Consider the following 54,451-nt stretch of genomic DNA (forward strand, 5'->3'; position numbering starts at 1 on the left):
AGCCGCGCCTTCCGCAGGTTCAGATAGTCGATCTTCCCCCCGCGGACCACGACCCGCTCCAGCACCGCCCCGTGCATCTGCACCCCGCCCAGCCGGGCGTCCACCAGCTCCACGTCCCGCAACGAGGCCCCGGACAGGTCCGTCCCCACCCCCCGGACCCCCTCCAGCACCGAGTCCAGGAACCGCGCCTTCGCCAGCCCCGCCTCGTCCAGCGCGCAGCGCCGCACCGCGCAGTCCATGAACCGGGCCCCGATCCCCTCCTGCCCCGCCAGATCCAGGTCCGTGAACTCCACCCCGTCGTAGTCCCCGTCCGGCTCCAGCCCGCCCCCGGCCCACGCCACCAGCTCCGGCAGCCGCAACTCCGGCCGTCGCGCCGCCTTCACCGTCTGCTCCTGCCCTTTGCGCACCATCCCCCCATCGTGACCGACCCCACTGACAACCCCTTGACCTCAACCACGCTTCAGGTACGAGCGTGGGGCCCATGACCACCGAGCCGGCCGCGCCCGCCACGCCCACCACGCCCACCATGAACGCGATCCGCCTCCACGCCTTCGGCCCCGCCGAGAACCTCACGTACGAGGCCGTCCCGGTGCCCGTCCCCGCCCGCGGCCAGGTCCGCGTCGCCGTCGCCGCCGCCGGCGTCCACCTCCTCGACACCGCCCTGCGCGAGGGCGTACGCGGCCCCGCGCCCGCCCTGCCCGAACTCCCCACCGTCCCCGGCCGCGAGGTCGCCGGCACCGTCGACGCCCTCGGCCCCGGCACGGACCCCGCCTGGCTCGGCCGTACCGTCGTCGTCCACCTCGGCTTCGTCCCCGGCGGCTACGCCGAGTACGCCGTCGCCGATGCCGAGCGCCTGCACCCCGTACCGCCCGGCCTCGACCCCGCCGAGGCCGTCGCCATGATCGGCACCGGCCGCACCGCCCTCGGGATCCTCCAGTTCGCCGACCTCGGCCCCGGCTCCGTCGCGATGGTCCCCGCCGCCGCGGGCGGCATCGGCACCCTGCTCGTCCAGTACGCCGTGAACGCCGGCGCCACCGTGATCGCCCTCGCCGGCGGCCCCGCCAAGACCGCCCGCGCCGCCGCGGGCGGCGCCCACCTCGCCCTCGATTACACCGACCCCGCCTGGCCCGACGCCGTCCGCGCCCGGTACCCGGCCGGTGCCACCGTCCTCTTCGACTCCGTCGGCGGCGAAACCGCCCGCACGGCCCTGACCCTGCTCGCCCCCGGCGCCCGCCACCTCGTCTTCGGCTGGTCCGGCGGCCCTCTCGACCTCACCGACGCCGAACGCGCCGACCTCACCGCCCGCGGTATCACCACCCGCGGCGTCCTCGGCCCGGCCATGCTCCAGCAGGTCGGCGCCCCCGACCCGCTGCGCGTGCTGGAAACCCGCGCCCTCGCCGAAGCCGCCGCCGGCCGCCTGCGCCCGGCCCTGACCCGCTACCCCCTGGCCGAGGCCGCCGCCGCCCACCACGCCCTGGAAACCCGCGCCACCACCGGCAAAGTGGTCCTGGAACCCTGACCGGCCCGGGCCGCCCTACGCCGAGCCCAGCTCCGCCAGGGGGCCGTCCGTGAGGCGGTACACCGACCACTCCTCCTGCGGCCGCGCGCCCAGGGCCTCGTAGAAGGCGATCGTCGGGGCGTTCCACTTCAGGACCGACCACTCCAGCCGCTCGTAGCCGCGCTCCACGCACGTCCGCGCCAGCTCCGCCAGCAGTGCCCTGCCGTGGCCGCCGCCGCGTGCGCCCGGGCGGACGTACAGGTCCTCCAGGTAGATCCCGTGCACCCCGCGCCAGGTGGAGAAGGACAGGAACCACACCGCGAAGCCGACGGCCTCGCCGTCGTCGGTCTCCGCGATGTGCGCGAACACCGCCGGGCGGTCCCCGAACAGCGCCTCCCGCAGCTGCTCTTCGGTCGCCCGCGCCTCGTGCGGCACCTTCTCGTACTCCGCGAGTTCGCGGATCATCGCGTGGATGACGGGCACATCGGTGACTTCGGCGTGACGGATCATGCAGGCAGCCTAGGCGCCCGTCCGGTCGGCAGGTGTCCGCGCGTCACCGCCCCCGCAGCGCCTCGGCGACCGTCAACTGTTCCTCGTCCAGGCGTACTTCCCCGTCCTCCAGATCCCACAGGCAGTTCTGCAGCACCCGCCCCAGGGTCCACGCCCGGGCCCGCTCCCGGTCAAGCCCGACCGCCTCGGTCAGCAGGTCGAACCGCCACCGCACCTCCTGCGCACGGAAGTTGCCGACGATCGCCGGCAGCAGGTCGAAGCCCGGGTCCCCCGCCAGCGGCTTCGGGTCGATCGCCAGCCACGGCTCCCGGCCGCCCGCCAGGACGTTGTCGTAGTGCAGGTCCCAGTGCAGCAGCCGGTCCCCCGGCTCCCCGGCGACCTCCGCCACCGCCGCCGCGCAGTCCCGCAGCACCCGCCGCTCCCGCTCCTGCGCGAGCAGCCCGACCGCCCGCGGTACGTCCTCCAGCATCCGCGCCGTGATCTCGCCCAGCCCGCGCAGCCCGGCCGGCGCGGGCACCGCCGTCAGCCGCGCCAGCAGTTCCCCGACGACCCCCACCGCCCGCCGTGCGTCCCGCCGGGCGAGCGCCGACAGGTGCCGCCGCTCGTCCAGCCGCTCCAGCAGCAGCGTGCCCGTCTCCGCGTCGTGTTCCAGGAGCCTTGCGCAGCCCCGCCCGGCCCACGCGCGCAGCGCGATCGGCTCCCCCGCGCTCTCCTCGTCCAGCGCCACCAGTTTCAGTACGGCCGCGCTCCCGTCGGCCCGTTCCACCGGCAGCACCAACGCCGTCACCCCGTGCATGGCCGGCCCGGTGCACCGCAGCTCCCACCGCTCCAGGAACCGTGCCGCCCGCCCCGGCAGCGCCGCGATGAACCCCCGCCCCGCGTCGCCGTTGAACCTGAGCTGCGCCTCCACCAGGCCGTCCGGAATCTCCCCGAAGTCCACCATGCTCCGAAGGTAGCCCGGCCCGGCACGCCTGAACGGGAGCGCCGGACAGACGCCCCCCAGCGCACCGGCCGACAGCACCGCCGCCGCGCCCCCCGTGCCGATCCGGCCCGCGCGCCCCCAGCGCATGCCGCCAGCCATGAGCCGGACTCTCGCCCCAAAACATGCCAAAACCCTCGCCACCCTACGACTCCCGCCGCCGCTCCCACATCGGCCATCCGGTCTGGAAACCCGCCCCAACGCACGACAACCAGCCCCTGGACGCCCCACCGGAACCGGGTGTACCAACTCCCCCATGACGATCAACGGCGGTATTTCCTTCTGGTACGCGACCGACCCCGGCGGCGCGGCCACCCCACCCCGCGCCCCCCTCACCGCCGACACCACCGCCGACGTCGTCATCGTCGGCGGCGGCTACACCGGTCTGTGGACCGCCTACTACCTCAAGCAGGCGGCCCCCGACCTCCACATCACCGTCCTGGAGCAGAAGTTCTGCGGCTACGGCGCCTCCGGCCGCAACGGCGGCTGGCTCTACAACGGCATCGCCGGCCGCGACCGCTACGCCGCACTCCACGGCCACGAGGCGGCCCGCCGCCTCCAGAACGCCATGAACGACACGGTCACCGAGGTCGTCGACGTCACCGCCAAGGAGGGCATCGACGCCGACATCCACCGCGGCGGCGTCCTCGAAGTCGCCCGCACCCCCGCCCAGCTCGGCCGGCTCAAGGCCTTCCACGCCGCCGAACTCTCCTTCGGCGAGAGCGACCGCGAACTGTACGACGCCACCGAGACCCGCCGCCGCATCGACATCGCCGACGCCGTCGGCTCCAGCTGGAGCCCGCACGGCGCCCGCATCCACCCCCTCAAGCTGGTCAGGGGCCTCGCCGCCGCCTGCGAACGCCTCGGCGTCGTCATCCACGAGTCGACCCCCGTCACCGAGATCGCCCCCCGCCGCGCCGTCACCCCGTACGGCACCGTCCGCGCCCCGTACGTCCTGCGCTGCACCGAGGGCTTCACCGCCGCGCTCAAGGGCCAGAAGCGCTCGTGGCTCCCGATGAACTCCTCGATGATCGTCACCGCCCCGCTCCCCGCCACGACCTGGGACCAGCTGGGCTGGTCGGACTTCCCGGTCCTCGGCGACATGGCCCACGCGTACATGTACGCCCAGCGCACCGCCGACGACCGCATCGCGATCGGCGGCCGCGGGGTCCCGTACCGCTTCGGCTCGCGCACGGACAACGACGGCCGCACCCAGCCCGCCACGATCGAGGCCCTGAGCGCCCTCCTCTTCTCCTTCTTCCCGCAGCTCACGGGTACGGAGATCACGCACGCCTGGTCGGGCGTCCTCGGCGTCCCCCGCGACTGGTGCGCCACCGTCACCCTGGACCGCACCGACCTCACCGCCCTCCCCTGGGTGGGCCACAAGGTCCGCCGCTGGGAGCCGGAGCCCTTCCGCTGGCTCGGCGTCCAGGCCCTCTACGCCGCCTACCGCGAGGCCGACCGCCGGGAGACCGCCACCCACCGGCCCACGACAACCCCGCTGGCCCGCCTGGCGGACCGCATCTCCGGCCGCCACTGACGCGCGCGCCCCGGGCATGCCGAAGGCCCCGGACCAAGCAGGTCCGGGGCCTTCGGTGCACGGAGCCCCCTGTCGGGTTCGAACCGACGACCCCCGCTTTACAAGAGCGGTGCTCTGGCCAGCTGAGCTAAGGAGGCAAGCCGCCATCACTCTACACAGACGGCTCTTGCCCGGGCCATCAGATTGAAAGCTGCGGACGTCACCCGACCGGTTACTTCGGGTCGCGGTTGAACGTGGCGGCCGACCAGAAGTAGCCGAGCACCGCGAGCCCCAGGCACCAGAGCACCGCGAGCCATCCGTTGTGCCCGATCCCGCTGCCGAGGAGCAGGCCGCGCAGGGTCTCGATGACGGGAGTGAACGGCTGGTACTCGGCGATCGGCCGGAACCAGCCCGGCATCGCGTCCACCGGGACGAAGGCGCTGGAGAGGAGCGGCAGCAGGATCATCGGCATCGCGTTGTTGCTGGCGGCCTCGGCGTTCGGGCTGACCAGTCCCATGCCGACGGCGATCCAGGTGAGCGCCGTGGCGAAGAGCACGAGCAGTCCGAGCGCCGCCAGCCACTCCAGGGCGCTCGCGTCGGTGGAGCGGAAACCGATGGCCACGGCGACGGCGCCGACGAGGACCACGCTCATCACGCACTGGAGCACGCTGCCGACGACGTGCCCGATGAGCACCGACCCGCGGTGGATCGCCATCGTCCGGAAACGGTCGATGATGCCCTCGGTCATGTCGTTGGAGACGGACACCGCGGTCCCGACGACGGTGCCGCCGACGGTCATCAGCAGGATGCCGGGGACGACGTACGCGATGTACGCGGACCGGTCCGCGCCGCCGCCGATGCCGGCGCTCATCACGTCGCCGAAGATGTAGACGAAGAGGAGCAGCAGCATGATCGGCGTCAGCAGCAGGTTGAGCGTGAGCGACGGATAGCGCCGGGCGTGGAGCAGGTTGCGGCGCAGCATCGTCGTGGAGTCGCGGACGGCGAGGGAGAAGGAGCTCATCGGACAGCCTCCTTGGGCTGGTTGGGGAGGGTGCGGGCGCCGCCGGTGAGGGCGAAGAAGACGTCGTCGAGGTCGGGGGTGTGGACGGTCAGCTCGTCGGCTTCGATGCCGGCGGCGTCCAGGCGGTCGAGTACGGAGCGCAGTTCGCGCTGGCTGCCGTCGCTGGGGATCTGGAGGGACAGGGCCTCGTCGTCGCGGGTCACCTCGCCGAGGGCGGTCACGGCGGAGCGGTAGGCGACCGGGGCGGCGAAGCGGAGCCGTACGTGTCCGCCGGGGACGAGCCGCTTCAGTTCCTCGGCGGTGCCCTGGGCGACGATCCGGCCATCGTTGAGGACGGCGATGCGGTCGGCGAGTTCGTCTGCCTCCTCCAGGTACTGGGTGGTGAGGAAGACGGTGACGCCGCCGGTGACCAGCTCGCGGATGATCTGCCACATGGTGTGGCGGGAGCGCGGGTCGAGGCCGGTGGTCGGCTCGTCGAGGAAGATGATCCGCGGGTTGCCGACCAGCGTCATCGCGATGTCCAGACGGCGCTTCATGCCGCCGGAGTAGGTGGAGGCGGGCTTCCGCGCCGCCTCGACGAGGTCGAAGCGTTCCAGCAGCTCGGCGGTGACCCGCCGCCCCTCGCGCCTGGACAGGTGGTGCAGGTCCGCCATCAGGAGCATGTTCTCCTCACCGGTGATCAGCCCGTCCACGGCGGAGAACTGCCCGGTGACACCGATCGCGGCACGCACCGCCTGCGGGGCGGCGGCCAGGTCGTGGCCGGCGACGTGCAGCTCGCCGGCGTCGGCGCCGACGAGGGTGGAGAGGATCTTGACGGCGGTGGTCTTGCCCGCGCCGTTCGGACCGAGCAGGGAGAAGACCGTTCCCTCGGGGACGGCCAGGTCGACGCCGTCGAGCACGATCTTGTCGCCGTACGACTTGCGCAGCCCGTTCGCCGCGATGGCCAGGTTGGTCATGATGGGTGCTCCTCAGGGGCTGCGGGTCAGATGCTGCGGGCGGTGATGTCGCCGTGGGCGGTGGTGGCGTGGATGGTGAGGCCGGCGGCGGCGCCGTCGGTGTTGTTGAGCGCGTTGTGGACGCGGCCGTAGGAGGTGCCGGCGTCGAGGGTGGCGCTGACTCCGCGGGCGGCGCCGACGGTGACGTCGCCGGCCTGGGTGCTCAGCTCGACGGCGCCGTGGACGGCTTCGGCGACGCGGATGTCGCCCTTCTGGGTGCTGATCCGGGCGGGGCCGCCGAGGCGGCCGACGCTCACGTCGCCGGCCATCAGGGTCAGCTGGGCGGCGGCGGTCTCGTCGAGCTTGACGGTGCCCTCGGCGCCCTCGAAGGCGACGTCGCCGAGGCGTCCGACGCCGCGGAGTTCGGCGCTGGCCGCCTTCGCCTGGACGCGGGATCCGGCCGGCAGCTGGACGGTGACCTCGACGGATCCGGACGCGCCGAGGATCTGGTGCCTGGCGTCGGGGGTCTCGATCCGCAGGACCCCGTCGGCGTACTCGACGGCGGTCTGCTGCGCGGCCTTCACGTCACGGCTCTTGGCGGCGTTCGCGGGAAGGACCTCGACGGTGGTGTCGGCGCGGTCGGCGGCGATGAGGCGGATGCGGCCGGCGGGGATGTCCAGGACGGCGGAGACGGGGGTGGCGGTGGCGAACTTCTGCATCGTTCTTCTCTTTCTCCAGTGGCGGGCACTCGGCCGGCCCGCCGTTTCTGATGAACGAAAAGCTACGTTGCATTCACAGATCTGGCAACGCACCCGTTGCACGTCCATCACATAACGCCAGCTCAGGGCAGGTATTTCATTGCAATGGCTTTGATTTCAATGCAACACGCACCTCTCATGGCGTTGCAATGAATGAAGACTGAACGCTATGCTGGAGCGACGCCGCACCACGAAGGAGACCGCGATGCCGGGAGGCAGACTCACCCAGCAGGAACGCCAGCAGATCGCGCTGGGACTGGCCGACGACCTCGCCTACGCGGAGATCGCCAGGCGCCTCGACCGCCCCACCTCGACGATCACCCGCGAGGTGATGCGCAACGGCGGCCCCGCCGCCTACCGCGCGGAGCTGGCCCACCGCGCCACCGAACGGCGCGCGCACCGGCGCAGGCAGCCCGCGCCCCGGGGGTCGCAGGCGCCCGAGCAGGCCCACGGACGCGACGCCGAGGCCGTGCGCGAGTACGAGGAGACCTTCACGACCCTCTTCACCGCGCAGGGCCTGCCCGCGATGACGGCCCGGGTGCTGGCGTCCCTCTACACGACCGACGCGGGCAGCCTCACCGCGTCCGAGCTGGTCCAGCGCCTCCAGGTCAGCCCGGCCTCCATCTCCAAGGCGGTCGCGTTCCTCGACGGCCAGGGCCTCATCCGCCGCGAACGCGACGAACGCCGCCGCGAGCGCTACGTCGTCGACGACGACGTCATGTACCAGTCGACGATCGCCGGCGCCCGCTCCAACGCCCTGCTCGCCGAGACCGCGCGCCAGGGCGTCAGCGTCCTCGGCCCCGGCACCCCGGCCGCCGCCCGCCTGGAGAACATCGCCCGCTTCGTCGACTTCGTCGCCGAGAGCATCGCCCGCGCGGCGGACCAGGCCCGCGAAATCCTCCACACCAAACCGGGGCCGCCCTCGGACACCCCCACCTGAGCGGGAGCCCGGGCCCGTCCGCCGATCGCCCGCCCCCGGGTGCTGACAGACGGGGCTCCGGGAGGTAGCGTCGGGCGGAGTCCGGTGCTACTGGACTAGACCCATTCTTCCTTCCACTCGGATCGTCCGGCACGTTCCTGCCGGTAGAAGGGATTCATCACCATGGCTTCTGTCACCTTCGACAAGGCGACCCGGCTGTACCCCGGCGGCGACAAGCCCGCCGTCGACCAGCTGGAGCTGGAGATCGAGGACGGCGAGTTCCTCGTCCTCGTCGGTCCTTCCGGCTGCGGCAAGTCCACCTCGCTGCGCATGCTCGCCGGCCTGGAGGACGTCAACGGCGGTGCCATCCGCATCGGTGACCGCGACGTCACGCACCTGCCGCCCAAGGACCGGGACATCGCGATGGTGTTCCAGAACTACGCGCTCTACCCGCACATGTCCGTCGCCGACAACATGGGCTTCGCGCTCAAGATCGCCGGCGTGGACAAGGGCACCATCCGCAAGAAGGTGGAGGAGGCGGCCGACATCCTCGACCTGCGCCCCTACCTCGACCGCAAGCCCAAGGCGCTCTCCGGCGGTCAGCGCCAGCGCGTCGCCATGGGCCGCGCGATCGTGCGCCAGCCGCAGGTGTTCCTCATGGACGAGCCGCTGTCGAACCTGGACGCCAAGCTCCGCGTGTCCACCCGTACGCAGATCGCGAGCCTCCAGCGCCGCCTCGGCATCACCACCGTCTACGTCACCCACGACCAGGTCGAGGCGATGACGATGGGCGACCGCGTGGCCGTCCTGAAGGACGGGCTGCTCCAGCAGGTCGACACCCCGCGCAACATGTACGACCGTCCCGCGAACCTCTTCGTGGCCGGCTTCATCGGCTCCCCGGCCATGAACCTGGTCGAGGTCCCGATCACCGACGGCGGCGTGAAGTTCGGCGACAGCGTCGTCCCGGTGTCGCGCGAGGCGCTCGCCGCCGCGGCCGACGCGGGCGACCGCACCGTCACGGTCGGCGTGCGCCCCGAGCACTTCGACCTCGCCGAGACCGGCGGCCTGACCATCGACGTGAACGTCGTCGAGGAACTCGGCGCCGACGGCTACGTGTACGGCTCCACCCCGGTGGAGAAGGGCGCGCAGGAGAAGGGCGGCCAGGACCTCGTGGTCCGCGTCAACGGCCGCCAGGTGCCCGAGAAGGGCTCCAGCCTGCACGTGGTGCCGCGGGCCGGCGAGATCCACGTGTTCTCGACCTCCTCCGGCGAGCGCCTCTCCGACTGACCGCACCACACGGCCTGACCGAGGGGCGTTCCGCCAAGGGGCGCCCCTCCGCCGTGCGTTGCCGAACTCCGGCAGACCGGGCCATTCGCCCCTCTCCGTCAACCCGCAATTCGAAAAGCCACGTCGAACCATCCCTCGACAGGGTGACTAAATGTCGCCAAATCTTCACCGAGCGCTACTCTCGCCCTCGTGACCCACACTGCCCGCCGTATCGGCCGATCCCTCGCCCTGGTCCTGCCCGTCGTCCTCGTCCTGTCCGGGACCCTCGCGGTCACCATGGTCCCCTGGGCGGACACGTCCTCCTCCCAGATCCTGACCGCCTCCGCCGAGGGCGTCTCCGCCCCGGCGAAGCCGCGCGCCGCACACGAGGTGCTGCGCGACCAGCTCGTCGGCGATCTGCAGCAGGGCCAGGCGCCGGACGACGTCCTCACGCACCTCCAGCAGGAGGTGAACCGGCGGCCCTCGCTCGCCGAGCACTGCGTGGAGATCGCCCGGGCACTGGGACGGGCCGCCGTCGACGCGTACGGCCCCACGAAGGCGCAGTCGTACGCCCGCCCGGTGTGCGACACCTCGTACGCCACGGGCGTCGCCTCCATGGGCTGACGCACCTCGCGTCCCTACGCTGGCCGCCATGACCGACGACCACCGATCCGCTCCATCCGCTTCATCCGCTTCATCCGCAGCCGCGTTCCCCGCCGCCCCCACCCAGGCAGTCGTCCTGGCGGGCGGCCAGGGTGCGCGGCTGCGTCCGTACACGGACGACCGCCCCAAGCCGATGGTCGAGATCCCGGGGACGGGGGTGCCGATCATCGGGCACCAGCTGGCCTGGCTGGCCGCCGAGGGCGTCACGGACGCGGTGGTCTCCTGCGGGCACCTCGCCGGGGTGCTCCAGGAGTGGCTGGCCGGGGCGCGGTTGCCGCTGCGGGTGACCACCGTGGTCGAGGAGGAGCCGCTGGGCCGGGGCGGTGGCCTCAAGTACGCCGCCCGGCACCTCCCCCGGCCGGACGCGGCCTGGTACGCGACGAACGGCGACATCTGGACCCGGTTCTCGCTGCGCGAGATGGCGGCCTTCCACGCCGAACGCGGCGCCGTGGCGACGCTGGCGCTGGCCCGGCCGCGGATCCCGTGGGGGGTGGTGGAGACCAACGAGTTCGGGCACGTGCTGGACTTCATCGAGGCTCCGCCGTCCCCGTACCCCGTCAACGCCGGCGTGTACGTCTTCGGACCCGAATTCGCCGAGCTGCTCCCGGACTTGGGGGACCACGAGCGGACCACGTTCCCGCGCCTGGCGCGCGAGCGGCGGCTGGCCGGCTTCCCGCTGCCCCAGGGGGCCTACTGGCGGGCCATCGACACCGCGAAGGACCTGACCGAGGCCGCAAGGGAGTTGGCGGCGCAGGCGGGCTCCTGAGCCCCCTCCCGGCCCTCGGCGCACGCCAAGGCCCCGGCACGCCGGCACGCCAAGGCCCCGGCACGCCGGCACGCGAAGGGCCCGGCACGCTCGCGCGTGCCGGGCCCCTGTCGTCGTACCGATCCCCGTCGGCGGGGCTCAGCCGATGAGACCGCCGATCAGGCCGGGCTGCTTCGTCGGAGTACCGCCCCCGCCGTTCGAGCTGCCCGAGGAGGACGGCTGCCGGGGCGAGGTGGACTGGCGGGGGGTGCTGCGCGGGGTCTGCTGCTTGCCGGTGGTGCCCCGCGTCGCCGTGGGCGACTGGGATCCCGTCCCCGCCGTCTCCCGGCTGGGGGCGCCCGAGGCGCTCTTGCCGGACTTCGCGGCGGGCTCGGTGGGAGTGGCGGAGGCCGAGGGGGTGGCCGCCCTGGTCGTCGGCTGCGCGGCGGGCTGCTGCCTGGCCGGGGTCTGCGGCAGCGGCCGGCCCGGCAGGTAGTTGGTCGGGGCCTGGCCGGGCCCGGGGACGGTGACGACGGTGGTGGAGCGGACGGCGCCGCCGAGGAGCGAGCCGACGAGCAGGGTCAGCCCGCACACGACGGTGGCCATGACGGCCCCGCGGCGCAGCACGCGCCGCCGCAGCCGCCAGATCTCGGAGCGCGGCCCGAGGGTGCGCCAGGCCTCGCCGGCGAGACGCCCGTCGAGGGAGTAGACCGGGGCGCCCGCGATGATCAGCGGGCTCCAGGCGGCGAGGTAGATGATGTCGGGCGCGTCGTAGGCGGGGACGGTCTTCCAGCTCACCGTCATCAGCAGCGCGGCGGACAGCAGCGCCCCGAAGCAGGCGGCGAACCGCTGCCACAGGCCGAACACCGTCAGCACGCCCACGATGACCTGGAGGAAGGCCACGCTCAGGCCGGCGCCCACGGGGTGCGCGAGAGCGAAGTCGCGCAGCGGCTCGGCGAGCGCCCACGGGGTGAGCGTGTGCAGCCAGGTGACCATGGAGCCGCGTTCGCCGCCGTCGAAGTAGACGGGGTCGCACAGCTTGCCCATGCCGGCGTAGATGGAGATGAAGCCGAGGAAGACGCGCAGCGGGAGCAGCACGACACCGAGGTTCATGCGGCGGCCGGGGTAGTACGAGGCCTGTCCCCGGTTGTCGGCGGCGGGCCGCCGGGAGTCCGGCCCGGGCCCGGAGCCGAGCGGCTCCTGGGGCTGGGGCAGGTCCCGTACGGCGGCCAGCGGGCGGGTCTCGGCGGGGTCCCCGTAGCTGCGCTGGCCGATGACGGTCGGCGTGGCGAGGGTGTCCTCGGCGAGGTCGTGGGCGAGGTCGATGCGCGGGATGACCTGGGTGGCTCCGCCGTCGTACTCGCCGCCGTCGTACCCGTCGTGGCCGCGCCCGGCCTCGCGTACGGCCTGGAGCAGTCCGCCCATGGCCGCGGCGTCGCCGGCGTCGGACTTGCCGCTCCACACCACGGGGGCGCGGCGGCGGGTGGCCCCGGCGGCCGCCACCACGGCGCCGCCAAGGACGGGCGCGCGGCCGGGGGCCTTGGCGGGCTTGGAACGCGCGCTCGGGCTCGGTGCGAGCCGCACGCGGAAGCTGGCGTGGTTGACGATGACCTGTGCGGGATCGCACGGCACCTTGACCATGCTCAGCGCGGGCTGGTCGTCGAACCCTGACGTTCTGGTGTCCACACTCATCTAACCGAGTGATCAGTGTTTAGGACACTGCCTTGACGACAGGGATGTGTCCGAGACCCGTCAAGATCAAGCCACCCCGCCCGAAACGGGCGGGGTGACACGCTCACGGGTCACTTTCCGTGAGCCAAGTGGATCAAGGGATCCGGAGACCGCGGGGATCAGACGCGGCCGCGGTCCGCGCGGCGGCGGGCCGCCTCGTAGAGCACGACGCCCGCGGCGACACCGGCGTTGAGGGACTCGGCGCCGCCCGGCATCGGGATGCGCACGAGGTAGTCGCAGTTCTCGCCGACGAGGCGGCCGAGGCCCTTGCCCTCGGAGCCGACGACGATGACGACCGGGCCGCCGAGCGCCTCCAGGTCGGTGACCGTGTGCTCGCCCTCGGCCGCGAGGCCGACGATGGTCATGCCGGCCTTCTTGTAGTCCTGGAGGGCGCGGGTCAGGTTGGTGACGCGGGAGACCGGGGTGCGGGCGGCGGTGCCGGCCGAGGTCTTCCAGGCGCCGGCGGTCATGCCGGCGGCGCGGCGCTCGGGGATGACCACGCCGTGGCCGCCGAAGGCGGAGACGGAGCGGACGATCGCGCCGAGGTTGCGCGGGTCGGTGACGCCGTCGAGGGCCACGATCAGCGGGTCGTCGCCGTCGTCGTAGGCGGCCGCGGTGAGGTCCTCGGGGTGCGCGTACTCGTACGGCGGGACCTGGAGCACCAGGCCCTGGTGGTTGAGCCCGTTGGTCAGGCGGTCGAGCTCGGGGCGCGGGGCTTCCATCAGGTTGATGTTGCCGCGCTCGGCGGCGAGCTGGAGGGCCTCGCGGACGCGCTCGTCGTTGTCGATGAACTGCTGGACGTAGAGCGTCGTGGCGGGCACGCCGTCGCGCAGCGCCTCGAAGACCGGGTTGCGGCCGACGACCATCTCGCTGGTGCCCTTGGGGCCGCCGCGGCGGGGGGCCGGGCGGCGCTTGGCCGCCTGCCGGGCCATGGCGTTGGCGATGCGGTTGGCCTTGTGCTTCTTGCGGTCCTCGGCCTTGGGCGTGGGGCCCTTGCCTTCCAGTCCCTTGCGCCGCTGGCCACCGCTGCCGACCGTCGCGCCCTTCTTGTTGGACGTGCGGCGGTTCCTGCGCTGGCTGTTCCCGGCCATGACTTCTACCTGTTTTCGTTGGTGCTGCGGTATGTACGTATGAAGAGTGTGCCGCCCGGAGCGCCGGGCGGCACACCAAGCTCAGCCGGCCGGCACGCGGCCGGGACTGGGCTCAGCGGGGGCCGAGCGTCCAGCGCGGGCCCGACGGACTGTCCTCGATGACCAGCCCGGACTGCTGGAGCTGGTCGCGGATGGCGTCGGCGGTCGCCCAGTCCTTGCGGGACCGGGCCGACTCGCGCTGTTCGAGGACGAGGCGCACGAGGGTGTCGACGGCGCCGTGGAGGTCTTCCCCGCGGTCGGCCTCGCCGGCCCAGTGCGGGTCGAGCGGGTCCAGACCGAGGACGGCCAGCATGGCCCGCACCTCGGACAGGCGCGCGATGGCCGCGTCCTTGTCGTCGGCGGCGAGCGCGCTGTTGCCCTGGCGGACGGTGGTGTGGACGACGGCGAGCGCCTGCGGGACGCCCAGGTCGTCGTCCATGGCCTCGGCGAAGGCGGGCGGGACCTCGCCCGCGGCCTCGACGGGGCCGCCGGCCTTCTCGATGACGCGCTGGTAGAAGCCCTCGATCCGGGCGAAGGCCGACTCGGCCTCGCGCAGCGCCTCCTCGCTGTACTCGATCATCGACCGGTAGTGCGGGGTGCCGAGGTAGTAGCGCAGGACGATCGGGCGCCACTGCTTGACCATCTCGGAGACGAGGACCGAGTTCCCGAGGGACTTGGACATCTTCTCGCCGGACATGGTGACCCAGGCGTTGTGGACCCAGTAGTTCGCGAACTCGTCGCCGAAGGCCTTCGCCTGGGCGATCTCGTTCTCGTGGTGCGGGAAGATCAGGTCGAGCCCGCCGCCGTGGATGTCGAAGGCCTCGCCGAGGTACTTGTGCGCCATGGCGGAGCACTCCAGGTGCCAGCCCGGGCGGCCGCGGCCCCACGGGGTCTCCCAGGAGGGCTCGCCGGGCTTGACGGACTTCCACATGGCGAAGTCGCGGGCGTCGCGCTTGCCGGTCTCGCCGGTGCTCTCCGGCTGGCGGATGTTGTCCAGTTCCTGGCGGGAGAGCGCGAGGTAGCCGGGGTACGACTTCACGTCGAAGTAGACGTTGCCCTCGGACTCGTAGGCGTGACCGCGCTCGATGAGGCCGCGCATCATCTCGACCATCTCGGTGACGTGGCCGGTGGCGCGGGGCTCGTAGGTGGGCGGGAGGCAGCCGAGGGCGCTGTAGCCGTCGTTGAAGGCGCGCTCGTTCTCGTAGCCGATGGACCACCACGGGCGGCGCTGCTCGGCGGACTTCGCGATGATCTTGTCGTCGATGTCCGTGACGTTGCGGATGAAGGTGACCTCGTAGCCCCGGTACTCGAACCAGCGGCGCATCATGTCGAAGTTGAGGCCCGACCGGATGTGGCCGATGTGCGGGGCGGCCTGCACCGTGGCGCCACAGAGGTAGATCGAGACGCAGCCCGCGGTGAGCGGGGTGAAGTCGCGGATCTGCCGGGCGCTGGTGTCGTACAGGCGAATAGTCACGGCATCCAGGGTAGTGGTCCTGTAGCAGTGCCCCGCGCCCTTTGGGGACGCGGGGCACCTTTGTCACGGAAGAAGTGCCGTCGCTACGGGTGTTCAGGCCCGGTTCGTCCGGTACACGAGGGCGGTCGCGATCGCGGCGAGCCCTTCGGCCCGGCCGGTGAGGCCCAGTCCGTCGGTGGTGGTGCCGGATACGGAGACCGGGGCGCCGGCCGCGGCGGCGAGCGCCTTCTGCGCCTCTTCGCGCCGCTTGCCGATCTTCGGGCGCACGCCGATCACCTGGATGGCGATGTTGCCGATCTCGAAGCCCTCGGCGCGGACGATCCGGGCGGCCTCCGCCAGCAGGGTGACGCCGGCGGCGCCGGACCACTCGGGGCGGGAGGTGCCGAAGTGGGCGCCCAGGTCGCCGACGCCGGCGGCGGAGAAGAGGGCGTCGCAGGCGGCGTGCGCGGCGACGTCGCCGTCGGAGTGGCCGGCGAGGCCGTCCTCGCCCTCCCAGAGCAGGCCCGCGCACCACAGCTCGCGGCCGGTCTCGAAGGCGTGGACGTCGGTGCCGATGCCGACGAGCGGGATCAGCGGGGCCTGCGGGCTCTGCGGGCTCTGCGGGCTCTGCGGGCTCTGCGGACTAGAAAGCATCGGTGGCCCTCCTGCGGGCGAGTACGGCCTCTGCGAGGACCAGGTCGAGCGGGCGGGTGACCTTGAAGGCCTCCTCGTGGCCCGGGATGACCACGACGGTGACGCCGAGCCGTTCCACCATGCCGGCGTCGTCGGTGGCGCCCTCGCCGTCGACGGCGATCACGGCGTGCGCCTTCAGGAGGGTGGCGAGGTCGAAGCCCTGCGGGGTCTGCACGGCGCGCAGCCGGGCCCGCTCGGGCGTGGCGAGCACCGGCTCGGCCTCGCCGGGCTTGCCGGGCTCGACCTCCTTCACGGTGTCGGCCAGCGGCAGCGCGGGCACCACGGCGGGCGCTCCGTCGCGTACGGCCTCGACGACGGCGTCCACGGTGTCCACGGGGACGAGCGGGCGGGCCGCGTCGTGGATGAGCACGGAGGTGACGTCCTGCGGCAGCGCGGCCAGGCCGGCGCGCACCGACTCCTGGCGGGTCTCGCCGCCGGGCACGACGAGGAGCTCGGTCCGCTCGGGCAGCGCGTGCTCGCCCAGCAGGAGGCGCACCTCGGCGGTCTCGGCGGGCGGGGCGACGACCACGACCAGGGAGACCGCCCGGGAGCGGGCCATGGCGCGGACGGCGTGGACGAGCATCGGGGTGCCGCCGAGGGCCCGCAGGGCCTTGGGGGCACCGGGGCCGAGGCGTACCCCGCGGCCGGCGGCCGGGATCACCGCGGCGGTGCGGTGGGGGCGCGTTACGTCAGACATCAGTAGCTCCGAGCCAGGTTTGTGACTTCGGCCGACATGGGTATGGCCTGAAGGGTGCCGGGTGCGACGCCCTCGCCCCTTCCGTGACGACCGGTCGAGCAGGCTGCCCGGGCCCGGCACGCCATCGAGTCGGTGGCGGCGAGTAGTGCAGAAGAGTACGGATACGTGCGGATACAGACATGCCGCAGCGCCCGGCAACAGGTCTCTCGTGGAGGAGAGACCTTGTCATCGGGCACCGCGGCAGACTGTGCACAGAGGCTGTGCACGGGATGCCTCGCGTCAGGACGCGAGCACCTCGTCGAGGAGGGCCTCGGCCTTGTCCTCGTTCGTGTTCTCAGCGAGCGCGAGCTCGCTCACCAGGATCTGGCGTGCCTTCGCGAGCATGCGCTTCTCACCCGCGGAAAGCCCGCGCTCACGCTCACGACGCCACAGGTCACGCACCACTTCGGCGACCTTGATGACATCGCCAGAAGCGAGCTTCTCCAGATTTGCCTTGTAGCGCCGGGACCAGTTCGTCGGCTCTTCTGCATACGGTGCGCGGAGCACCTCGAAGACCCGGTCCAGCCCGTCCTGGCCGACTACGTCGCGAACGCCGACGAACTCCGCATTGTCCGCAGGCACACGAACCGTCAGGTCGCCCTGGGCGACCTTGAGCACCAAGTAGGTCTTGTCCACGCCTTTGATCTGACGAGTCTCAATGGCCTCGATCAGCGCGGCCCCGTGATGGGGATAGACCACGGTGTCGCCAACCTTGAACGTCATGTGACAGGTACCCCTTCCGTGGCTATCCAGGGTAACACGAGAACTGACTGTTATGAATGGCGTTTTCGCAGGTCAGGGCACATCTCGGGGCTTGACAACAGCAACAGGAACGTGCTGCGAAGGGCTTGCGGAAGGGGGTATTCGCAGGTCGGGGGCGCTGCGCGGACCAGGCGAAAGGGCCACGCTACACCTGCCCGACACCCCCATCCGTGTGATGTACGTCCCGTTTTGCCGGTTTCGGAGTCGGGAAACCGAACTACTCCGTTCGACTGGCGGCCGCCCCCACGCAGCGGGTTCCGGCCCAATGCCGAATTGATCACGGAGGGGTGTTCGGGAGAATCCCGGAAATTGATCACCGGAGGTCCGGCGCACGATATGCGAGCGCCGCATGATCGGCGCGGCGAAGGGCACCGGAAGCGCGGGCGGAATGCAAGATCGCGGGGTGCCCGCAGGGTGGCGGCTGCGCTGCGGAGGGTCGGGTGCGGGGGCGGGGCGGCGGCTCGGTAACCTAAGCGCGCTGACACACCCTTAGAGCGGCTTTACCTCGGCCGTTCCGAGTGCCCACCCGCCCCTTCCGTTCGTCCAAGGAGTTGCCGCCGCCGTGAGCCGCAGCCTTCGACGCGGCGCCCTCGCCGCCACCGCCGTCGTGTTCTCGATCGCCTCGCTGGCCGCGTGCGGTGCGGGCCAGGACGCGCAGACCCTCCAGATCAAGCCGGACAACGCCGCCGCCACCAAGGGCGAGATCGAGGTCCAGAACGCACTGGTGATCACCCAGGGCCAGAAGGGCGAGAAGGGCCCCGCGGTCGTTTCGGCGACGCTCTTCAACAACGGCACCAAGGCGCAGACCCTTGACGGCATCACCCTCCCGGGTGGCAAGGGCAAGGTCACGCTGAAGCCGGCCGAGGGCTCCGGCAAGGTCACCGTGCCGGCTCTCGGCTCCGTGGTGATCGGCGGCAAGGGCAACGCCTCCGCCGTGATCGAGGACGGCGCCGCGGCCGTCCGGGACGGCGAAGTGCAGAAGGTCGCCTTCCAGCTGAGCAGCACGGGCGGCATCGAGCTCGAGGCCTTCGTGGTCCCCGCCACCGGCATGTACGCGCCCTACGGCCCGACCGCGGCCCCCGCCGCCTCCCCGGCCGCCGGCGCCACTCCGGCCGGCACCCCCTCCGGCTCCCCGTCGGGCGCGCCCACCGGTGCCACCTCGGGCAGCCCGTCCGGCTCCCCCTCGGGCAGCGCCGCCGGCACGCCGTCGGGTTCTCCCTCGCACAGCGCGGGCCACTGATCCAGAGGGCGGCGTAGCGCCGTCCACGCACGCGTACGGGAAGGGCCCCCATCCGCACCAGCGGCTGGGGGCCCTTCCCGTACGCGCACCACCTCACGCGGCGGGGTGCGGTTTACGGCTCGAACTTGTAGCCGAGGCCGCGGACCGTCACCAGGTAGCGCGGCGCGCCCGGGTCCGGCTCGAACCCCTCCCGCGTGCGCCCCTCGCACGGCAAGGCCCCGGGGGCCTCGCCGGCTTCGGGACGCTGTGCCGGCCTCCGACCGGCCTCCGGCTGCGGGAACGCCGTCGGCTTACGGCTCGAACTTGTAGCCGAGGCCGCGGACCGTCACCAGGTAGCGCGGCGCGCCCGGGTCCGGCTCGATCTTGGCGCGCAGGCGCTTGACGTGGACGTCGAGGGTCTTGGTGTCACCGACGTAGTCGGCGCCCCAGACCCGGTCGATCAACTGCATGCGGGTCAGGACGCGGCCCGCGTTGCGCAGCAGCATCTCCAGCAGGTCGAACTCCTTCAGCGGGAGGTCCACCTTGCCGCCGGCGACGGTGACCACGTGGCGGTCGACGTCCATCCGTACGGGCCCGGCTTCCAGGGCCACCGGGGTGACCTCCTCCGGCTCGCCGCGGCGGCGCAGGACCGCGCGGATGCGGGCGACCAGCTCCCGCGAGGAGAAGGGCTTCGTGACGTAGTCGTCTGCTCCTATCTCCAGCCCGACGACCTTGTCGATCTCGCTGTCCTTGGCGGTCACCATGATCACGGGAACGTTGGAACGGCCGCGCAGCTGCCGGCAGACCTCCGTGCCGGGCAGGCCCGGAAGCATCAGGTCAAGGAGGACGAGGTCGGCGCCGTTGCGCTCGAACTCGTCCAGCCCGTCGGGCCCGGTCGCGGCGATGGCGACCTCGAAGCCCTCCTTGCGGAGCATGTACGACAGGGCGTCGCTGAAGGATTCCTCATCCTCGACGACGAGCACTCGGGTCACGGAAGGACCTCCGGGGCAGGGATGGCTGGTGCGGTTCTGGTTCAGGCAGAGGTGGAGTGGGTGTGCGGAGTCGGCGCCGGGGCCGGCGCGGCCGCTTCGGGGAGTCGCAGGGTGAACGTGGAGCCCTGGCCCTCCGAGCTCCATACCGACACCTCCCCGCCGTGCGAGGCCGCCACGTGCTTCACGATCGCAAGGCCGAGGCCCGTGCCTCCCGTGGCACGGGAGCGGGCCGGGTCCACGCGGTAGAAGCGCTCGAAGATGCGCTCGCGGTCCTTCTCCGGGATGCCGATGCCCTGGTCGGTCACGGCGATCTCGATCAAGTCTCCCCCCGGAGCCGCCACCCTGCGGCCGGCTATGCCGACGCGGGTGCGGGCGGGGCTGTAGTTGACGGCGTTCTCGACCAGGTTTCCGAGGGCGGCCGCCAGCTGTCCGCGGTTGCCCCAGACGCGCAGGTCGGCGGTGCCGCCGGCGGCCATGGTGATCTGCTTCGAGGACGCCGTGTGGCGGCAGCGGTCGATGGCCTCGGCCACGAGCGTGTCGACGCGGACGGGCTCGGCGTCCTCCAGCGGGTCGTCGTTCTGTACCCGGGAGAGGTCGATGAGCTCCTGCACGAGGTTGATCAGCCGGGTGGCCTCGATCTGCATGCGGCCGGCGAAGCGGCTGACCGCCTCGGGGTCGTCCGCGGCGTCCATGACGGCCTCGGACAGCAGGGAGATCGCGCCGACGGGGGTCTTCAGCTCGTGCGACACGTTGGCGACGAAGTCGCGGCGCACGGCCTCGATGCGGCGGGCCTCGGTGAGGTCCTCGACCAGGAGCAGCACCAGGCGGGAGCCGAGTGGGGCCACGCGCGCCGAGACGGCGAGGGCCTCGCCGCGGCCGGTGCCCCGCCGGGGCAGGTCCAGCTCCACCTGGCGTATCTCCCCGTCGCGCCGGGTGTCACGGGCCATGTGGAGCATGGGCTCGACCGCGAGCTTGCCGCCGCGGACCAGGCCGAGGGCGTACGCCGCCGAGCTGGCCTTGACCACCGCGTCGCCCTCGTCCAGTACGACGGCGGAGGAGCGGAGCACGGAGAGGACGGTGTCCACGCCGGGCGGGAGCACCGCGTTGATGTCGGGGCGCATGGAGCTCCGGGTGGGGCGGGCCTGGTCGCGCTCGCTCCAGCGGAACGCCAGCATCGCGATCACACCGGTGCAAAGACCGGCGATCGCTGCAGCTGCGGCGACCGCCGCGTTCACGTCCATGGATCCAGGTTAAGCAGGCCAGACGACACTTCCACAGCCGTTCGGGTGGCAGCTCGAACAGTCGTCGCCCAGAGTTCACCCTGGCGACGGGGTTGATTCACTTGTCATGCCGGAGTCGGACGCGTTTGCGGCTCACCGTGTCAACGTGGGGCCGAAGGCCGCCCCGGCCCGCCCCGGGCAGTACCGCAGTAGTAGGTCGAGAGAGGGACACGAGACATGCGCGACGCGTACCACGAGGAACTGGACTCGATCGGAGAAGGCCTGGTCGAGATGGCCCGGCTCGTCGGTTCCGCGATCGGGCGGGCCACGACGTCCATGCTCGACGCCGACCTGAAGCTCGCCGAGACCGTCATCGCCGCCGACCAGAAGGTCGACGACCTCCAGCACGACCTGGAGGCCCGCGCCATCGCCCTGCTGGCCCGCCAGCAGCCGGTCGCCACCGACCTGCGCATCGTGGTGACCTCGCTGCGCATGAGCGCCGACCTGGAGCGCAGCGGTGACCTGGCCCAGCACGTGGCGAAGCTCGCCCGGCTGCGCTTCCCGGACAGGGCGGTCCCGCACGACCTGCACGCCACCATCCTGGAGATGGGACAGCTCGCGCAGCGCCTGATGGCCAAGGCCGCCGAGGTGATCATCACGAAGGACGTCGACCTCGCCCTTCAGCTGGAGCAGGACGACGACGAGATGGACCAGCTGCACCGCACGCTGTTCCAGCACCTGATGGACGACCGCTGGAAGCACGGCATCGAGACGGCGGTGGACGTGACGCTGCTGGGCCGCTACTACGAGCGCTTCGCCGACCACGCGGTGTCGGTGGCCAAGCGCGTCGTCTACCTGGTGACGGGTGAGCACGCGGACGACCTCCAGCAGCCCACGCAGATCGAGGGCGTCTGACACCGGGGGGACGGCGGGCACGGCGAGCACGGCGAGCGGCGAGCACGGCGAGCCCCAATGCGCCGTTGACGCGCCGGTGCCACTGGGCATGAATGAGGCGAAGGCCGTACGACTCCCTGTACACCGCCTGCGAGGAGGAACCATGCCCGATTCCCCCGTCCCCATCACCCCGGAGCAGGAGCAGCCGCCGAGGCCGGAGCCCCTGCGCCTCCCGCTGCTCGCGGCATGCGGCTGCGGCTCGGGCTGCGGCTGCGGCTGCCAGTCCGGCGCCCCCTGCCAGTGCGGCGGCTGACCGCCGCCGTCGCCGGCCCGACGACGCGCAGGGCCCCGTCCGAGTTCCCTCGGCCGGGGCCCTTCGTGCGTACGCCCGTCCGCGGGTGTTGGTTGGGGACCCGCCCCGGCCGAGTGCTCGTCCGGACGCGGCTGATCCGGCCCCACCGGCGCGGCCCGACTACGCTCCTCGGGTGACCGACTTCCCCTGCTTCTGCCTGATCTGCGCCCCGACCGAGTTCGGCGGACCCCCGTCGGAGGAGCGGGACGCCCGCACCACGAAGAACGTCGCGGACTACGGCTGGCACGTCATGGGCGTGGCGGGCGGCGACTCCCCCGGCGACTGGGCCTACTCCATCGGCCTGTGGCACACCCTGCGCAGCCCCGAGGTGAGCGTGTTCGGCCTGCCCTCCCGGACCGCGACGCGCGTGGCGAACGCGGCGGGTGCGGCGATCCGCGGCGGCAACCCGCTCGGGCCGGACCAGCGCCGGGACGACGTCCTCGACGGCTGCGACGTGATCGTCCGGCCCGTCCACCCCAGCTGGTACTACGACTTCTTCGGCGCGGGCATCGACTTCTACCAGACCCCGCCCCTGCCCATCACCCAGCTGTTCTGGCCGGACCGGGACGGGCTCTTCCCCTGGCACGAGGAAGCGGGCGAGCACTGCCGCACGAGCCAGCCCCTGCTCTGGATCCCGAAGGAGGAGAGCACCGGCCCGTGGACCGAGGTCGCCTGAGACCGGCGGTCCGCCCGGCGGGCGGGTGCCGGCCGGCTCAGGGCCGGGGGTGGAGCGGCACGGGCAGCCGGTCGAGCACGATGCCGAACTCGGCGCGGTAGGCGGCCCGTACCTCCTCGTCGGTCGCCAGCTCCTCCTCCGTACGGTCGCCGTCCGCCGCGGTGGCGATGAGGGTGCGGTCCCGCAGGGTGATCCGGCCGCCGTCCGCGGTGAGCCGGGAGCAGACCGGCCCGCGGGTGAAGCCGGACTCCGGGCTGGTGCGGTGCCACCAGGCGCCGGTCACGAAGTCGGCGAGCACACGCGGACGGGTCTCCAGCCGGTACACCGGCACGCCGTCGCGCAGCACCTCGAGGTCCCCGTCCGGGGCCGGCCTGACCAGGAACACCCCGGCCGGATCCTTCTGCTCCCCCGGCTCGTCCAGGTCCAGCGGGTGTGCGGTGTGGTCGCCGAAACCCACGTCGGCGAGCCAGCGCCCGTCGACGCGCAGCGCCAGGTGGTCGTACGGGACTCCGAGCGCGCCGTCCTTGCCGTACACGCGGCCCTGGAGGAGCTCCACGCGGTGACCGAGGGCACCCAGCAACGCGGCGAACCCGCCGTTCAGTTCGTAGCAGATCCCACCGCGCCCGGCCGTCACGATCTTGTCGAAGACGGCGTCCCGGGTGAGGACGAGGTCCTCGCCGAGGTGGATCGACAGGTTCTCGAACGGCACGGTGCGCAGGTGGCTCAGGTGCAGCTCGCGCAGCGAGTCGCCCGTGGCCCGGGCGGGCCGCCCGGCTCCCAGGCGGCGCAGGTAGGCATCGGTCCGGACGTGGTCGAGAGGTTCCATGCCCGCCACTCTCCCCACCCCCGCCCCCGCACGCCATGCGCCATTGGGCCTAGGACCGCCGACCCCGCCTGTCCGGCGGCGGTCGCCCGGGCAGACGAAAGCCCCCGACCCGCACCGTGCGTGCGCGGGTCAGGGGCTTGATCGCGGGACTTACTTCTTCTTGCCCTGGTTCTTGACGGCCTCGATGGCGGCCGCGGCGGCCTCCGGGTCGAGGTAGGTGCCGCCCGGCTTGAGGGGCTTGAAGTCGGCGTCCAGCTCGTAGACGAGCGGGATGCCGGTCGGGATGTTCAGGCCCGTGATGTCGGCGTCGGAGATGCCGTCGAGGTGCTTGACCAGACCGCGCAGGGAGTTGCCGTGCGCGGCGACCAGGACCGTACGGCCGGCCAGCAGGTCCGGGACGATGCCGTCGTACCAGTACGGCAGCATGCGCTCGACGACGTCCTTGAGGCACTCGGTGCGCGGGCGCAGTTCGTTCGGGATCGACGCGTAGCGCGGGTCCTCGGACTGCGAGAACTCCGTACCGTCCTCGAGGACCGGCGGCGGGGTGTCGTACGAGCGGCGCCACAGCATGAACTGCTCCTCGCCGAACTCGGCGAGGGTCTGCGCCTTGTCCTTGCCCTGGAGCGCACCGTAGTGGCGCTCGTTCAGGCGCCAGGAGCGGTGCACCGGGATCCAGTGGCGGTCCGCGGCCTCGAGCGCGAGCTGCGCGGTCCGGATGGCGCGCTTCTGGAGGGAGGTGTGCAGGACATCGGGCAGCAGGCCGGCGTCCTTCAGCAGCTCACCGCCGCGGACCGCCTCCTTCTCGCCCTTCTCGGTGAGGTTGACGTCCACCCAGCCGGTGAACAGGTTCTTCGCGTTCCATTCGCTCTCGCCGTGGCGGAGGAGGATCAGCTTGTACGGTGCGTCGGCCATGCGTACGAGCCTAATGGACGGGCGGACGCGCTCGCGCGCGAGGCGGCCTCCTCCGATCGGCCTCCGATCGACCTCCGATTGACCGCGCGCGTCAATTCACTGGCGCCCCGGGACCCACCGATCGTAATGTTCACTCTGCTCAAGTGACACTTACGCTCCCGGGGGGAATCCTTTATGTCCGCTGCCAGTCTGAGACGGGCCGCCCGGGAGAGCGTCTCGGGTCTGCCCCGCGCGTTCTGGTGGCTCTGGACGAGCACGCTGATCAACCGGCTCGGGGCCTTCGTCGCCACGTTCATGACCTTGTACCTGACCCTGGACCGGGGCTATTCGGCCTCCTTCGCGGGACTGGTGGTCGCCCTCCACGGGCTCGGCGGTGTCGTCTCCTCGCTCGTCGCGGGCGTGATGACCGACCGGCTGGGGCGGCGCCCCACGCTGCTGGCCGCCCAGGCCTCGACCGCGTTCTCGGTGGCGCTGCTCGGCTTCATGGAGCACCCGGCGGCGATCGCCGCCGTGGCCCTGCTCGTCGGCATGACCTCGAACGCGTCCCGGCCGGCGGTCGCGGCGATGATGGCGGACATCGTCCGCCCGGAGGACCGCGTACGGGCCTTCGCGCTCAACTACTGGGCCATCAACCTCGGCTTCGCCATCAGCGCGACGGCGGCGGGCGTGATCGCGGAGTACAGCTACCTGGCCGGCTTCCTGGGCGAGGCCGCGCTCACGCTGACGTGCGCGGTGCTCGTGTACGTGAAGCTGCCCGAGTCCCGGCCCCAGGACGGCCCCTCGCCCGCCACCGCGGGCAGGGCGGTCACCGGCGCGGAGCAGGCGATCGGGCTCGGGAGCGTGCTGCGGGACGGACGGTTCATGGGCGTGGTCGGGCTGTCGTTCCTGATCTCGCTGATCTTCACGCAGGGCTCGGTCGGCCTGCCCGTCGCGATGGGCGGCGCCGGTTTCTCCCCCGGGGACTACGGGCTGGTCATCGCCGTGAACGGCGCGCTGATCGTGCTGTTGCAGATCCCGGTCACGGCGTTCATCGAACGCCACGATCCGCAGAAGCTGCTGGTGATCTCGGCGCTCCTGGCCGGGTACGGATTCGCGCTGACGGCCTTCGCCGGGCCCTTGTGGGCGTACGCGCTGACGGTGTGCGTGTGGACGCTGGCGGAGATCGTGAACTCGCCGACCCAGATGAGCCTGGTCGTACGGCTGTCGCCGGTGCACGGACGTGGCCGCTACCAGGGGGTCTACAACCTGTCCTGGGCGGTGGCCTCGCTGGTGGCGCCGCTGATGGCGGGGTTCGTGATCGACCGGTACGGGGCCGACTGGCTGTGGGGGGCCACCGGTGTGCTGGGGACGGTGGCGGCGGCGGGGTACTGGCTCCTGATGCGGAGCCTTCCCGGGGGTGGCGTGGTCGAGGCCGCGGGTGCGGGCGCCCGGGCCGATGCGAAGCCGCTGCGGGCTGCCGCCGAGGCGTGACGGGGCTGCGCCGCTGCCGGGGCTCCGCCCCGTACCCCGCGCCTCACCCGCCGGCGAGGCCGTCTTTCACGACGGCTGCGTCAGGTGTTTGAACGCGTCGAGGTTGTAGGTGGGTTCGCCGCGGGAGACGCGCCATTCGTACTCGCGGCGGATCGCGCTCGCGAAGCCCAGCTCCAGCAGGGTGTTGAAGGAGCCGTCCGCCGCCTCCAGGACCGTCCCGAGGAGGCGGTCCAGTTCCTCGGCGGTGACGACCGACAGCGGGAGGCGGGCCGTCAGGTAGACGTCGCCGAGGCGGTCCACCGCGTACGCCATGCCGAACAGCTTGAGGTTGCGCTCCAGGAGCCAGCGATGGACGCCCGCCTCGTTCTCGTCGGGGTGGCGGATCACGAAGGCGTTCACCGAGAGGGAGTGCTTCCCGACCCGGAGCGAGCAGGTGGTGCTCAGCTTGCGGGTGCCGGGGAGCTGGACGACGTAGGTGCCCGGGGAGGGGCACTCCCAGCTCAGTTCCGCGCCGGCCAGGGTCGCTTCGATGATTCCGGCGGTGTCAGCGTCAGCCATGGTGGGAGCGTACGCGACGGCGGTGATCATGCATGGCCGCCGTGTAGACGTCGGCCGTGCCGCTCGCCGCCGTGTCCCAGCCGAAGAACTGGGCGTGCCGCGCCGCCTCGCCGCCCATCCGGTCCGCGAGCGCGGGATCGTCCACGAAGCGCCGCAGCTCCCGCGCGTAGTCCGCCGGATCGTGCCCGGGTACGAGGATGCCCGTGACCCCGTCGTTGACGGCGACGGGCAGGCCGCCGACCTCGGCCGCGAGCACCGGCGTACCGGCGGCCTGGGCCTCTATCGCGACGAGCCCGAACGATTCGCTGTACGAGGGCATGACCAGCACGGACGCCGCCCGGAACCAGTCCGCGAGGCCGTCCTGCGCCACCGGCGGGTGGAAGTGCACGAGGTCGGCGATGCCGAGCTTCGCGGCGAGCTTCTGCAGGCCCTCCGGCTTGGCGAGGCCGCTGCCGCTGGGGCCGCCGACGACGGGGACGAAGAGGCGGCGGCGCAGCGAGGGGTCCTGGTCGACCAGGACGGCGACGGCGCGCAGCAGGATGTCGGGGGCCTTCAGGGGCTGGATGCGCCCGGCGAAGAGCGGGATGACGGCGTCCCGCGGGAGGCCGAGGCGGGCGCGGGCCGCGGCCCGGCCGTCGCCGACCGTGAAGCGGTCGAGGTTCACGCCGGGGTGGACGACGGCCACCTTGCCGGGGTCGGCCTCGTAGTGCCGGACGAGTTCGTCGGCCTCCTCGGCGGTGTTCGCGATGAGGCGGTCGGCGGCGGCCACGATCTGGGTCTCGCCGATGACGCGGGCGGCGGGTTCGGGGGTGTCGCCCTCGGCGAGCGCCGCGTTCTTCACCTTGGCCATGGTGTGCATGGCGTGGACGAGGGGCACGCCCCAGCGTTCGGCGGCGAGCCAGCCCACGTGGCCGGAGAGCCAGTAGTGGGAGTGGACCAGGTCGTAGTAGCCGGGCCGGTGGCCGGCCCACGCCTGCATCACGCCGTGGGTGAAGGCGCACAGCTGGGCCGGGAGCTCCTCCTTGGCGAGGCCCTCGTACGGGCCCGCGTCCACGTGCCGTACGAGGACCCCGGGGGCCAGCTCGACCACGGGCGGCAGCCCGCCGGTGGTGGCCCGGGTGAAGATCTCGACCTCGATGTTGATCGCGGCGAGCCGCTTGGCGAGCTCCACGATGTAGACGTTCATCCCGCCGGCGTCGCCGGTGCCGGGCTGGTGCAGCGGCGAGGTGTGCACGCTGAGCATGGCCACACGGCGCGGCTTGCGGTGGTGGCCCACGGCGGGCAGGCGCAGTCGCGGCGGCTCGTGGCGGGTGGCGCGGGCGGCGGCGAGGCGGCCGCTGAGGCTGCCGCCGAGGCGGGACACGTACTGGCTCAAGGGAGCAGTTCCTCTCGGCTCGGACGGTGTGCGCGAAACGCTCGGACGGCTTGGCGGGCGGCCTGACGGACGACCTGACGGCCTGGCCGGCGGCCTGGCGGTGGCATGACTGGATGGCATGCCTGCGAGGGCGCGTGGGGCGCCCTGCAAGGAGTGCAACCCGGATGGCGGTCCCCCGCATTCCGGGGTCTCCGGTTTTCCTCGCGGTTTCACCGTTTTTCTCGGGGCACGGCCGGGTTTTCATCCGACGCGGCCGCTCCGCTTACCCTCGGCTCATGGCCTCCCGCACCACCCCGCCCACCAGCCGCGCGCCCGGTCGCGCCCCTGGCCGCCCCGTGGGCTCGGTGACGCGCGGGACGACGAATCCGAACCGGTTGCGCCGGATGGACCGCTGGATCGCGGCCGCGCACGGGGCGGCGCTGCGCCGCGCGGAGGCGCCGGTCGCGGTGGACCTCGGCTACGGGGCCGCGCCGTGGACGGCGGTGGAGCTGCTGGCGCGGCTGCGGGAGGCGGCGCCGCGGGTGCGGGTGGTCGGCATCGAGATCGAGCCGGCGCGGGTGGCGGGGGCGAAGCCGTACGAGCGGGAGGGCCTGAGCTTCCGGCACGGGGGCTTCGAGGTCCCGCTGGACGGCGGGGCGCGTCCCGCGCTGATCCGCGCGGCGAACGTGCTGCGCCAGTACGACGAGGAGCAGGTCGCGCAGGTGTGGGCGCGGCTGTGCGCGCGGCTGGCGCCGGACGGGCTGCTGGTGGAGGGGACCTGCGACGAGATCGGGCGGCGGCACGTGTGGGTGGCGCTGGGCCCGGAGGGGGCGCGTACGGTGACGTTCGCGACCCGGCTGGGCTCCCTGGAGCGCCCCTCGGACCTGGCGGAGCGGCTGCCGAAGGCGCTGATCCACCGGAACGTGCCGGGCGAGCCGGTGCACGCGTTCCTGCGCGACTTCGACCGGGCGTGGGCGGCGGCGGCTCCGTACGCCTCGTACGGGGCCCGGCAGCGCTGGATCCGCACGGCGCGGGCACTGGCCGTCGACTGGCCGCTGGCGGACGGGCCGGGGCGGTGGCGGCAGGGGGAACTGACGGTGCGCTGGGAGGCGTTGCGCCCGGTGGGGTGAGAGCGGTGCCGGTGGTGCACCGGGGGTGCGGAAGGGGAACCGGGGGTGCGGGCGGGCCGTTGGTCCGTGAGGGGCAGGGGCACGGCGTCCGTTGGGGCGGACAAGATCGGAAAGGTATCCACAAGGGTGTCGGAATTCACCGACTCGTGGCACCATCCCGATGGCAGTGGGAAGTTACTGACGAATAGTCAGATCTGATACCAGGTCTGACACGGGTGCCTGGGGGGACCATGGGGACCGTACGGCGACGGGGCGCAAGCTCGCTCGTGCTGGTGTGCGCGCTGGCGATACTGACGACGCCGGGTCTCGCGACGGGCATGGCGTACGCGACGCCGAGCGCTCCCGCCTCGCCCGCCGCACCCACCGCACCGGCCTCCCCCCGCGATCCCGCCGCCCCGCTGCCCGGACCGGGCGGCAAGTCCCTCGAACAGGTCCGCAAGGAGATCGAGGAGCTCTACCGGCAGGCGGGCACCGCCACGGACGCCTACAACCTCGCCGAGGCCGAGACCAAGGCCCAGTCGGAGAAGATCGTCGAGATCGCCAACCTGGTCGTCGCCGGCCAGGAGCGGATCGCCACCCTCAAGAGCCGTGCGGGCGCGGCCGCCCGCGCCCAGTACCGCTCGGGCGGGCTGCCGCCGGGCGCGCAGCTGGCGCTGAGCGACAGCCCGAGCCAGTTCCTCGACGGGGCGGGCCGACTGCGCCAGGGCGAGAAGGCCACATCCGACCTCCTCTCCGAACTGAGCCGGACCCAGAGCGAGTTGCAGCGGTACGCCCAGGAGGCGAGTGACCGCTGGAAGACACTGGAGGCCAACCGGGTCAAGCAGGAGGACTCGAAGAAGCAGATCCAGGAGAAGATCAAGGCGGCGGAGGAGCTGGAGAGCAAGCTGGAGGCCGAGGCGAAGGCCCGGCTGATCCAGCTGGAGCAGGAAGCCCAGTACAAGGCGCAGACGGCGTGGCTGTCGACGGGCGCGATGAAGGACGTCAACGCCAAGGCGACGGAGGCCGGCAAGCGGGCCGTGCAGTTCGCCACGGCGCAGATGGGCAAGCCGTACGAGTGGGGCGCCGAGGGTCCGGGCTCGTTCGACTGCTCCGGGCTGACCTCGCAGGCCTGGCTGGCGGCCGGCCGGGGCATCCCGCGGACCTCGCAGGAGCAGCTGCGGCTGCTGCCGAAGGTCGCGCTCAAGGACATGCGCCCGGGCGACCTGATCATCTACTTCGACGACGCGAGCCATGTCGGCATGTACGTGGGCGACGGCGCGATGGTCCACGCCCCGCGCCCCGGCCGCAACGTGACGATGGCGGGCGCGGGCTCCATGCCGATCAAGGCCGTGGTCCGCCCCGACGCGTAGCTGCGGGCCCCGGCCCTCGGACGCCGGACCGGGCGGGCGGGCCGGACGGGCGGGCGGGCCGGACGGCCGGGCCGGGGCAACCACTGGGGCGGCCGAGGCAACCACTGGGGCGGCTGAGGCAACCACGGAGGCGGGGAAGACGTCTCGCCAGGCGGGACGGACTGCGGCCCCACCGTGACCTTTGTCATCAGTGAGGACGTTTTTCCCCCGCGATAACGGCATATGCCGGAGGCCCTGCCCCGGAACGGCATTCCGCTCGCCGGGCCGGGACCGCTAGGGTCGGCGGACGAGCGCACCCTCGGGGGGAGGGAAGGAACCGGAGACGATGTCCGTACCCGTACCGCGGCAGAGGGACACCCCGGCCACGGAGGGCGGTCAGGCGGTTCTGCACACCGCCGCACCGCCCGCCGCCACCGCCGTCGCGCAAGCGACTCCCCAGGCGACCCCACAGGCAATTCCGCAAGCGGCCCCTCACCCGGTCCCGCTGACCCTCCTGGTCATCGAGGACGACCCGGCCGGCGGTCTCACCGTCCCCGAGATCCTCGACGCCGACGGCCACCGCATCCGGCTCCGCACCGCCCGCAACCTCACCGAGGCCGAGCGGCTGCTCACCCCCGACGTGCACTGCATCCTCCTCGACCTGGCCCTCCCGGACGCCGGCGCCCGCATGGCGGGCGTACCGGCCGTGCCGGGAGCCGCCGGCGTCGGCGCCGGCACGGCCACCTCCGTGGACCGGTTCGCAGCGCTCCGCCAGGTGCTGCGCATCGCGCCCCGCCACGCCGTCCTCGTGCTCACCGGCGAGGACGACGCCGAGCGCGCCGCCGAGGCCGTCCGGGTCGGCGCACAGGACTTCCTCTTCCGGGACGAGCTGGACGGCCGGCTGCTGAGCCGCGCCATCCGCTACGCCGTGGAGAGAAAACGGGCCGACATCGCCCAGTACAAACTTGCAGAATCGAAACTGCGCGCCCAGGAGAACGCCCGGCTGGAACGCGGTCTGCTCCCCACCCCGCTCCTGGAGGGCTCCGACCTCCGCTTCGCCGCCCGCTACCGCCCCGGCCGCAGCCGGGCGCTGCTCGGCGGTGACTTCTACGACACCGTCCGCACCCCCGACGGCACCGTCCACGCCATGATCGGCGACGTCTGCGGCCACGGCCCCGACGAGGCCGCCCTCGGCGTCGAGCTCCGCATCGCCTGGCGCGCCCTGACGCTGGCCGGCCTGTGCGGCGACGACCTGTTGGCCACCCTCCAGGAGGTCCTGGAGGTGGAACGCCCGAACGAGGAGATCTTCGCCACCCTCTGCACCGTCGACATCGCCCCCGACGGTCGCCGCGCGGGCCTGTGCCTGGCGGGCCACCCGGCCCCGCTGATCTCCCGGCCGGGCCGCCGCGCGCGCCTGCTGCCGTACGAGAACAGCGGTCCGGCCCTGGGCCTGCTGCCCAAGGCCCGCTGGCCGCGCCGCCAGGTCGAGCTGGGCGGCACCTGGAGCCTGATGCTCTACACCGACGGCCTCATCGAGGGCAGGATCGGCGAGGGCAAGGAGCGGCTGGGCCAGGACGGCATGGTCGACATGATCAACCGCCACCTGGAGCGCGGGCTGAGCGGCGAGGGGCTGCTGGAGGCCTCCGTCACCGAGGCCCGCCGCCTCAACGGCGGCGAGCTCACGGACGACGTGGCCGTGGTCCTGCTCTCCCGCGCCGAGGGCTGACCGCCGGGCGGCGAGCCCCGCAGGGCCGCCGTCCGCGCCAGGGGCTAGCGGCCGCCGTTGTAGGGGCCGTACGGCCCGTCACTGCTGCTGCCGCCGCGCCGGCCACCGCGGCCGCCGCCGCCCGAGACCTGCCTGAGGGCGGGGCGCACGTCGACGAAGAACACGATGGTCGCGACCAGTCCGGCGATCTGCAGGAAGAGCATCTGCAGGAACGCGTCGACCAGGACGGTGACGCCGAGGATGACCAGCCAGAAGGTCTTGGTCTGCTTGTCGGCGGCCCGGTACGCGTCCTCGCGCGCCAGCAGCGCGATCACGAAGGCCGCGACGGCGAGCAGCAGCATGGCGTACCCGAGCAGCGGGAGCACGCCCCGATCGAACCCGTCCATCAACATCGCTTCGACCGCCTTCTCATGCCTGCGCTTCACACTTCCGATGCCGCCCGACTCCACGCTACCGGCACGGGCGCCCTCATGAACCGCAACGGGCCGGGACCCTGAAGGGTGCCCGGCCCGTCGTCGCTCACACGGTTCCGGTTCAGCCGGCGTCGTCCGCCGTGACGCCGGCCTTCTTGGCCGCGCCCCTGCGCGCGGCGGGCTTCTTCGCGGACGGCTTCTCCTCGTCGGCGGCAGCGGCCGCCGGCTCGGTCCCGGCCGCGGACGAGGCGGCCGGCTCGGCCGGCGCCTGCGGCTGGGGCTCGACGGCCACGGCGATGTCGACGATCTCCTCGGAGAACTCGCCCCGCCAGGTCCGCACGGCCTGCTCGCCGTGCTCGGCGACCCTGTCGTACGTCTCCTTGGCGCGCACCGCGTACTCCGCGGCCACGCCCACGCCGCGCAGCGCCAGGTCCTGGGCGCTCTCCCCGAGCTTCTTCGGGTCGATCGCGCCGAACACCTCGGCGACCTTGGCGGTGAGCGCCTCCTGCACGGCCTTCGGGTCCGTGTTCTTCACGGCCTCGATGCGTGCGGGGGCCTCGGCGCGCAGCTGCTCGATCAGCTCGGGCACCTTCTTGGCCTGCTGCACGGCGAGGTCGGCCGTGCCGGCTGCGAAGTAGAGGGGGGTGGGGTCGGTGAGGGTCTTCTTCAGGTCATCGGTGATGGCCATGTGCTGGTCCTCCCGGATCAACTTCGGTTCGTCTTCGACGGCATCTCGTCGGCGGGTACGGCGGGTGCGGCAGGCACGTCGAGCGCGTTCTCCTTGCGGAACGACTCGTAGATCTGGAGCAGCACCTGCTTCTGCCGCTCGTTGATGCTCGGGTCGGCGAGGATGACGGCTCGCGTCTCCACCTCGTCCGGGTCCCGCTCATCCAGGATCCCGGCCTGCACGTACAGCGTCTCCGCGGAGATCCGCAGCGCCTTGGCCAGCTGCTGGAGGATGTCCGCGCTCGGCTTGCGCAGCCCGCGCTCGATCTGGCTCAGGTACGGATTCGACACCCCCGCGGCCTCGGCCAGCTGCCGCAGCGAAAGCTGGGCCTGCCGACGCTGCTCACGGAGGTACTCGCCGAGGTTTCCGACGTTGAGCGATGCCATGCTGCGATCCTGCCGCATCGCGCTAACTATTGCAAGCATGCCGCTTGCAACAGCTCCCACACGCCCCGGCCGGCGGAACGGCTCAGCCGTTGAAGCCGAGCACCAAGGCCACGACCGCGGGGGCCGCGTAGATCACCGGGAAGGCGACGTGGGCGTACGACTTCGCCCGCAGCACCGTGATCACGGCCCCCGTGAAGTACAGGGCGATGCCGATCGCGGCGGCGATGCCCACGGCCGGTACGAACACCCCGACCACCAGGCCGGCCGCCCCGGCCGCCTTGGCGGCGCCGAGCAGGTTCCACCACGAGCGCGGGACGCCGTACTGCACCATCGGCTCCACGACCCACTGGGCCTTGAAGAAGACCGAGCCGGCCGAGAAGGCGACCATGAACGCGCCGACCAGGGCGAAAACAACGGCGGTGGTGGACATCCGAGCTCCCCTCAGACGGGCGCCGGTGCGGACTCGCTCCGGTCGGTTTCCCGCCTGCTTCACTCCTCTGACCCGCCGCACCGCACGGATGTGACAGCCCGGCGCAGTCTTCTTTCGACGGGCCCGCGGTGTTGCTCCCCGGCGGGCCCGCAGCGCCCCTCAGGCCGTGCCGATCACCACCGTGGCGTACAGCTCCTCCGAGGTGACCGCGCGGACCGCGAGCCCCGCGGACGCCAGGGCCGAGGCCGTCGACGGGGACTGCCGGGCGCTCGTCTCGATCAGCAGGTGACCGCCCGGGGCCAGCCACGCCGCCGCGCCCGCCGCGATCCGGCGGTGGACGTCCAGGCCGTCGGCTCCGCCGTCCAGGGAGACCAGCGGCTCGTGCTCCCGCGCCTCCGACGGCATCAGGCCGATCTCCTCCGTCGGCACGTACGGGGCGTTGACCACCAGCAGCTCCACCCGGCCCTTCAACGACTCGGGGAGCGCGGCGTACAGGTCGCCCTCCCACACCCGGCCGCCGTACGGGGCCACGTTGCGCCGCGCGTACGCCAGCGCCGCCGGGTCGATGTCCGCCGCGTGCAGCTCCGCGCCGCCCGGCAGCTGCGAGGCCACCGCCGCGCCCAGGGCGCCCACCCCGCAGCACAGGTCGAGCACCACCGCGCCGGGCCGGGCCAGCTCGACCGCCTCCCGCACCAGGAACTCGGTGCGCCGGCGCGGCACGAACGCCCCGGCGCCCACCGCCAGGCGCAGACCGCAGAACTCCGCCCAGCCGACCACGTGTTCCAGCGGTTCACCGCCCACCCGGCGGGCCAGCAGCTCCGCCAGGTGCCCGTCGTCCCGGGCGGCCCCGGTCAGCAGCTCCGCCTCTTCCTCGGCGAAGACGCAGCCGGCCGCGCGCAGGGACTCCACAAGTGACGTCAAATACCTCAGTCCTCAGTTTTCCGACACGGGGCACGGTACGGGTCAGAAGATGTCCGGGCACCACGGGCGGCGCGCCGTCCGGAACACCGCGTCCGCCAGCGCGACCGCCCCCGGCCGCTCCTCCGTGACCTGCCCGAGCGCGGCCAGCCGTACCGCGGAGGCGTCACCGAGGTACAGCGCGCCCAGTGCTGACACCTCCAGCCGCAGGTCCGCCGCCGCCCCGGTCCGCTCGCACGTGCCGGTGCCCGCGTCCAGCCGGTAGCGGCCGGCCGCCGGCCCCGACGCGTCGGTGACCTCCAGTACGAGCTCCCCGGGCGCCTCGTAGGTCCGCGCGCCCAGCGCCCGTGCGACGTCCAGCACCCGCACCCACAGGAAGTCCGCGGCGGTGACGATGCGGGCCGAACGCGGGTCGGGCAGCAGCTGCGGGACGAGGTCGTCGGGAGCCCGGTAGCCGGTGCGGACCTTCAGCACCCAGTCGATCGAGCACAGGAAGTGCCACAGCGCCCGCTCCGCCTGCGGGGTGAGCGCCAGCAGGTCGTGGACCTGCACGGTGTTCTGCGGGACCTTCGCGTCCGTCCAGTGGTCGTCGGCCCGGTAGCTGACCAGCCCCGCCACTTCACCGGCCGCCGTGCGGTACACCGCGAAGAACTTCTCCTGGTACGGGCGGTAGGAGATCTGCTCCAGGCCGGTACTCATGCGCCACCAGCGCTCGCTGCGGTCGATCATGCCGGGGGTGCGCGCCCGCAGCCGCTCGTGCAGCTCCGGGCCGACCCGCCGGACCTCCGCCTCGTCCACGAGGTCGATCCTCCCGCCGTCCGCGGGCGCCGACCGCCGCCGGTCCAGTCCGGTGCGCGGTACGTCGATCTCCCATTCGGCGAGGGAGGTGGCGGGTCCGAACCCGTACCGTCCGTAGATCGGGTACTCGGCGGCGATCAGCGTGGCCAGCACGTCGCCGCGCGCCCCGGCCGCGGCGAACTCGGCGGCCATCATCCGGGTCAGCAGACCCTGGCGGCGGTGGGTGGGCAGCACGCCCACGTTGGAGATCGCGGTGGAGGGGACGGCGGCCCCGCCGGGCACCGTCAGCTCCTGGGTGAAGGAGCGGAAGGCCGCCACGCAACGGCCGGTGTCGCTGTCGAACGCGCCCTGGGTGCGGGCGAAGTCGTTGTACTTGGCCCGCATGGCCACGTCCGAGTCGGTCACTCGGGCCGTGTTCAGGAACCCGGTGTTCACCGTTCGCAGCCAGTCGGGGAGTTCGGATTCGGCGATCGGCCGGACGTCAGCACTCATAGCGGGCCACGCTAATCGCCCGACCAGCGCCAGTCGCCCGATTATTCAGGCCAGCAGGTCGTCCACCTGCGCCTCTCCCTCCCGGTACCGCCGGGTGATCTCCGCACTGCAGTCGTCCACCGTGCGCTGGAGCTGCTGCCGGCGCCTCGACACCTGCTGCTCGTACCGCACCAGCTTCCCCATCCCGTCGTGCAGCTCGTCGTCGGTGCGGGCGCCCAGGTCCGAGAGCTCCACGTCGGCCAGCATCTCCGCCGCCAGCAGCCGGAACTCCTCGCTGTGCGGGGTGCCGAGCGTGACGTGCCGGGCGGAGGCGCTGCGGCTGGAGGGGGCGTCGGCGAGGATCGCCGAGAGGCGGTCCACCACCGGCGCCTCGGGGTCGGTGCGGCGGGCGAGCTCGGGGTCGCTGCGGCGGGCCAGCTCGGCGCGCAGGATGTCGATGCGGCCCTGGAGCAGTCTGCGCACATAGCTCAGATCGGCCTCGTCGCGCTGCGCGTCACGGCGCAGCGCGCGCAGTTCCGGCAGCCCGAGCGCGGTGGTCGGGGTCGGCGTCCCCTGCGTCTCGGCCGTGCGCTGCGCGGGCGGTCGTACCGCGGCAGCTGCGATGGAAGCGGGTGATGCAGGTACGGAGGTACCAGAAGTATTCATACGAACGAGTCCGTCCCCTCGACCGGTGCGGCGCACCCGCACCGCCTGCGTGCATGGTGCCACTCTCCGTGGCCCCGACGCAGTCCCACTCCACCCGATCGGCCCCAGACGGGTGCACTGCTGGTACACAGGTGGTATGCGAGCAGTGGTGCAGAGGGTGGACGGCGCGAGCGTCGTCGTGGGCGGCGAGACCGTGGGCGAGATCGTCGGCGAGGGACTGTGCGTGCTGGTGGGGGTGACCCACGACGACACGCCGGAGAAGGCGGCCGTACTGGCCCGCAAGCTGTGGTCGGTGCGGATCCTGGAGGCGGAGAAGTCCTGCAGCGACGTGAACGCGCCGCTGCTGGTGATCTCCCAGTTCACGCTCTACGGCGACGCCCGCAAGGGCCGCCGCCCCACGTGGAACGCGGCGGCGCCGGGCCCGGTGGCCGAGCCGCTGGTCGACGAGGTGGTGGCGCAGCTGCGCGCGCTGGGCGCGACGGTGGAGACGGGCCGGTTCGGCGCGGACATGCGGGTCTCGCTGACCAACCACGGCCCGTTCACCATCGTCATCGACGTCTGACGTCGGGGGCCCTCAGGGCCCTCAGGGGGCCACGACGACCTCCTGCGCGGCGGCGGTCTTGCCGACCAGCAGCGGGGCGTCCACCGGCACGTTCCGCTTGACCAGCGCGAGGGCGATCGGGCCCAGCTCGTGGTGGCGGACCGCGGTGGTCACGAAGCCCAGCTGGCGGCCCTCGTCCCCGTCGGCGGCGAGCCGGACCGGTGCGCCGTGGGCCGGGAGGACCACCTCGGAGCCGTCCAGGTGGAGGAAGACCAGGCGGCGCGGGGGCTTGCCCAGGTTGTGGACGCGGGCCACCGTCTCCTGGCCGCGGTAGCAGCCCTTCTGCAGGTGCACGGCGGTGCCGATCCAGCCCAGCTCGTGCGGGATGGTCCGGTGGTCGGTCTCCTGGCCGAGCCGCGGCCGGTGCGCCTCGACGCGCAGGGCCTCGTAGGCGAGGAGGCCGGCGGCCGGGCCGTGCGAGGCGGCGAAGGCCTCCAGCTCGGCGCGGGGCAGGAAGACGTCACGGCCGTGCGCGATCTCCCGGACGACGTGTTCCTCGGCGACCTCGGCGATGGAGCCGGCCGGCAGGTGCACGACCGCGAACTCCTCGGTGCGGTCGGCGACTTCGACGCGGTAGAAGAACTTCATGGACTCCAGGTAGGCGATCAGCTCGCCCTGGGTGCCCGGCTCGACGTGCGCCCACGTGGTCTCGCCGTCGTCCACGAGGTAGAGCGCGTGCTCGATGTGGCCGTTCGCGGACAGGATCAGCGCCTCGGTGGCCTGCCCGGCCGGCAGCTCCGTCAGGTGCTGGGTGAGCAGCAGGTGCAGCCAGCTCAGCCGCTCCGGCCCGGTGACGGTGACGACCCCGCGGTGCGAGAGGTCGACGAAGCCGCGTCCGTCCGCGAGGGCGCGCTGTTCGCCGTACAGCTCGCCGTAGTGGGCGGCGACGCCCTCGTCGCGGCCTTCGGCCTGCACGGCGCCGGGGAGATGGAGCAAGGGGCTGCTGGTCATGCGACCAAGCCTACGACCCTGCTACGCGGAAGCGGCACGCTGCTCGGCGGCGCACTTCCGGCACAGGCCGAAGATCGCGAAGTGCTTCATGTCGGTCTCGAAACCGAAGGTGGTGCGGAGCTTCGCCGTGAACTCGGCGGCGATGTCCACGTCCGCCTCGATGACGTCGCCGCAGTCACGGCAGACCAGGTGGATGTGGTGGTGCCGGTCGGCGAGGTGGTAGGTGGGGGCCCCGTGCCCGAGGTGGGCGTGCGAGACCAGCTTGAGCTCCTCCAGGAGCTCCAGGGTGCGGTAGACCGTGGAGATGTTGACCCCGGAGGCGGTCTTGCGCACCTCGACGAGGATCTCGTCGGGAGTCGCGTGCTCCAGGGCGTCGACCGCCTCCAGCACGAGCTGGCGCTGCGGTGTCAGCCGGTATCCGCGCTGCCGCAGGTCGCTCTTCCAGTCCAGGCCCGGGGTTCCATCGGTGCTCTCGGTGCTCACCACTCCGCCAGTGTATGGGTGTGAAGGGGACCGGGGGCGAGCCCGCGGTCCCCTTTCGCGCACAGCCTGTGGACGCCGCGCTCAGCGGAAGAAGGCGATGCCGTCGTCCGGCATGTCCGGGAGGTTGCGCGCCATCTCGGCGACCTCCTCGGGCGTGACGACCTTCTTCAGCTGGGCCGACATGTACGGACGCAGTTCCACGTCCGGGGTGGCCTTCTCGCCGACCCACATGAGGTCGCTCTTCACGTAGCCGTAGAGCCGCTTGCCGCCGCTGTACGGGCCAGAGGCCGCGGTACGGGCGACCGCGTCGGTGGCCAGGTCGATCTGGGGCTTCTGGTCGGCGAGCTCGCCGTACCAGACCTCGACGACGCCCTGGTCGCGGACCATGACGATCTCGACCTTGCGGTCCTTGTCGATGCGCCAGTAACCGGACTCGGACTCCAGCGGCCGCACCTTGTTGCCCTCGGCGTCGAGGACCCAGCTGCGGGAGGTGTACTCCAGGAAGTCCCGGCCGTCGTGGCTGAAGACGACCTCCTGGCCGAAGTTGCACTTCTCCTCACCGGGGAAGTCGAAGACGCCCGCGCCCTCCCAGGTACCGAGGAGGAAGGCGAGGGGGACGAGGCCCGGGTTCAGGTCGGACGGGATCTGGATCATGAATGGCTGCTCAGGCGATCTGTGGGAGGGGTTCCGGGGCGGTCTGCCGGGCCGACGCTCAGCGCTGACCCTGGTACAGCTTCTTGACGGCCAGGCCGGTGAAGGCCAGGACGCCGACGCAGACCAGGACCAGCAGGGAGGTGAAGACTGCCTCAAGCACGGGGTGCTCCTCGGAATCGTTTCGGGGCTGTACGGGGCCGGTCCCCAAGCCTACTGGCCCGGGGACCGGCGCACGGTGTGAGGTGGGCCGTACCGGCCCGCCCCGGCGGTCGGCCCCGGCCGTCAGCTCAGCAGCTGGCTCTGCAGGATCACCGTCTGGTGGAAGGGGACGGGGGCCACCTCGCCCTTGCGGGTCTGGATCACCATGCCGAGGACGTCACCCGTCCGGAGGCACCCGATCTTGCTCTGCTCCTCGCCGAGGAAGGGCTTCACCTCCTGGTAGACGCTCAGATCGGTGCCGTCGAAGTTGGCCGCCCCCGGGAAGTCCAGCGTGGTGCTGTTCATCTGGGTGTTCTTGGCCTTGCTCCACACGTCGTCCAGGTCGAGCGCCGACACGCCGGCGAACCGCGCGTTGGTGTCGCAGCCCTTGAACGCGTCCACGAAGCCCGACGAGTGGAAGCGCAGCAGGTACACGTGCGTGCGCGTGCCGTCGGCGGTCGTCCAGCCGCGGCCGACGATCTGCCGCAGCCCGTCCCATTCGAGGGACTGCTTCAGCTTCTCGCGGGCGTCGGGCGCGTACTCCTCCAGGAAGGTGTCGGGCGCCACCGCCCCGTCCTTGTCCGCCTTGACCGCGTCGTCGGCCTTGGCGCCCTTGGGAGCGGGCACCAGCAGGCCGGTGAGCTGCGCGTAGTGCGTCCCGTCCTTGTTGTCCGGGCCCTGGGGCACCGGGGCGCCGGCGGGCAGCGCGGGCTGGGACAGCGCCGGGAAGGTCCAACGGCCGTCGCCCTCGGTGGACAGGCCGGGGACGTCGGTGCGGTCGGGCTGGGTGATCCCGTACGCGACGCCCGCGCCGACGGTCGCGAAGACGGCGACGGCGGCGGTCCAGCGCAGGGCGGCGAACAGCCGCCGCCGGTCCTTGGGCGCGGCCGGCACGGCCTCCGGGGCCTCCTGGGCTTCGGTGACCTCGGTGACCGCCTCCGGGACCTCCGGCGCGGGCACGGCGGCGGGCTCGGCCTCGGGCGCGGCCACGGCGGCGGTGTCGGTCTGCTCGCTCACGCGGACTCTCCGGGGGACTTGAGGTGGTCGAGTTGCTGCTTGAACAGGCCTGCGGCGTCCTTCACCGCGAAGCCCGTGGACCCGTACATCCGGAAGCTGACCAGGACGTCCCCCTCCACGGCCACGCAGTCGAGGACGTCGATCTTCTTCTTGTCGTCCTCCCCTCCGCTGAGCGGGGTCAGCCCGCACTTGGCCTGCGGATGGCCCTCCACCTGCGGCGCCCCGCCCGTCCCGATGAGCTCGATGAGCTTCTTGGAGAACTCTGCGAACTTGGCGACCTGCTGCGGATCGGCTTGCATGAGCCGGATCTCGGCGACGGCGGAGCCGGAGCCCTCCTGCCTGGCGTAGCTGCGCCCCGCCAGCCCCTTGAGCTTCAGGTCCGCCAGCGCCTTGTCCCGCTCTGCGCGCTGGCTGCCGGAGAGGCCGGTGCGGCCGTCCTTGAAGCTCTGCAGCGCCTTCTCGCTCGGGACGTAGTAGTCGTTGCCCTCGGGGTCGAGGTCGGGGCCGAGCCAGTAGTTGTTGGGCAGCGGCAGCAGCTTGCCCGTCAGCTCGTTGGACGGCACGGACGGCACCGGGGCCTGCGTGCCCTTCGTCGTGTGGTCCTCGGCCACCCAGTACCTCGTCGGCGCGGTCCGGTCGGCGCCCGCGAGCGCGGCCGCGGCCGCGACACCACCGCCGGCAAGGACGACGACGCCGACGGCCGCCGAGACCAGCGCAAGCGTCCTGCGGTTCTTCTTGCGCACGGGCGCGGCCGCGGGCTCCGCTGCCGGTGCGGGTGCGGGCTCGGTCGGCACTGCGGGTGCGGGCGCCGACTCGGGCCCGGTTGCGTCCTGCTGCTCGCTCACAGCCGCTCCATCTGTCGCTTGGCCAGCTCGACGAGGGCTTCCTCGTCGACGTCGCCGCGGTTGTTCGTCCACTCGACGACCATCACGACGTCGCCGCGGCGGACCAGGGCGCGGCCCTGGCGCACCGGGAGGTAGCCCGGCTTCTGGTTCGCCTCGGAGTCGATCCACATGTGGCCGAAGTCCGCGGGAACGCCCGGGAACTCCTTGCCGTCGTTGCCCGCGTACTTCTTGGTGGGCATGTACTGCACCATGCCCGCGTAGAAGTCCTCGGCACCGTTGCGCTCGCGGTACTGGAGCAGGCGGATGTCGACGAAGTCCCGGTCGCCCTTGGACCACCGCGCGGTGGCGATGCTCTTGACGTGGCGGCCGAGGTCGCCGAGCCCCTCGGCGGGCTCGACGAAGTAGCTCGCGGAGAACTCGTCCGGGGACATCGGGCCGGAGAAGCCGCCCTTCGCACCGCCGGGCACCTCGACCAGCTTCTTGACCAGGTCCTCGTCCGCTTTGTGCCAGCGGTTGGCATTGATGGAGCGCCGGCTGGTCGTGTCGTTCGCGGCCGCCGGCTTCGGCACGGCCATCTCCTGCTGGGCCAGCGGCGGCAGCGGGGTGGGCTCGCGGTGGTACTGCACCGCGTAGCCGGTGATCGTCCCGGCGAGGGCGCCGAGCACGGCCGCGCCCGCGATCAGGAGGGTCGTGCGGCCCGTCCGGCGGCGCGGAGCCAAGGCGTCCGTTTCCGGTCCGCTTTCCTCCCCTTTCCGCTGCTCAGGGATGGTCTGTTCGTGTTCCAAAGGGGTCCCCCACAAGCCTGGAGGCGCAGGTTGGCTACCCGCGCGTACCCCATGACCCGTACCGGAGGGGAGCAGTTGTACGAACGAAGATCACAGTCTCGTCTCACAAGGTTTCAGTCCTCGTGACGCCGCTTTCCGTCCAGTTCGTCCCACCACTCGTCGGATTTCGGATCGCCCGAGGGGTCGTCCCACCAGCGGTCGTCCGGGCCGCGCCGGTTTGCGATCATCGCGGCCACCGGCGGGATGACCATGGCGACCACGCACAGCGCCACCGCGGCCTCGACCGACAGCAGGCGCACGAAGGTCCAGGCGGAGACGAAGAGGACCAGGCATCCGCCCATGAGCAGGAAATAGGCGCGCCGGCGCCGGGCGTACATGACTCCAGCGTAGAGCGGGTGGCCGCGAGCACAAGGCGGACGGCACGAAGGGCCGCACCCCGTTCCAGTGGCGTCCAACCCCCTGGGGTGCGGCCCTCCGGCCGATCTGTCGAGCGATCACACGTGCGGTGCTCAGACCGCGATCGCCACGTCCGTCACACCGCCGGCCTCGGCGACCACGACGGCACGGTCCGCCTGGGCACCCGGGACGAGCGCCCGCAGCGTCCAGGTGCCGGGAGCGGCGTAGAAGCGGAACTGGCCGGTCGCCGAGGTCGGGACCTCCGCGGTGAACTCGCCACCGCCGTCCAGCAGCCGCACGTAACCGCTGACGGGCTCGCCGCCCTTGGTCACCTGGCCCTGGATCGCGGTCTCACCGGGCTTGAGCGTCGCGAGGTCGGGCCCGCCGATCTGTGCTCCACACATGTTCTCTGTCCTGTCCTAGAGAGGTCGTACTACGGGGCGTCGCGTGCCCGGGATTACTTGTTGGCGCCGAGCTCGATCGGCACGCCGACGAGCGAGCCGTACTCGGTCCAGGAGCCGTCGTAGTTCTTGACGTTCGTCTGGCCCAGGATCTGGTGCAGCACCAGCCAGGTGAGCGCGGAGCGCTCGCCGATGCGGCAGTAGGCGATGGTGTCCTTCGACAGGTCGACGCCCTCGGCCTCGTAGAGGGCCTTGAGCTCCTCGTCGGACTTGAAGGTGCCGTCGTCGTTGGCGTTCTTCGACCACGGGATGTTGCGGGCGGTCGGCACGTGGCCGGGACGCTGCGACTGCTCCTGCGGGAGGTGCGCCGGGGCGAGCAGCTTGCCCGAGAACTCGTCGGGCGAGCGGACGTCGACCAGGTTCAGGTTGCCGATCGCGGCCACGACGTCGTCGCGGAAGGCGCGGATGGAGGTGTCCTGGGCCTTGGCCTTGTACTCGGTGGCCGGGCGGTTCGGGACGTCCTTGCCGTCGACCAGGTCGCGGGAGTCGAGCTCCCACTTCTTGCGGCCGCCGTCGAGGAGCTTGACGTCCTGGTGGCCGTAGAGCTTGAAGTACCAGAAGGCGTAGGACGCGAACCAGTTGTTGTTGCCGCCGTAGAGGACGACGGTGTCGTCGTTGGAGATGCCCTTGGCGGAGAGCAGCTTCTCGAAGCCCTCCTGGTCCACGAAGTCACGGCGGACCGGGTCCTGGAGGTCCTGCTTCCAGTCGATCCGGACGGCGTTCTTGATGTGGTTCTTGTCGTAGGCGGACGTGTCCTCGTCCACCTCGACGACGACGACGTTCTCGTCGTTCAGGTGGGCCTCGACCCAGTCGGCGTCTACGAGGACGTCGCTGCGGCTCATGATGTTCTCCTCCGGGGCAGTGTGCGGCGAGATGGTGCGGGTGACGCGTGCTGCGTGCCTGCGGGTGCGCTCCGGATCCTGCGCGGAGAGGCGTCAGGTGATCAGGAGGCGGGTGCGGTCACGCGGGAAGGGCCTTGGGGCCGTCGTCCGGCTGATGGAGCGGATGCGCTCACAGGTCACATGGATCGACAGAGCATGGCGGCGACGCGACACAGGTCTACTGCCCGTCGCTTCGTGAGGTCCGCCTGCTGATGCTTCATAGCCATGGATCGTAGGGACGAATCGGCCGCCCTGTCACCGGTGTGTCATATTCCGAGACAGGATCGTCCGGATAGTGGGATGAGAACTCCCCGGGCGGCCGCCGCGCCGCCCCCGGGAGCCGCCGTGCGGCCCGCCCTTCTGCGGATCGGACCGCACTGTCTCACGATCCGGCCACCACCACGTTCGAGCCGCCCAGGGTGAGGTGCACGCCGGTCTCGTCCGAGGTCAGGGCCGAGAGGTGGAGCCCGGCCGGCATGCCGACCTCCAGGTTGCGTTCGAAGTCGGTCTTCTTGCGGATCAGCTTCTCCACCCCGGGTATGCCCGAACCCGGCACCTCGTCGGCGTGCACCCGCACGAGCTTGGCACCCTTTCCGTCCGGCGCGTCCACGAGGGAGATCGTCGACACCACGCTGTGCGTCACCGTCTTGCCGAGCACGTCCACGGCCGCGGTGACCTTCACCTTGCCCGGCGCCCCGCCGTAGGTGAGGGTCGCGCCGGTCTGCGAGGCCGCGGTCAGGTCCTCGTACGTGATGCGGCCGGTGCCCTCGGCCCGCTCGGCGGTGCCACCGCTGTAGTCGCCGTTGAGCTTCACGCTGCGGAAGCTCGCGTCGAGTTCCGAGAGCCGCGTCTTGCGGCCCTCGGCGACCACCTCGACCCCTCTGAGCTTGAGGTCCACCTGATCCAGCTCATGACTGAACGCCTGCGTCAGGAAGGGGAATCCGCGGATCTCCACTTCCGAGCTGCCGGCCAGGCCCTGACGGGCCTGGATCTTGTCGGCCAGCTGGTTCTCGACGTAACCAGCGGCCCACCGGTCCACGCCGGCGAAGACCGCCCCCAGCACCACTCCGATGATCACAACGATCCGCAGAGCACGCACGTGCCCTCCCCCTACTAGTCGGTACGAGCGATCTAGTGGACCATGTGCGCCCGTCAGCGGAACGTCAGCCCACCACCCGGCCGATCAGGTACACGGCGGGAGCGGCCGCCGCGAGCGGCAGCGCCACACCGGCCGTCATGTGCACGAACTTCGAGGGATAGTCGTACGCCGCCACGCGCAGCCCGACCAGCGCGCACACGCCGCAGACCAGGCCGATCAGCGCCCCGCCCACCCCGACGGAGGTCAGTCCGCCGACCGCGACGCCCGCACCGGCCGCCGCGGCCAGCGAGACGCCGACCGAGGGAGCGGTGGGCAGCGGCAGCGCCCGGGCGAAGACGGCGACGGCCACGGCGGCCGCGCCGACGGTGACGGCGGCGGAACCGGCCGCCAGGTAGCCGGCGCAGATGATGGCGAGGGCGGCCGAGGCCACCGAGGCCATCAGCCCGTACATCCGCTCGTCGGGATCCGCGTGGCTGCGCAGCTGGAGGACGAGCGTGAGCAGCACCCAGGCGCCGAGGGTGCCGACGATCGCGCCGGGGCCGTACGTACGGTCCACCGCGAGCACGGCCACGTCGGCGACCACGGCTCCGGCGAAGGCGAGGGCGATGCCCTGGCGGGCCGGCCACATGCCGTTGAGGCGGAACCAGCCGGCCGCGGTGAGCCCCTGCAGGGCGATCAGCGGCACGAGCAGGGCGTATGGCCCGAGGGCCGCGGCCACGGCGAGCAGCAGGCCGAGGGCGGCGGTCAGTATGGCCGACTGCGGACCCGGATCGATGATCGGCGACCGGCCTTCGGCGCGGGCCTGGGCCGGGTCGACGGCCCGCAGGGTGTTCCCGGCGAGGGTGGGCGGGGACCAGGCGGTGACCTCCACCGGTTCGGCGCCGTCCTCGGCGGGGGCCTCGGCGGCGGCCTCGTCCTGCCCGGGGGCGGGAGCGGGCACGGGCGGCAGGTACGCCGTCTCCTCGGCCGGGGCGGACTGCTCCGCGGTGCCGGGGTACGGCGGGAGATAGGCGGTCTGCTCGGCGGCCGCGGCGGGCATCCCCGCGCCCTGGCCGCCCTGGGACCAGTCCTGGGCGGGAGCCGGAGCGGGGGGCTGTGCCTGCGCCTGCGCCGGGACCTCGTCGCGGAACCAGCCCTCCGGGGCGGCCGGCTGCTGCGCCTGCCCGGGGTACGGCGGCAGTCCCCCGGCTGGGAGGTGCCCCCAGGCGGTCTGCTCGGGGGCGGCCTCCTGCGCGGGACCGCCGTACGGCGGGAGATAGGCGGTCTGCTCGGCGGCCGCGGCGGGCATCCCCGCGACCTGGCCGCCCTGGGACCAGTCCTGGACGGGAGCCGGAGCGGGGACCTGGGCCGGGGCCTGGGCCTGGGCCTGGGCCTGCGCCGGGACCTCGTCCCGGAACCAGCCCTCCGGAGTCACGGGCTGCTGCGCGGGCCCGCCCGCCGCCGGGTACTCGTACGACGCCGCGTAGGGACCGGCGGACCCGGCCGCGGAACCGTCCGGCCAGGACCCGGCGCCCCCGCCGTTCGGGGCCGGGGGCTGCGCCTGCGGCTGCCCGGCCGGGGCCTCTTCGCGGAACCATCCCTCGGGCGCCACCGGCTGCCCCGGCACCGCGCCCAGCGCCGGGTACACCGGCTGGTGGCTGGTGTCCCAGGTGTCGGACTGCCAGGTCTGGGTCCCGTACGGGTCCTGCTGCTGCGCGTACTGCCGGCGCAGCTCCTGCTGCTCCCGCTCCTGCCGCTCGCGCTGTTCCCGCTGCTGGTGCTGGTGTTCCTCAGGCGTGCTCATCGGCTCCCGCTCACCCGCCCGCGAACGGGGGGAGCACCTCGACGGTGCCCCCCTCGGTCAGCAGGACGGCATCATGCGGGCGCTTGCCCACAGGCTCGTCGTTCACGAGGAAGGAGCAGCGCAGCAGCACCCGGGTCAGCTCCCCGGGGTGGCGCTCCCGCACGGCGTCGAGCGCCTCGGCCAGTGTGTGCGCCGAGTACGGCTCCTCCGCCGTCTTGGCCGCGGCCTTGGCCGCCGCCCAGTAGCGGATGGTTCCGGTTGCCACTGCAGCTCCTATCGTCGGCTCTCTACCGTCGGCCTCCATGATGGCCCCTCCGCCCGTCCGCCCCGGTGTGCGCCCACGCGTCGCGTATACGCCGGGGCGGTCCCGCGTCACCGCCCGGCGGGCCGCCGATCCGGTGAAACCGGGGCATACGCAGGGCACGGGCGTGTCAGAACCCACAACGGAGATGTCGAAGAGTGCTCGGCCGCGCACGGGCCGGTGGGCTATTCTGCTTGGCGAGAGGATCCGGGCAACGTTGCCCCCGGGTCCTTTTGTGCTTTCAGAGCGTTGAACGAACCGAGAACAGTGGTATCCATGCGGACCCCAGGGCGCGGGGACCGCAGGGACGCCAGGCAAGACGTACGAAGCAGTACCGCGCACTCCCCCAGCTACCGCTGGGAGGTACCCCGGGGACGGGACCGAGGAGGAACCGACGTGATGGACCAGCGAACCGTGCACCGTCCGACCCGGGCAGGTGGTCGGTCATGAGCTCTCTCCTGCTGCTCACCAACGCGCTGCAGCCCTCCACCGAGGTGCTGCCCGCCCTCGGCCTGCTGCTGCACAACGTCCGGGTCGCCCCGGCCGAGGGCCCGGCCCTCGTGGACACCCCGGGTGCCGACGTCATCCTCGTGGACGGCCGCCGCGACCTGCCGCAGGTGCGGTCGCTGTGCCAGCTGCTCCGCTCCACGGGGCCCGGCTGCCCGCTGATCCTCGTCGTCACCGAGGGCGGCCTCGCGGCCGTCACCGCCGACTGGGGCATCGACGACGTCCTCCTCGACACCGCCGGCCCGGCCGAGGTCGAGGCGCGGCTGCGGCTGGCCACCGGCCGTCAGCAGCTGGGCTCGGACGACTCCCCGATGGAGATCCGCAACGGCGACCTCTCGGTCGACGAGGCGACGTACTCCGCCAAGCTCAAGGGGCGGGTGCTGGACCTCACCTTCAAGGAGTTCGAGCTGCTCAAGTACCTCGCGCAGCACCCGGGCCGGGTCTTCACCCGCGCCCAGCTGCTGCAGGAGGTCTGGGGCTACGACTACTTCGGCGGCACCCGGACCGTGGACGTCCACGTACGGCGGCTGCGCGCCAAGCTCGGCCCCGAGCACGAGTCGCTGATCGGCACGGTCCGCAACGTCGGCTACCGCTTCGTCACACCGGAGAAGGTCGAGCGGGCGGCGGCGGAGGCAGCGGCCCAGGCGGCCGCCAAGGCCGCGGCCCAGGCCACCGCGCAGGCGTCCGCGCAGTCCGCCCCGGCCGTCACCCGATCGGCGGAGGAGCCCTCGATCGTCCACTCGGCAGGACGGCCTGCCCAGAGGTAGGTCACCCCGCGTAGACTGCCGCGCGTGGCCAAGGTGACGCGGGATGACGTGGCACGACTTGCGGGTACGTCTACCGCCGTCGTGAGCTACGTCATCAACAACGGACCCCGGCCGGTCGCCCCGGCCACGCGCGAGCGTGTCCTCGCCGCGATCAAGGATCTGGGTTACCGCCCGGACCGGGTCGCCCAGGCGATGGCCTCGCGGCGCACCGACCTCATAGGCATGATCGTCCCGGACGCCCGTCAGCCGTTCTTCGCGGAGATGGCGCACGCGGTCGAGCAGGCCGCCGCCGAGCGCGGGAAGATGGTGCTCGTCGGCAACTCCGACTACCGCACCGAGCGCGAGGTCCACTACCTGCGGGCCTTCCTCGGCATGCGGGTCTCCGGCCTGATCCTGGTCAGCCAGGGCATGAGCGAGCAGGCCGCCAGCGAGATCGAGGCCTGGGACGCGCGCGTGGTGCTGCTGCACGAGCGCCCGGAGGCCATCGACGACGTCGCCGTCGTCACGGACGACATCGGCGGCGCCCAGCTCGCCACCCGCCACCTGCTCGAACACGGGCACGAGTACGTCGCCTGCATCGGCGGCGTCGAGAACACCCCGTCCGTCGGCGACCCGGTCGCCGACCACGTCGAGGGCTGGCGGCGGGCCATGCAGGAGTCCGGCCGCTCGGTGGAGGGCCGGCTCATCGAGGCCCCGTACAACCGCTACGACGCGTACACGGTCGCCCTGGAGGTCCTGGCCCGGCCCGACCGGCCGACGGCCATCTTCTGCGCCACGGACGACCAGGCGATCGGCGTGCTGCGCGCGGCGCGGGAGCTGCGCATCGACGTGCCCGGTGAACTGGCGGTGGCCGGCTTCGACGACGTGAAGGAGGCGGCCCTCACGGACCCGCCGCTGACCACGGTCGCCTCGGACCGTCCGGCGATGGCCCGGGCGGCGGTGGACCTCGTCCTGGACGACGGCCTCCGCGTGGCCGGCTCCCGCCGCGAACGCCTGAAGCAGTTTCCTTCGGCCCTGGTGATCCGCCGCTCCTGCGGCTGCCGTTAGCCGTCCGGCGGTCCGCGGCGTCACCCTTCGCCTGCGGCCCGCCTTCCCGGGGCTCCGCCCCGGACCCGCGCCTCGAACGCCGGCGGGGCCGTAGAGGGCGTACGAGGTTCTTTCGGGCTTTTCAGGTCGGACTCAGGAAGCTCTCATCATCGGCGACCAGAGTCGGAGCCATGACCGACAGCTTCCGCCGCGAAGGCGAGTACCCCCAGGAGCACCGCCCGACCCAGGCGGGGGCGGCGTACCCGCCGCCGCCCTCGTACCCGCCCGCCGCGCCCGGCTGGCACGAAGCGCACCAGCCGCCGGTCATCCGCGGCGAGACCGTCCCCGCCGCCCGCCCCGACGGCCCGGCCCACGCCGCCCCCACGCCCCGCGCGAAGCGGCCCGTGGCCCTGCTGGCGGCCGTCGCGCTCGCCGCGGCCCTCGTCGGCGGCGGCACCGCGGCCGCCGTCCAGCAGCTGATGGTCCACCAGGGCGGCGGCTCCGGCGGCGTCAACGGCACCAACGTCTCGCAGAGCACCGGCAGCGGCACCGTCTCCGGCGTCGCCGAACAGGTCAGCCCCTCGGTCGTCCGCATCGACATCCGCACCGCGTCCGGCCAGGGCACCGGCTCCGGCATCGTCGTCACCGCCGACGGCGAGATCGTCACCAACAACCACGTCGTGGACGGCGCCGCCGAGATCCAGGTGACGATGAGCGACGGCAAGAAGTACCGGGCCAAGATCGTCGGCACCGACCCCGACAAGGACCTGGCACTCATCAGGCTCGAAGGCGCGAGCGGGCTCAAGCCCGCCAGGCTCGGCGACTCCGGCCACGTCAAGGTCGGCGACCAGGTCGTCGCCATCGGCTCCCCCGACGGCCTGACCGGCACCGTCACCAGCGGCATCGTCTCGGCGCTGAACCGCGAGGTGAAGGTGCCCAAGTCCGAGCAGCAGTCCCCGCAGGGCCGGCAGCAGGACGGCGGCGGCTGGCCCTTCTCCTTCGGCGGCCGCGAGTTCAACGGGGACACCGGCTCCGACACCACCTCGTACAAGGCCCTCCAGACCGACGCCTCCCTCAACCCCGGCAACTCCGGCGGCGCCCTGGTCAACATGAACGGCGAGATCGTGGGGATGCCCTCCGCGATCTACTCCCCCTCCTCCGGCGGCTCCGCCGCGGGCAGCGTCGGCCTCGGCTTCGCCATCCCGGTCAACACCGTCAAGGCCGACCTGGACTCCCTCCGCAAGGGCGGCCCCGGCGGTTCCGGCTCCTCCGGCACCGACGGCAACGGCTCCACCGCCAACGGCTTCGGCACCTCGTTCTAGGGGGTGCCTCCCCGCGTCCGTGCGAGGCTGGGAGGCGCCGTCACCTGTCGGACTCCTCGGCCGACCACCACCTCTGGGAGACCCATCCATGAATCCCGCCGAAGGCGAAGCGCGGATCCTCGTCGTCGACGACGAACCGGCCGTACGCGAGGCCCTGCGCCGCAGCCTCGCCTTCGAGGGGTACGCCGTGCAGACCGCCGTCGACGGGCTCGACGCCCTCGACCGGGCGGCCTCGTACTCCCCCGACCTGATCGTCCTGGACATCCAGATGCCCCGGATGGACGGCCTGACCGCGGCCCGGCGGCTGCGCGCCGCCGGCAGCGTCACGCCCGTACTGATGCTCACCGCCCGCGACACCGTCGGCGACCGCGTCACCGGCCTCGACGCGGGCGCCGACGACTACCTCGTCAAGCCCTTCGAGCTCGACGAGCTGTTCGCCCGCGTCCGCGCCCTGCTGCGCCGCAGCTCCTACGCCGCCCAGCAGGCCGGCGGCGAGAGCCACGAGGACGCCCTGACCTTCGGCGACCTGCGCATGGACCTCGCGACCCGCGAGGTCACCCGCGGCGGCCGCCCGGTGGAGCTGACCCGTACGGAGTTCACACTGCTGGAGATGTTCCTCGCGCACCCGCGCCAGGTCCTGACCCGCGAGCAGATCCTCAAGACCGTCTGGGGCTTCGACTTCGAACCCAGCTCCAACTCCCTGGACGTGTACGTGATGTACCTGCGCCGCAAGACCGAGGCGGGCGGCGAGCCCCGCCTCGTCCACACCGTGCGCGGGGTGGGCTACGTCCTGCGCGCGGGCGAGAGCGGGCCCGAGTGAGTCCGACCGCCAGGTTCCGCGCGCTCCCGCTGCGCTCCCGGCTGGCCCTGCTCGTCACGGTGGCGGTGGCCCTGGCCGTCGCCGCCGTCGCCGCGGTGTCGTGGGTGATGGTGCGGGCCCAGCTGCGCGACCAGCTGGACAGCTCGCTGCGCGCCACCAACGCGGAGGCGCAGGCCAACCAGGTGTTCCGGGCACTCAACTGCGTCTCCGGCAACGCCCTGCCCGAGCGGCCCGCGAACAACCTCAGCGCCCAGGTGCAGATCGTGCTGCCGGACGGCGGCCACTGCTGGGTCGACGGCAAGGGCACCCTCCCGGTCAGCGCCCCCGACCTCGAAGTCGCCCAGCGCCGGCGGGGGGCCGTCCTCTACGACACGACCACCTCCGACGGGGTGGCCGTCCGCGTCTACACCCAGCCCGCCCTCCTCGACGGCCGGGCCGCCGCGCTGTCCGTCGCCAAACCGCTCGCCGACGTCGACAAGCCCCTGTACACCCTGGCCTGGGTGCTGCTCCTGGTCTGCGGCATCGGGGTCGTCGGCGCCGGCGCGGCCGGCCTGTGGGTGGCCCGTACGGGACTGCGGCCCGTCGACGAACTGACCGACGCGGTCGAGCACATCGCCCGCACCGAGGACCTCACCGTACGGATCCCCGACGAGGGCGACGACGAGATCGCCCGCCTGTCGCGGTCCTTCAACTCGATGACGGCGGCCCTCGCCTCCTCCCAGGACCGGCAGGCACAGCTGATCGCCGACGCCGGGCACGAGCTGCGCACCCCGCTGACCTCGCTGCGCACCAACATCGAGCTGCTCGCGCGCAGTGAGGAGACCGGCCGGGCCATCCCGCCCGACGACCGGCGGGAGCTGCTGGCCTCGGTCAAGGCGCAGATGACGGAGCTGGCCTCGCTGATCGGCGACCTCCAGGAACTGTCCCGGCCGGACGCGGCCTCTCCGGGCCCGCTCCAGGTCGTCGCCCTGCACGAGATCACCGGGGCCGCGCTGTCCCGGGCCCGGCTGCGCGGTCCGGAGCTGCGCTTCGACTCGGACCTGGCGCCCTGGTTCGTACGGGGCGAGGCGGCCGCGCTGGAGCGGGCGGTGGTCAACGTCCTGGACAACGCGGTGAAGTTCAGCCCGCCGGGCGGCGCGGTCGAGGTGACGCTGCGGGCCGGCGAGCTGACCGTACGGGACCACGGTCCGGGCATCCCGGCCGAGGACCTGCCGCACGTCTTCGAGCGGTTCTGGCGGTCTCCGTCGGCCCGCGCCCTGCCCGGCAGCGGGCTGGGCCTGTCGATCGTGGCCCGTACGGCGGCGCGCGCGGGCGGCAGCGCCGAGCTGCGGGCGGCGGCCGACGGCGGTCCGGGCACGGAGGCGGTGCTCCGCATCCCGGGGGCACCGGCCCCGCCGCCCTCCGAGCCGTCAGTTGTGCCGAATCAGTGAGGTGACCAGGCCGGAGCGGGTGTTCGGGAAGTCCATCGGGACGATGCCGAGCCCGGTCCGGCCGGCGAGTTCGGCGCCGTCGACGAACGCGTGCACCTGCGGGTTGAGGCGGTCGGAGTTCCAGCGCGGCGGCATGTAGGCGGCGGTGCTGACGTAGTTCACGAAGAGCCTGCCGGGCTGCTGGACGGCCTTGCGGAAGTGGTTCTCGATGCGGCCCCGCTTGGCGAAGGGCTCGGTGTTGTAGTCGTCCTGGATGTCGAAGACGTTGCCGTCGCCGTAGCGCAGGCCCGGCAGACCGCCGTTGTCGGCGAGGAGCACGACCTTGCCGCGGGCCTGGCCGAGGGTGGGCAGGGTGTCGGCGATGCGGAACAGGGGGCGCCAGCCGCGGTTGTCCAGGTAGTCGTCGAAGACGGCGCGGAAGGTGGCGTCGCTGTCGGTGGAGTACTCCTGCTTGAGGCGCATCAGGACGGTCTCGGAGGGGTGCGCCGCGAGGAAGTTCCAGCAGGCCACGAGGACGTCCCCGAACATGAGGTCCTGGAAGAAGGCCGCGTGGTGGATCGCGAAGGACCCGCCCGTGACCCGGCAGCGGACGTCGAGGAAGCGGATGCCGGAGTCGAGCTGCTGGGCGATCGAGGTGTTCTGGCAGGCGACGTAGAGGCCGCCCTTGGTGGCGCCGGAGTCGTGGGTACCGGGGATGGTCATCCGCTGGAGGGCGGTGGAGTCCCCGAGTCCGGCCATCCAGTCCTGGGTGCCGAGGGCCGCGGCGGAGGCCGGGGCGGTCGCGGCGCCCAGTCCCAGTGCCGCGCCCGCGGCCAGCGCTCCGGCCAGGAACGCCCGTCTGCCCACGCCCGCGCCGCTGCCCGCGTTCGCGCCGCCGCCCGCGTTCGCGCCGCCGCCCGCGCCGATGTCCCCGCCCATGCCCGCCCCTTCGCCGTCCCGGTGATGGCATCGGAGTATGGCGTGGACACCTCAAAATTGATACCCGTCGGTAAGGGTCGGCCTCCGGACCGGCCTCGCGCTCGACCCCGCCCGGCCCCGGCCTGACCCCCGACCCGGGCCCCGGCCTCAGCGTTCGAGCAGCTCCACCATCGTGCGCAGCCCCTGGACGATCTCCCGGCCGTTCGGCGCGCCCTCCGGATCGGTCAGGCACTGGACCATCACGCCGGTCAGCAGCGCGAGGTGCACCGACCCGAGGGCCCGTACGTCCCCCTCCGCGACCTCGTCCTGGGGTACGCCGCGCAGCTGGGCGGCCACCATGGGCCGCGACCTGCGCTGCTCCTCGGCCAGGATGGCGAGCAGTTCGGGCGAGGACTGCGCGTGCACGAAGGCCTCGACGTTGG

At 72.5% G+C, this 54,451-nt stretch carries 59 protein-coding genes, 1 tRNA gene and 2 pseudogenes (2 of these 62 cut by a window edge); 20 read left to right on the forward strand and 42 right to left on the reverse strand.

Translation table 11 applies throughout. The features are described 5' to 3' along the window. Positions 1-410 carry the 5' portion of a pentapeptide repeat-containing protein gene (locus ACZ6JT_RS25485; protein WP_469213131.1) on the reverse strand. 262 nt of this gene lie to the left of the window's left edge, so 410 of the gene's 672 nt are visible here — the first part of the coding sequence; it begins with the start codon at positions 408-410; its stop codon lies beyond the left edge, outside the window. A gap of 116 nt (positions 411-526) precedes the next feature. Here ACZ6JT_RS25485 and ACZ6JT_RS25490 point away from each other — a divergent pair, with 116 nt between their 5' ends. Beyond that, positions 527-1,519 (forward strand): zinc-binding dehydrogenase, encoded by a 993-nt coding sequence (locus ACZ6JT_RS25490; RefSeq protein ID WP_469213298.1) that lies wholly within the window; start codon positions 527-529, stop codon positions 1,517-1,519. A gap of 15 nt (positions 1,520-1,534) precedes the next feature. Here ACZ6JT_RS25490 and ACZ6JT_RS25495 read toward each other — a convergent pair whose 3' ends face one another. Together ACZ6JT_RS25495 and ACZ6JT_RS25500 are read right to left on the reverse strand one after the other, a co-directional pair. Continuing rightward, entirely contained in the window at positions 1,535-2,008 is a 474-nt protein-coding gene (locus tag ACZ6JT_RS25495; RefSeq protein ID WP_469213133.1) for a GNAT family N-acetyltransferase, read from the reverse strand. Between the two features lie 43 nt (positions 2,009-2,051). After that, complete coding sequence (locus ACZ6JT_RS25500; protein WP_469213135.1) at positions 2,052-2,951, reverse strand: aminoglycoside phosphotransferase family protein; 900 nt, start codon at positions 2,949-2,951, stop codon at positions 2,052-2,054. Between the two features lie 292 nt (positions 2,952-3,243). Here ACZ6JT_RS25500 and ACZ6JT_RS25505 point away from each other — a divergent pair, with 292 nt between their 5' ends. Beyond that, a complete protein-coding gene (locus tag ACZ6JT_RS25505; RefSeq protein WP_469213137.1) occupies positions 3,244-4,527 on the forward strand; it encodes an NAD(P)/FAD-dependent oxidoreductase in 1,284 nt (427 codons plus the stop codon). A 63-nt stretch (positions 4,528-4,590) separates the two neighbouring features. Here the strand turns inward: ACZ6JT_RS25505 and ACZ6JT_RS25510 are convergent. The 4 genes from ACZ6JT_RS25510 to ACZ6JT_RS25525 form a co-directional block, all read right to left on the reverse strand. After that, a tRNA-Thr gene (locus ACZ6JT_RS25510) sits at positions 4,591-4,664 on the reverse strand. Between the two features lie 74 nt (positions 4,665-4,738). Continuing rightward, on the reverse strand, positions 4,739-5,527 hold the full coding sequence (locus tag ACZ6JT_RS25515) for an ABC transporter permease (protein ID WP_469213138.1): 789 nt from the start codon (positions 5,525-5,527) through the stop codon (positions 4,739-4,741). After that, complete coding sequence (locus ACZ6JT_RS25520) at positions 5,524-6,483, reverse strand: ATP-binding cassette domain-containing protein (protein ID WP_469213140.1); 960 nt, start codon at positions 6,481-6,483, stop codon at positions 5,524-5,526. Before ACZ6JT_RS25520 ends, ACZ6JT_RS25515 begins: the two co-directional genes overlap by 4 nt. A 26-nt stretch (positions 6,484-6,509) precedes the next feature. Then, complete coding sequence (locus tag ACZ6JT_RS25525; protein WP_469213141.1) at positions 6,510-7,181, reverse strand: DUF4097 family beta strand repeat-containing protein; 672 nt, start codon at positions 7,179-7,181, stop codon at positions 6,510-6,512. Between the two features lie 244 nt (positions 7,182-7,425). Here ACZ6JT_RS25525 and ACZ6JT_RS25530 point away from each other — a divergent pair, with 244 nt between their 5' ends. The 4 genes from ACZ6JT_RS25530 to ACZ6JT_RS25545 all read left to right on the forward strand — a co-directional run bounded on the left by ACZ6JT_RS25530 (position 7,426) and on the right by ACZ6JT_RS25545 (position 10,834). After that, on the forward strand, positions 7,426-8,160 hold the full coding sequence (locus tag ACZ6JT_RS25530; protein ID WP_469213300.1) for a helix-turn-helix domain-containing protein: 735 nt from the start codon (positions 7,426-7,428) through the stop codon (positions 8,158-8,160). A gap of 162 nt (positions 8,161-8,322) precedes the next feature. Continuing rightward, positions 8,323-9,426 (forward strand): ABC transporter ATP-binding protein, encoded by a 1,104-nt coding sequence (locus ACZ6JT_RS25535; RefSeq protein ID WP_469213143.1) that lies wholly within the window; start codon positions 8,323-8,325, stop codon positions 9,424-9,426. Between the two features lie 189 nt (positions 9,427-9,615). Next, a complete protein-coding gene (locus tag ACZ6JT_RS25540) occupies positions 9,616-10,029 on the forward strand; it encodes a hypothetical protein (RefSeq protein ID WP_469213145.1) in 414 nt (137 codons plus the stop codon). A 28-nt stretch (positions 10,030-10,057) separates the two neighbouring features. Continuing rightward, positions 10,058-10,834, forward strand: coding sequence for a nucleotidyltransferase family protein (locus ACZ6JT_RS25545; RefSeq protein ID WP_469213147.1), 777 nt, complete (start codon positions 10,058-10,060; stop codon positions 10,832-10,834). Between the two features lie 138 nt (positions 10,835-10,972). Here the strand turns inward: ACZ6JT_RS25545 and ACZ6JT_RS25550 are convergent, their stop codons facing one another. The 6 genes from ACZ6JT_RS25550 to ACZ6JT_RS25575 form a co-directional block, all read right to left on the reverse strand. After that, positions 10,973-12,505 carry a DoxX family membrane protein gene (locus tag ACZ6JT_RS25550; protein WP_469213149.1) on the reverse strand — a complete coding sequence of 511 codons (1,533 nt, stop codon included), beginning with the start codon at positions 12,503-12,505 and terminating at the stop codon, positions 10,973-10,975. A 158-nt stretch (positions 12,506-12,663) separates the two neighbouring features. Beyond that, positions 12,664-13,635, reverse strand: coding sequence for a 23S rRNA (guanosine(2251)-2'-O)-methyltransferase RlmB (gene rlmB, locus ACZ6JT_RS25555; RefSeq protein ID WP_469213151.1), 972 nt, complete (start codon positions 13,633-13,635; stop codon positions 12,664-12,666). A gap of 112 nt (positions 13,636-13,747) precedes the next feature. Beyond that, positions 13,748-15,148 (reverse strand): cysteine--tRNA ligase, encoded by a 1,401-nt coding sequence (gene cysS / locus ACZ6JT_RS25560; RefSeq protein WP_469213153.1) that lies wholly within the window; start codon positions 15,146-15,148, stop codon positions 13,748-13,750. A 93-nt stretch (positions 15,149-15,241) separates the two neighbouring features. Then, positions 15,242-15,781, reverse strand: coding sequence for a 2-C-methyl-D-erythritol 2,4-cyclodiphosphate synthase (gene ispF / locus ACZ6JT_RS25565; RefSeq protein WP_469213155.1), 540 nt, complete (start codon positions 15,779-15,781; stop codon positions 15,242-15,244). Next, on the reverse strand, positions 15,771-16,517 hold the full coding sequence (gene ispD / locus ACZ6JT_RS25570) for a 2-C-methyl-D-erythritol 4-phosphate cytidylyltransferase (RefSeq protein ID WP_469213157.1): 747 nt from the start codon (positions 16,515-16,517) through the stop codon (positions 15,771-15,773). Before ispD ends, ispF begins: the two co-directional genes overlap by 11 nt. Positions 16,518-16,796: 279 nt before the next feature. Continuing rightward, positions 16,797-17,279 (reverse strand): CarD family transcriptional regulator, encoded by a 483-nt coding sequence (locus ACZ6JT_RS25575; RefSeq protein WP_003953493.1) that lies wholly within the window; start codon positions 17,277-17,279, stop codon positions 16,797-16,799. A gap of 601 nt (positions 17,280-17,880) precedes the next feature. On the opposite strand from ACZ6JT_RS25575, the gene ACZ6JT_RS25580 reads away from it, so the two are divergent. Then, positions 17,881-18,558, forward strand: coding sequence for a DUF461 domain-containing protein (locus tag ACZ6JT_RS25580; protein WP_469213158.1), 678 nt, complete (start codon positions 17,881-17,883; stop codon positions 18,556-18,558). A gap of 112 nt (positions 18,559-18,670) precedes the next feature. Here ACZ6JT_RS25580 and ACZ6JT_RS25585 read toward each other — a convergent pair. The 3 genes and pseudogenes from ACZ6JT_RS25585 to phoR all read right to left on the reverse strand — a co-directional run. Beyond that, positions 18,671-18,757: pseudogene (locus ACZ6JT_RS25585) on the reverse strand (DNA-binding response regulator); the annotation flags it as partial. 91 nt (positions 18,758-18,848) lie between these two features. Further along, complete coding sequence (gene phoP, locus ACZ6JT_RS25590) at positions 18,849-19,520, reverse strand: two-component system response regulator PhoP (protein ID WP_469213301.1); 672 nt, start codon at positions 19,518-19,520, stop codon at positions 18,849-18,851. 92 nt (positions 19,521-19,612) lie between these two features. After that, a pseudogene (gene phoR / locus ACZ6JT_RS25595) lies at positions 19,613-20,770 on the reverse strand (two-component system sensor histidine kinase PhoR); the annotation flags it as partial. Between the two features lie 216 nt (positions 20,771-20,986). Here phoR and phoU point away from each other — a divergent pair. From phoU to ACZ6JT_RS25610, 3 genes are all read left to right on the forward strand, one after another. Next, positions 20,987-21,664, forward strand: coding sequence for a phosphate signaling complex protein PhoU (gene phoU / locus ACZ6JT_RS25600; protein ID WP_469213160.1), 678 nt, complete (start codon positions 20,987-20,989; stop codon positions 21,662-21,664). Positions 21,665-21,806: 142 nt separating this feature from the next. Continuing rightward, on the forward strand, positions 21,807-21,956 hold the full coding sequence (locus tag ACZ6JT_RS25605; RefSeq protein WP_167344738.1) for a hypothetical protein: 150 nt from the start codon (positions 21,807-21,809) through the stop codon (positions 21,954-21,956). 172 nt (positions 21,957-22,128) lie between these two features. Then, positions 22,129-22,671, forward strand: a complete 543-nt coding sequence (locus ACZ6JT_RS25610) for a DUF4262 domain-containing protein (RefSeq protein ID WP_469213162.1) — start codon at positions 22,129-22,131, stop codon at positions 22,669-22,671. Between the two features lie 37 nt (positions 22,672-22,708). Here the strand turns inward: ACZ6JT_RS25610 and ACZ6JT_RS25615 are convergent, their stop codons facing one another. After that, on the reverse strand, positions 22,709-23,497 hold the full coding sequence (locus tag ACZ6JT_RS25615; protein ID WP_469213163.1) for an arylamine N-acetyltransferase family protein: 789 nt from the start codon (positions 23,495-23,497) through the stop codon (positions 22,709-22,711). Positions 23,498-23,647: 150 nt separating this feature from the next. Continuing rightward, entirely contained in the window at positions 23,648-24,409 is a 762-nt protein-coding gene (locus ACZ6JT_RS25620; protein WP_469213164.1) for a phosphoglyceromutase, read from the reverse strand. A gap of 174 nt (positions 24,410-24,583) precedes the next feature. Here ACZ6JT_RS25620 and ACZ6JT_RS25625 point away from each other — a divergent pair, with 174 nt between their 5' ends. Further along, positions 24,584-25,879 carry an MDR family MFS transporter gene (locus ACZ6JT_RS25625; RefSeq protein ID WP_469213166.1) on the forward strand — a complete coding sequence of 432 codons (1,296 nt, stop codon included), beginning with the start codon at positions 24,584-24,586 and terminating at the stop codon, positions 25,877-25,879. Between the two features lie 66 nt (positions 25,880-25,945). Here ACZ6JT_RS25625 and ACZ6JT_RS25630 read toward each other — a convergent pair whose 3' ends face one another. Continuing rightward, the gene (locus ACZ6JT_RS25630; RefSeq protein WP_469213167.1) at positions 25,946-26,437 is read right to left on the reverse strand and encodes a type III secretion system chaperone family protein; all 492 of its coding nucleotides are present in this window, start codon (positions 26,435-26,437) and stop codon (positions 25,946-25,948) included. Next, complete coding sequence (gene mshA, locus ACZ6JT_RS25635) at positions 26,430-27,812, reverse strand: D-inositol-3-phosphate glycosyltransferase (RefSeq protein WP_469213169.1); 1,383 nt, start codon at positions 27,810-27,812, stop codon at positions 26,430-26,432. Before mshA ends, ACZ6JT_RS25630 begins: the two co-directional genes overlap by 8 nt. A gap of 275 nt (positions 27,813-28,087) precedes the next feature. Between mshA and ACZ6JT_RS25640 the strand changes: the two genes are divergently transcribed. The 3 genes from ACZ6JT_RS25640 (at position 28,088) to ACZ6JT_RS25650 (ending at position 31,975) form a co-directional block, all read left to right on the forward strand. After that, positions 28,088-28,921, forward strand: coding sequence for a class I SAM-dependent methyltransferase (locus tag ACZ6JT_RS25640; RefSeq protein WP_469213170.1), 834 nt, complete (start codon positions 28,088-28,090; stop codon positions 28,919-28,921). Positions 28,922-29,151: 230 nt separating this feature from the next. Beyond that, a complete protein-coding gene (locus tag ACZ6JT_RS25645; protein ID WP_469213171.1) occupies positions 29,152-30,270 on the forward strand; it encodes a C40 family peptidase in 1,119 nt (372 codons plus the stop codon). 325 nt (positions 30,271-30,595) lie between these two features. Further along, a complete protein-coding gene (locus ACZ6JT_RS25650) occupies positions 30,596-31,975 on the forward strand; it encodes a PP2C family protein-serine/threonine phosphatase (RefSeq protein WP_469213172.1) in 1,380 nt (459 codons plus the stop codon). A gap of 44 nt (positions 31,976-32,019) precedes the next feature. Here the strand turns inward: ACZ6JT_RS25650 and ACZ6JT_RS25655 are convergent, their stop codons facing one another. From ACZ6JT_RS25655 to ACZ6JT_RS25685, 7 genes are all read right to left on the reverse strand, one after another. After that, positions 32,020-32,367, reverse strand: coding sequence for a DUF2516 family protein (locus ACZ6JT_RS25655; RefSeq protein ID WP_469213173.1), 348 nt, complete (start codon positions 32,365-32,367; stop codon positions 32,020-32,022). 142 nt (positions 32,368-32,509) lie between these two features. Next, entirely contained in the window at positions 32,510-33,076 is a 567-nt protein-coding gene (locus tag ACZ6JT_RS25660; protein ID WP_469213175.1) for a hypothetical protein, read from the reverse strand. Positions 33,077-33,093: 17 nt separating this feature from the next. Next, a complete protein-coding gene (locus ACZ6JT_RS25665) occupies positions 33,094-33,501 on the reverse strand; it encodes a helix-turn-helix domain-containing protein (protein ID WP_469213177.1) in 408 nt (135 codons plus the stop codon). 82 nt (positions 33,502-33,583) lie between these two features. Continuing rightward, entirely contained in the window at positions 33,584-33,931 is a 348-nt protein-coding gene (locus ACZ6JT_RS25670; protein WP_469213178.1) for a DoxX family protein, read from the reverse strand. 159 nt (positions 33,932-34,090) lie between these two features. Continuing rightward, positions 34,091-34,861 (reverse strand): putative protein N(5)-glutamine methyltransferase, encoded by a 771-nt coding sequence (locus ACZ6JT_RS25675; RefSeq protein ID WP_469213303.1) that lies wholly within the window; start codon positions 34,859-34,861, stop codon positions 34,091-34,093. Between the two features lie 33 nt (positions 34,862-34,894). After that, positions 34,895-36,139 (reverse strand): GNAT family N-acetyltransferase, encoded by a 1,245-nt coding sequence (locus ACZ6JT_RS25680; protein WP_469213179.1) that lies wholly within the window; start codon positions 36,137-36,139, stop codon positions 34,895-34,897. Between the two features lie 45 nt (positions 36,140-36,184). Beyond that, entirely contained in the window at positions 36,185-36,784 is a 600-nt protein-coding gene (locus ACZ6JT_RS25685) for an RsiG family protein (RefSeq protein ID WP_469213181.1), read from the reverse strand. Between the two features lie 136 nt (positions 36,785-36,920). Here ACZ6JT_RS25685 and dtd point away from each other — a divergent pair, with 136 nt between their 5' ends. Next, entirely contained in the window at positions 36,921-37,346 is a 426-nt protein-coding gene (gene dtd / locus ACZ6JT_RS25690) for a D-aminoacyl-tRNA deacylase (RefSeq protein ID WP_319724899.1), read from the forward strand. Between the two features lie 21 nt (positions 37,347-37,367). On the opposite strand, the gene ygfZ is transcribed toward dtd, so the two are convergent. The 13 genes from ygfZ to ACZ6JT_RS25755 all read right to left on the reverse strand — a co-directional run bounded on the left by ygfZ (position 37,368) and on the right by ACZ6JT_RS25755 (position 47,203). Continuing rightward, positions 37,368-38,336, reverse strand: coding sequence for a CAF17-like 4Fe-4S cluster assembly/insertion protein YgfZ (gene ygfZ, locus ACZ6JT_RS25695; protein ID WP_469213183.1), 969 nt, complete (start codon positions 38,334-38,336; stop codon positions 37,368-37,370). A 21-nt stretch (positions 38,337-38,357) separates the two neighbouring features. Further along, entirely contained in the window at positions 38,358-38,822 is a 465-nt protein-coding gene (locus ACZ6JT_RS25700) for a Fur family transcriptional regulator (RefSeq protein WP_376614532.1), read from the reverse strand. A gap of 78 nt (positions 38,823-38,900) precedes the next feature. Continuing rightward, positions 38,901-39,473: a heme-binding beta-barrel domain-containing protein gene (locus ACZ6JT_RS25705; protein ID WP_390789971.1), complete on the reverse strand. Its 573-nt coding sequence runs from the start codon at positions 39,471-39,473 to the stop codon at positions 38,901-38,903. Between the two features lie 282 nt (positions 39,474-39,755). Then, positions 39,756-40,688: a hypothetical protein gene (locus ACZ6JT_RS25710; protein WP_469213186.1), complete on the reverse strand. Its 933-nt coding sequence runs from the start codon at positions 40,686-40,688 to the stop codon at positions 39,756-39,758. Continuing rightward, positions 40,685-41,533, reverse strand: coding sequence for a hypothetical protein (locus ACZ6JT_RS25715; RefSeq protein WP_469213188.1), 849 nt, complete (start codon positions 41,531-41,533; stop codon positions 40,685-40,687). The genes ACZ6JT_RS25710 and ACZ6JT_RS25715 overlap by 4 nt, the downstream gene beginning before the upstream one ends. Continuing rightward, a complete protein-coding gene (locus tag ACZ6JT_RS25720; protein WP_469213189.1) occupies positions 41,530-42,252 on the reverse strand; it encodes a hypothetical protein in 723 nt (240 codons plus the stop codon). The genes ACZ6JT_RS25715 and ACZ6JT_RS25720 overlap by 4 nt, the downstream gene beginning before the upstream one ends. Before the next feature lie 179 nt (positions 42,253-42,431). Further along, positions 42,432-42,695, reverse strand: coding sequence for a DUF3099 domain-containing protein (locus ACZ6JT_RS25725; protein ID WP_327736129.1), 264 nt, complete (start codon positions 42,693-42,695; stop codon positions 42,432-42,434). Between the two features lie 132 nt (positions 42,696-42,827). Next, entirely contained in the window at positions 42,828-43,118 is a 291-nt protein-coding gene (locus ACZ6JT_RS25730) for a DUF1416 domain-containing protein (protein WP_365482669.1), read from the reverse strand. A gap of 53 nt (positions 43,119-43,171) precedes the next feature. After that, positions 43,172-44,017 carry a sulfurtransferase gene (locus ACZ6JT_RS25735; RefSeq protein ID WP_469213192.1) on the reverse strand — a complete coding sequence of 282 codons (846 nt, stop codon included), beginning with the start codon at positions 44,015-44,017 and terminating at the stop codon, positions 43,172-43,174. Between the two features lie 176 nt (positions 44,018-44,193). Further along, on the reverse strand, positions 44,194-44,283 hold the full coding sequence (locus ACZ6JT_RS25740; RefSeq protein WP_350875872.1) for an Ms5788A family Cys-rich leader peptide: 90 nt from the start codon (positions 44,281-44,283) through the stop codon (positions 44,194-44,196). Between the two features lie 155 nt (positions 44,284-44,438). Next, positions 44,439-45,155 (reverse strand): LmeA family phospholipid-binding protein, encoded by a 717-nt coding sequence (locus tag ACZ6JT_RS25745; RefSeq protein ID WP_469213194.1) that lies wholly within the window; start codon positions 45,153-45,155, stop codon positions 44,439-44,441. 64 nt (positions 45,156-45,219) lie between these two features. After that, positions 45,220-46,938, reverse strand: coding sequence for a hypothetical protein (locus ACZ6JT_RS25750; RefSeq protein WP_469213195.1), 1,719 nt, complete (start codon positions 46,936-46,938; stop codon positions 45,220-45,222). A 10-nt stretch (positions 46,939-46,948) separates the two neighbouring features. Continuing rightward, positions 46,949-47,203 carry a MoaD/ThiS family protein gene (locus tag ACZ6JT_RS25755; protein ID WP_374774660.1) on the reverse strand — a complete coding sequence of 85 codons (255 nt, stop codon included), beginning with the start codon at positions 47,201-47,203 and terminating at the stop codon, positions 46,949-46,951. Positions 47,204-47,685: 482 nt separating this feature from the next. Between ACZ6JT_RS25755 and ACZ6JT_RS25760 the strand changes: the two genes are divergently transcribed. From ACZ6JT_RS25760 to ACZ6JT_RS25780, 5 genes are all read left to right on the forward strand, one after another. Continuing rightward, complete coding sequence (locus ACZ6JT_RS25760; protein WP_469213198.1) at positions 47,686-48,513, forward strand: response regulator transcription factor; 828 nt, start codon at positions 47,686-47,688, stop codon at positions 48,511-48,513. Positions 48,514-48,537: 24 nt separating this feature from the next. Then, the gene (locus ACZ6JT_RS25765; RefSeq protein WP_469213200.1) at positions 48,538-49,560 is read left to right on the forward strand and encodes a LacI family DNA-binding transcriptional regulator; all 1,023 of its coding nucleotides are present in this window, start codon (positions 48,538-48,540) and stop codon (positions 49,558-49,560) included. Between the two features lie 170 nt (positions 49,561-49,730). Beyond that, positions 49,731-50,861 carry a S1C family serine protease gene (locus ACZ6JT_RS25770; protein ID WP_469213202.1) on the forward strand — a complete coding sequence of 377 codons (1,131 nt, stop codon included), beginning with the start codon at positions 49,731-49,733 and terminating at the stop codon, positions 50,859-50,861. A gap of 88 nt (positions 50,862-50,949) precedes the next feature. Beyond that, positions 50,950-51,681, forward strand: a complete 732-nt coding sequence (locus tag ACZ6JT_RS25775) for a response regulator transcription factor (RefSeq protein ID WP_469213204.1) — start codon at positions 50,950-50,952, stop codon at positions 51,679-51,681. Then, positions 51,678-53,111, forward strand: coding sequence for a sensor histidine kinase (locus tag ACZ6JT_RS25780; protein ID WP_469213206.1), 1,434 nt, complete (start codon positions 51,678-51,680; stop codon positions 53,109-53,111). Before ACZ6JT_RS25775 ends, ACZ6JT_RS25780 begins: the two co-directional genes overlap by 4 nt. On the opposite strand, the gene ACZ6JT_RS25785 is transcribed toward ACZ6JT_RS25780, so the two are convergent. Both ACZ6JT_RS25785 and ACZ6JT_RS25790 read right to left on the reverse strand, forming a co-directional pair. After that, positions 53,091-54,029 carry a phosphatidylinositol-specific phospholipase C gene (locus tag ACZ6JT_RS25785; protein ID WP_469213208.1) on the reverse strand — a complete coding sequence of 313 codons (939 nt, stop codon included), beginning with the start codon at positions 54,027-54,029 and terminating at the stop codon, positions 53,091-53,093. The two genes, ACZ6JT_RS25780 and ACZ6JT_RS25785, sit on opposite strands and share 21 nt — an antisense overlap. Before the next feature lie 147 nt (positions 54,030-54,176). Beyond that, positions 54,177-54,451, reverse strand: the final stretch of a protein-coding gene (locus ACZ6JT_RS25790; protein ID WP_469213209.1) for a TetR/AcrR family transcriptional regulator. Its footprint extends 295 nt past the window's final position; the window shows 275 of its 570 coding nt (coding positions 296-570); its start codon lies beyond the right edge, outside the window — the gene reads right to left on this strand; it ends in the stop codon at positions 54,177-54,179.

This window comes from Streptomyces sp. NPDC046308, assembly GCF_055588065.1.

Coding starts and splice junctions, on each gene's coding strand:
- rlmB (WP_469213151.1), bottom strand. CDS start 13,635: ATGGCCGGGAACAGCCAGCGCAGGAACCGCCGCACGTCCAACAAGAAG.
- ACZ6JT_RS25520 (WP_469213140.1), bottom strand. CDS start 6,483: ATGACCAACCTGGCCATCGCGGCGAACGGGCTGCGCAAGTCGTACGGC.
- ACZ6JT_RS25500 (WP_469213135.1), bottom strand. CDS start 2,951: ATGGTGGACTTCGGGGAGATTCCGGACGGCCTGGTGGAGGCGCAGCTC.
- dtd (WP_319724899.1), top strand. CDS start 36,921: ATGCGAGCAGTGGTGCAGAGGGTGGACGGCGCGAGCGTCGTCGTGGGC.
- ACZ6JT_RS25740 (WP_350875872.1), bottom strand. CDS start 44,283: ATGGCTATGAAGCATCAGCAGGCGGACCTCACGAAGCGACGGGCAGTA.
- ACZ6JT_RS25550 (WP_469213149.1), bottom strand. CDS start 12,505: ATGAGTGTGGACACCAGAACGTCAGGGTTCGACGACCAGCCCGCGCTG.
- ACZ6JT_RS25730 (WP_365482669.1), bottom strand. CDS start 43,118: ATGTGTGGAGCACAGATCGGCGGGCCCGACCTCGCGACGCTCAAGCCC.
- ACZ6JT_RS25760 (WP_469213198.1), top strand. CDS start 47,686: ATGAGCTCTCTCCTGCTGCTCACCAACGCGCTGCAGCCCTCCACCGAG.
- ACZ6JT_RS25775 (WP_469213204.1), top strand. CDS start 50,950: ATGAATCCCGCCGAAGGCGAAGCGCGGATCCTCGTCGTCGACGACGAA.
- ACZ6JT_RS25545 (WP_469213147.1), top strand. CDS start 10,058: ATGACCGACGACCACCGATCCGCTCCATCCGCTTCATCCGCTTCATCC.
- ACZ6JT_RS25605 (WP_167344738.1), top strand. CDS start 21,807: ATGCCCGATTCCCCCGTCCCCATCACCCCGGAGCAGGAGCAGCCGCCG.
- ygfZ (WP_469213183.1), bottom strand. CDS start 38,336: ATGACCAGCAGCCCCTTGCTCCATCTCCCCGGCGCCGTGCAGGCCGAA.
- ACZ6JT_RS25625 (WP_469213166.1), top strand. CDS start 24,584: ATGTCCGCTGCCAGTCTGAGACGGGCCGCCCGGGAGAGCGTCTCGGGT.
- ACZ6JT_RS25725 (WP_327736129.1), bottom strand. CDS start 42,695: ATGTACGCCCGGCGCCGGCGCGCCTATTTCCTGCTCATGGGCGGATGC.
- ACZ6JT_RS25505 (WP_469213137.1), top strand. CDS start 3,244: ATGACGATCAACGGCGGTATTTCCTTCTGGTACGCGACCGACCCCGGC.
- ACZ6JT_RS25750 (WP_469213195.1), bottom strand. CDS start 46,938: ATGAGCACGCCTGAGGAACACCAGCACCAGCAGCGGGAACAGCGCGAG.
- ACZ6JT_RS25620 (WP_469213164.1), bottom strand. CDS start 24,409: ATGGCCGACGCACCGTACAAGCTGATCCTCCTCCGCCACGGCGAGAGC.
- phoU (WP_469213160.1), top strand. CDS start 20,987: ATGCGCGACGCGTACCACGAGGAACTGGACTCGATCGGAGAAGGCCTG.
- ACZ6JT_RS25640 (WP_469213170.1), top strand. CDS start 28,088: ATGGCCTCCCGCACCACCCCGCCCACCAGCCGCGCGCCCGGTCGCGCC.
- ACZ6JT_RS25615 (WP_469213163.1), bottom strand. CDS start 23,497: ATGGAACCTCTCGACCACGTCCGGACCGATGCCTACCTGCGCCGCCTG.
- ACZ6JT_RS25660 (WP_469213175.1), bottom strand. CDS start 33,076: ATGGCCATCACCGATGACCTGAAGAAGACCCTCACCGACCCCACCCCC.
- ACZ6JT_RS25515 (WP_469213138.1), bottom strand. CDS start 5,527: ATGAGCTCCTTCTCCCTCGCCGTCCGCGACTCCACGACGATGCTGCGC.
- ispF (WP_469213155.1), bottom strand. CDS start 15,781: ATGCTTTCTAGTCCGCAGAGCCCGCAGAGCCCGCAGAGCCCGCAGAGC.
- ACZ6JT_RS25490 (WP_469213298.1), top strand. CDS start 527: ATGAACGCGATCCGCCTCCACGCCTTCGGCCCCGCCGAGAACCTCACG.
- ACZ6JT_RS25655 (WP_469213173.1), bottom strand. CDS start 32,367: ATGTTGATGGACGGGTTCGATCGGGGCGTGCTCCCGCTGCTCGGGTAC.
- ACZ6JT_RS25650 (WP_469213172.1), top strand. CDS start 30,596: ATGTCCGTACCCGTACCGCGGCAGAGGGACACCCCGGCCACGGAGGGC.
- ACZ6JT_RS25535 (WP_469213143.1), top strand. CDS start 8,323: ATGGCTTCTGTCACCTTCGACAAGGCGACCCGGCTGTACCCCGGCGGC.
- ACZ6JT_RS25670 (WP_469213178.1), bottom strand. CDS start 33,931: ATGTCCACCACCGCCGTTGTTTTCGCCCTGGTCGGCGCGTTCATGGTC.
- ACZ6JT_RS25495 (WP_469213133.1), bottom strand. CDS start 2,008: ATGATCCGTCACGCCGAAGTCACCGATGTGCCCGTCATCCACGCGATG.
- ACZ6JT_RS25525 (WP_469213141.1), bottom strand. CDS start 7,181: ATGCAGAAGTTCGCCACCGCCACCCCCGTCTCCGCCGTCCTGGACATC.
- ACZ6JT_RS25645 (WP_469213171.1), top strand. CDS start 29,152: ATGGGGACCGTACGGCGACGGGGCGCAAGCTCGCTCGTGCTGGTGTGC.
- ACZ6JT_RS25685 (WP_469213181.1), bottom strand. CDS start 36,784: ATGAATACTTCTGGTACCTCCGTACCTGCATCACCCGCTTCCATCGCA.
- ACZ6JT_RS25785 (WP_469213208.1), bottom strand. CDS start 54,029: ATGGGCGGGGACATCGGCGCGGGCGGCGGCGCGAACGCGGGCGGCGGC.
- ACZ6JT_RS25530 (WP_469213300.1), top strand. CDS start 7,426: ATGCCGGGAGGCAGACTCACCCAGCAGGAACGCCAGCAGATCGCGCTG.
- ACZ6JT_RS25705 (WP_390789971.1), bottom strand. CDS start 39,473: ATGATCCAGATCCCGTCCGACCTGAACCCGGGCCTCGTCCCCCTCGCC.
- ACZ6JT_RS25770 (WP_469213202.1), top strand. CDS start 49,731: ATGACCGACAGCTTCCGCCGCGAAGGCGAGTACCCCCAGGAGCACCGC.
- ACZ6JT_RS25680 (WP_469213179.1), bottom strand. CDS start 36,139: ATGAGTGCTGACGTCCGGCCGATCGCCGAATCCGAACTCCCCGACTGG.
- ACZ6JT_RS25665 (WP_469213177.1), bottom strand. CDS start 33,501: ATGGCATCGCTCAACGTCGGAAACCTCGGCGAGTACCTCCGTGAGCAG.
- ACZ6JT_RS25735 (WP_469213192.1), bottom strand. CDS start 44,017: ATGAGCCGCAGCGACGTCCTCGTAGACGCCGACTGGGTCGAGGCCCAC.
- ACZ6JT_RS25575 (WP_003953493.1), bottom strand. CDS start 17,279: ATGACGTTCAAGGTTGGCGACACCGTGGTCTATCCCCATCACGGGGCC.
- ispD (WP_469213157.1), bottom strand. CDS start 16,517: ATGTCTGACGTAACGCGCCCCCACCGCACCGCCGCGGTGATCCCGGCC.
- ACZ6JT_RS25630 (WP_469213167.1), bottom strand. CDS start 26,437: ATGGCTGACGCTGACACCGCCGGAATCATCGAAGCGACCCTGGCCGGC.